This is a genomic window from Dyadobacter sp. CY323 (assembly GCF_021390245.1).
Classification (GTDB): Bacteria; Bacteroidota; Bacteroidia; order Cytophagales; family Spirosomataceae; genus Dyadobacter.
Map to the genome: position 1 here is coordinate 1 of NZ_JAJUXH010000010.1, position 57,671 is coordinate 57,671.

38 protein-coding genes (1 of these 38 running past the window's edge) are annotated in these 57,671 nt (G+C 46.4%); 17 read left to right on the plus strand and 21 right to left on the minus strand.

The genetic code is table 11. The annotated features are described in order from the left end of the window. Nucleotides 1-750: 750 nt before the first annotated feature. The gene (locus LZG72_RS15425; RefSeq protein WP_233874051.1) at nucleotides 751-951 is read right to left on the minus strand and encodes a hypothetical protein; all 201 of its coding nucleotides are present in this window, start codon (nucleotides 949-951) and stop codon (nucleotides 751-753) included. A 74-nt stretch (nucleotides 952-1,025) separates the two neighbouring features. Then, nucleotides 1,026-1,892: an AraC family transcriptional regulator gene (locus LZG72_RS15430; protein WP_233874053.1), complete on the minus strand. Its 867-nt coding sequence runs from the start codon at nucleotides 1,890-1,892 to the stop codon at nucleotides 1,026-1,028. Between the two features lie 164 nt (nucleotides 1,893-2,056). Here LZG72_RS15430 and LZG72_RS15435 point away from each other — a divergent pair, with 164 nt between their 5' ends. From LZG72_RS15435 to LZG72_RS15460, 6 genes are read left to right on the plus strand one after another with little or no spacing between them, the layout of a single operon-like run. After that, nucleotides 2,057-5,095, plus strand: a complete 3,039-nt coding sequence (locus LZG72_RS15435) for a TonB-dependent receptor (RefSeq protein WP_233874056.1) — start codon at nucleotides 2,057-2,059, stop codon at nucleotides 5,093-5,095. Nucleotides 5,096-5,120: 25 nt separating this feature from the next. Then, entirely contained in the window at nucleotides 5,121-6,782 is a 1,662-nt protein-coding gene (locus LZG72_RS15440) for a RagB/SusD family nutrient uptake outer membrane protein (RefSeq protein ID WP_233874059.1), read from the plus strand. 34 nt (nucleotides 6,783-6,816) lie between these two features. Beyond that, complete coding sequence (locus LZG72_RS15445; protein WP_233874062.1) at nucleotides 6,817-8,052, plus strand: sialidase family protein; 1,236 nt, start codon at nucleotides 6,817-6,819, stop codon at nucleotides 8,050-8,052. Nucleotides 8,053-8,112: 60 nt separating this feature from the next. Beyond that, a complete protein-coding gene (locus LZG72_RS15450; protein ID WP_409017711.1) occupies nucleotides 8,113-9,132 on the plus strand; it encodes a bile acid:sodium symporter family protein in 1,020 nt (339 codons plus the stop codon). 1 nt (nucleotide 9,133) lies between these two features. Continuing rightward, nucleotides 9,134-10,231: an aminoglycoside phosphotransferase family protein gene (locus LZG72_RS15455; RefSeq protein ID WP_233874068.1), complete on the plus strand. Its 1,098-nt coding sequence runs from the start codon at nucleotides 9,134-9,136 to the stop codon at nucleotides 10,229-10,231. Further along, nucleotides 10,228-11,004, plus strand: coding sequence for an HpcH/HpaI aldolase/citrate lyase family protein (locus LZG72_RS15460; protein WP_233874071.1), 777 nt, complete (start codon nucleotides 10,228-10,230; stop codon nucleotides 11,002-11,004). Before LZG72_RS15455 ends, LZG72_RS15460 begins: the two co-directional genes overlap by 4 nt. Here the strand turns inward: LZG72_RS15460 and LZG72_RS15465 are convergent. The 3 genes from LZG72_RS15465 to LZG72_RS15475 all read right to left on the minus strand — a co-directional run bounded on the left by LZG72_RS15465 (nucleotide 10,979) and on the right by LZG72_RS15475 (nucleotide 15,296). Further along, nucleotides 10,979-12,982 carry a hypothetical protein gene (locus LZG72_RS15465; RefSeq protein WP_233874075.1) on the minus strand — a complete coding sequence of 668 codons (2,004 nt, stop codon included), beginning with the start codon at nucleotides 12,980-12,982 and terminating at the stop codon, nucleotides 10,979-10,981. The two genes, LZG72_RS15460 and LZG72_RS15465, sit on opposite strands and share 26 nt — an antisense overlap. Continuing rightward, nucleotides 12,973-13,794: a hypothetical protein gene (locus tag LZG72_RS15470; RefSeq protein ID WP_233874078.1), complete on the minus strand. Its 822-nt coding sequence runs from the start codon at nucleotides 13,792-13,794 to the stop codon at nucleotides 12,973-12,975. Before LZG72_RS15470 ends, LZG72_RS15465 begins: the two co-directional genes overlap by 10 nt. A gap of 257 nt (nucleotides 13,795-14,051) precedes the next feature. Continuing rightward, nucleotides 14,052-15,296, minus strand: coding sequence for a hypothetical protein (locus tag LZG72_RS15475; RefSeq protein ID WP_233874081.1), 1,245 nt, complete (start codon nucleotides 15,294-15,296; stop codon nucleotides 14,052-14,054). A gap of 502 nt (nucleotides 15,297-15,798) precedes the next feature. Between LZG72_RS15475 and LZG72_RS15480 the strand changes: the two genes are divergently transcribed. Beyond that, the gene (locus LZG72_RS15480; RefSeq protein WP_233874084.1) at nucleotides 15,799-16,686 is read left to right on the plus strand and encodes a dienelactone hydrolase family protein; all 888 of its coding nucleotides are present in this window, start codon (nucleotides 15,799-15,801) and stop codon (nucleotides 16,684-16,686) included. Between the two features lie 41 nt (nucleotides 16,687-16,727). Here LZG72_RS15480 and LZG72_RS15485 read toward each other — a convergent pair whose 3' ends face one another. Continuing rightward, nucleotides 16,728-18,068 carry a hypothetical protein gene (locus LZG72_RS15485; protein ID WP_233874087.1) on the minus strand — a complete coding sequence of 447 codons (1,341 nt, stop codon included), beginning with the start codon at nucleotides 18,066-18,068 and terminating at the stop codon, nucleotides 16,728-16,730. Between the two features lie 176 nt (nucleotides 18,069-18,244). Here LZG72_RS15485 and LZG72_RS15490 point away from each other — a divergent pair, with 176 nt between their 5' ends. From LZG72_RS15490 to LZG72_RS15500, 3 genes are all read left to right on the plus strand, one after another. Further along, nucleotides 18,245-21,307 (plus strand): TonB-dependent receptor, encoded by a 3,063-nt coding sequence (locus tag LZG72_RS15490; protein ID WP_233874090.1) that lies wholly within the window; start codon nucleotides 18,245-18,247, stop codon nucleotides 21,305-21,307. Nucleotides 21,308-21,335: 28 nt separating this feature from the next. Next, nucleotides 21,336-23,006 carry a RagB/SusD family nutrient uptake outer membrane protein gene (locus LZG72_RS15495; RefSeq protein WP_233874093.1) on the plus strand — a complete coding sequence of 557 codons (1,671 nt, stop codon included), beginning with the start codon at nucleotides 21,336-21,338 and terminating at the stop codon, nucleotides 23,004-23,006. A gap of 66 nt (nucleotides 23,007-23,072) precedes the next feature. Further along, the gene (locus LZG72_RS15500) at nucleotides 23,073-25,553 is read left to right on the plus strand and encodes a hypothetical protein (protein WP_233874096.1); all 2,481 of its coding nucleotides are present in this window, start codon (nucleotides 23,073-23,075) and stop codon (nucleotides 25,551-25,553) included. A gap of 136 nt (nucleotides 25,554-25,689) precedes the next feature. Here LZG72_RS15500 and LZG72_RS15505 read toward each other — a convergent pair whose 3' ends face one another. Further along, nucleotides 25,690-27,417: a sorbosone dehydrogenase family protein gene (locus LZG72_RS15505; protein ID WP_233874099.1), complete on the minus strand. Its 1,728-nt coding sequence runs from the start codon at nucleotides 27,415-27,417 to the stop codon at nucleotides 25,690-25,692. 161 nt (nucleotides 27,418-27,578) lie between these two features. Continuing rightward, the gene (locus LZG72_RS15510; protein ID WP_233874102.1) at nucleotides 27,579-28,745 is read right to left on the minus strand and encodes an AIR synthase-related protein; all 1,167 of its coding nucleotides are present in this window, start codon (nucleotides 28,743-28,745) and stop codon (nucleotides 27,579-27,581) included. A 257-nt stretch (nucleotides 28,746-29,002) separates the two neighbouring features. Here LZG72_RS15510 and LZG72_RS15515 point away from each other — a divergent pair, with 257 nt between their 5' ends. Continuing rightward, nucleotides 29,003-29,518: a C40 family peptidase gene (locus LZG72_RS15515; protein ID WP_233874105.1), complete on the plus strand. Its 516-nt coding sequence runs from the start codon at nucleotides 29,003-29,005 to the stop codon at nucleotides 29,516-29,518. 84 nt (nucleotides 29,519-29,602) lie between these two features. On the opposite strand, the gene tnpA is transcribed toward LZG72_RS15515, so the two are convergent. Beyond that, the gene (gene tnpA / locus LZG72_RS15520) at nucleotides 29,603-30,037 is read right to left on the minus strand and encodes an IS200/IS605 family transposase (RefSeq protein ID WP_233874108.1); all 435 of its coding nucleotides are present in this window, start codon (nucleotides 30,035-30,037) and stop codon (nucleotides 29,603-29,605) included. 200 nt (nucleotides 30,038-30,237) lie between these two features. Here tnpA and argH point away from each other — a divergent pair, with 200 nt between their 5' ends. Together argH and LZG72_RS15530 are read left to right on the plus strand one after the other, a co-directional pair. After that, entirely contained in the window at nucleotides 30,238-31,575 is a 1,338-nt protein-coding gene (gene argH, locus LZG72_RS15525; RefSeq protein WP_233874111.1) for an argininosuccinate lyase, read from the plus strand. A gap of 6 nt (nucleotides 31,576-31,581) precedes the next feature. Next, nucleotides 31,582-33,171: a VCBS repeat-containing protein gene (locus tag LZG72_RS15530; RefSeq protein WP_233874114.1), complete on the plus strand. Its 1,590-nt coding sequence runs from the start codon at nucleotides 31,582-31,584 to the stop codon at nucleotides 33,169-33,171. Between the two features lie 83 nt (nucleotides 33,172-33,254). Here LZG72_RS15530 and LZG72_RS15535 read toward each other — a convergent pair whose 3' ends face one another. The 4 genes from LZG72_RS15535 to argB form a co-directional block, all read right to left on the minus strand. After that, on the minus strand, nucleotides 33,255-34,856 hold the full coding sequence (locus LZG72_RS15535) for a SusD/RagB family nutrient-binding outer membrane lipoprotein (protein ID WP_233874117.1): 1,602 nt from the start codon (nucleotides 34,854-34,856) through the stop codon (nucleotides 33,255-33,257). A gap of 20 nt (nucleotides 34,857-34,876) precedes the next feature. Further along, on the minus strand, nucleotides 34,877-38,200 hold the full coding sequence (locus LZG72_RS15540) for a SusC/RagA family TonB-linked outer membrane protein (RefSeq protein ID WP_233874120.1): 3,324 nt from the start codon (nucleotides 38,198-38,200) through the stop codon (nucleotides 34,877-34,879). Between the two features lie 185 nt (nucleotides 38,201-38,385). Continuing rightward, entirely contained in the window at nucleotides 38,386-39,552 is a 1,167-nt protein-coding gene (locus tag LZG72_RS15545) for an ATP-binding protein (RefSeq protein ID WP_233874123.1), read from the minus strand. A gap of 48 nt (nucleotides 39,553-39,600) precedes the next feature. After that, on the minus strand, nucleotides 39,601-40,386 hold the full coding sequence (argB, locus tag LZG72_RS15550; RefSeq protein ID WP_233874126.1) for an acetylglutamate kinase: 786 nt from the start codon (nucleotides 40,384-40,386) through the stop codon (nucleotides 39,601-39,603). Between the two features lie 191 nt (nucleotides 40,387-40,577). Between argB and LZG72_RS15555 the strand changes: the two genes are divergently transcribed. Both LZG72_RS15555 and LZG72_RS15560 read left to right on the plus strand, forming a co-directional pair. Next, a complete protein-coding gene (locus LZG72_RS15555) occupies nucleotides 40,578-42,680 on the plus strand; it encodes a protein-disulfide reductase DsbD family protein (protein WP_409017706.1) in 2,103 nt (700 codons plus the stop codon). Between the two features lie 129 nt (nucleotides 42,681-42,809). Further along, nucleotides 42,810-45,290, plus strand: coding sequence for a glutaminase domain-containing protein (locus tag LZG72_RS15560; protein ID WP_310590560.1), 2,481 nt, complete (start codon nucleotides 42,810-42,812; stop codon nucleotides 45,288-45,290). A 94-nt stretch (nucleotides 45,291-45,384) separates the two neighbouring features. On the opposite strand, the gene LZG72_RS15565 is transcribed toward LZG72_RS15560, so the two are convergent. The 7 genes from LZG72_RS15565 to LZG72_RS15595 all read right to left on the minus strand — a co-directional run bounded on the left by LZG72_RS15565 (nucleotide 45,385) and on the right by LZG72_RS15595 (nucleotide 55,434). Further along, a complete protein-coding gene (locus LZG72_RS15565; protein WP_233874131.1) occupies nucleotides 45,385-46,131 on the minus strand; it encodes a hypothetical protein in 747 nt (248 codons plus the stop codon). A gap of 345 nt (nucleotides 46,132-46,476) precedes the next feature. Then, entirely contained in the window at nucleotides 46,477-47,253 is a 777-nt protein-coding gene (locus LZG72_RS15570) for a hypothetical protein (protein WP_233874134.1), read from the minus strand. A gap of 291 nt (nucleotides 47,254-47,544) precedes the next feature. Next, the gene (locus tag LZG72_RS15575; RefSeq protein ID WP_233874136.1) at nucleotides 47,545-50,673 is read right to left on the minus strand and encodes an efflux RND transporter permease subunit; all 3,129 of its coding nucleotides are present in this window, start codon (nucleotides 50,671-50,673) and stop codon (nucleotides 47,545-47,547) included. Between the two features lie 25 nt (nucleotides 50,674-50,698). Beyond that, nucleotides 50,699-51,751, minus strand: coding sequence for an efflux RND transporter periplasmic adaptor subunit (locus tag LZG72_RS15580; protein WP_233874139.1), 1,053 nt, complete (start codon nucleotides 51,749-51,751; stop codon nucleotides 50,699-50,701). Between the two features lie 136 nt (nucleotides 51,752-51,887). Next, entirely contained in the window at nucleotides 51,888-53,234 is a 1,347-nt protein-coding gene (locus tag LZG72_RS15585) for a TolC family protein (RefSeq protein ID WP_233874142.1), read from the minus strand. Between the two features lie 73 nt (nucleotides 53,235-53,307). Next, a complete protein-coding gene (locus tag LZG72_RS15590; protein ID WP_233874145.1) occupies nucleotides 53,308-53,733 on the minus strand; it encodes a MarR family winged helix-turn-helix transcriptional regulator in 426 nt (141 codons plus the stop codon). Nucleotides 53,734-53,964: 231 nt separating this feature from the next. Then, nucleotides 53,965-55,434 (minus strand): M48 family metalloprotease, encoded by a 1,470-nt coding sequence (locus LZG72_RS15595; RefSeq protein WP_233874147.1) that lies wholly within the window; start codon nucleotides 55,432-55,434, stop codon nucleotides 53,965-53,967. Between the two features lie 224 nt (nucleotides 55,435-55,658). Between LZG72_RS15595 and LZG72_RS15600 the strand changes: the two genes are divergently transcribed. Both LZG72_RS15600 and LZG72_RS15605 read left to right on the plus strand, forming a co-directional pair. Continuing rightward, nucleotides 55,659-56,474 (plus strand): 1-acyl-sn-glycerol-3-phosphate acyltransferase, encoded by an 816-nt coding sequence (locus LZG72_RS15600; RefSeq protein ID WP_233874150.1) that lies wholly within the window; start codon nucleotides 55,659-55,661, stop codon nucleotides 56,472-56,474. Between the two features lie 28 nt (nucleotides 56,475-56,502). Further along, complete coding sequence (locus LZG72_RS15605; RefSeq protein WP_233874153.1) at nucleotides 56,503-57,417, plus strand: TIGR01777 family oxidoreductase; 915 nt, start codon at nucleotides 56,503-56,505, stop codon at nucleotides 57,415-57,417. 70 nt (nucleotides 57,418-57,487) lie between these two features. Here LZG72_RS15605 and LZG72_RS15610 read toward each other — a convergent pair whose 3' ends face one another. Beyond that, a protein-coding gene (locus tag LZG72_RS15610; protein WP_233874156.1) for a M61 family metallopeptidase crosses the window boundary here: on the minus strand, nucleotides 57,488-57,671 show its 3' end. The gene runs 1,295 nt beyond the window's last position; 184 of the gene's 1,479 nt are visible here — the last part of the coding sequence; the start codon falls outside the window, past its right edge — the gene reads right to left on this strand; its stop codon occupies nucleotides 57,488-57,490.

Sequence of the window (57,671 nt, forward strand, 5' to 3'; positions counted from 1 at the left end):
AACGCAATCCCGCAAAACAAGCGTCTTAGCGATTGATCTGAGTTTTTAAACCGTTATTCCAAGTTATAAAAAACCCAAATGAAAGAGGGTGCCTCAGTTTTTAATTGAGACACCCTCTTCCTGTTTCTAGAAAGTGCTTCTATTAAGTTCAACGTGGCTCCGGAGGTGCCTCCTGAAATTAACGACAAACAGGAGGCCCCACTGGGGCCTATTTCTCGTGGTATTATCCTTTCTAGAAACAGGGAGCCGCTCTGCGGCTGCTGGATTGAGATGTTTTGCTAGGATACTAGTTACATGCGCAATTCGAATGGAGAAGATTTGGGGTGACTCAAAAACAGCTCCTGAGGAGCCTCCTGTTTCTAGAAATTGCTTTTTATTAAGTTCAACGCGGCTCCGTAGGTGCCTCCTGAAATTAACGGACAAACAGGAGGCCCCGCTGGGCCCATTATCAATGACGTATGGTTTTCTAGAAACAGGGAGCCGCTCTGCGGCTGCTGGATTGAGATGTTTTGCTAGGATACTAGTTACATGCGCAATTCGAATGGAGAAGATTTGGGGTGACGCAAAAACAGCTCCTGAGGATCTTCCTGTTTCTAGAAAGTGCTTTTTATTAAGTTCAACGCGGCTCCGGAGGTGCCTCCTGAAATTAACGGACAAACAGGAGGCCCATTATCAATGACGTATGTTTTTCTAGAAACAGGGGGCCGCTCTGCGGCCGCTGGATTTGATATGTTGTCAAGGATATAATAACTACACGGAAGCAAATTTAGGGGAGGAGATTTGAGTACAGTATACGTCCCGCTCCTTAAACGGCAAATCCGGGAAAGCCGCAGTCAACGTTTTGATCCCCTGAGTGGTCGCGTCCATTACATCCACTTTCCCATTGGTGATGAGTTGAAACCCGGTACTGCCATATTGAATAAACAGGCGGTTCGCATCGGAGGCGATCATGTTGGCAGTTACCCGAATGGATTACTTCGTTTTCCAGGAAAATTATTAAAAAAAATCGCTTCTTCCCGAATGGGTCAAAAATGACATTTACGCTTGTATTCGAGTGGCGTAAGTCCGGTGATTCTTTTGAAATGTCCAAAGAAATTGGAGCGGTTGTTGAAGCCGCATTCAAAGCAAATCGCCTCGGCAGTGATTGAACTGTCTTCAATCAACATCCGCTGGGCATGACTAATGCGAATTTCGATCAGAAAATCATGAAATGTCTTTTTGGTCATCATCTTGAAATACCGGCAAAAAGACGTAACACTGAGATTAGCGACCGAGGCGATTTCTTCGAGCGTTAATTCCCGTTTATAGTTAGTGAGCGTGTAAGTATAAACCTTGTTGAGCCGATCAGCCTCTTCTTTGCTGGACTGGTAGGAAGACTTTTCAGAAATCACCTGCATATCGTCACTTTCGCTCAGGATTTCCAGCATGTTCAGGATCATCACTACTCTTTTTAATCCGGTTGCTTTTACCGATTGGCGCATTAAAACAATTAATTTTTCACGCGTTTCCCCGGTAATGACCAATCCGGCTTTGGCTTTGTCATACAGGTTCAGAATCGCAGTTGACTCAGGTTTTGAAAGAAAATCCTGACCGAGGAAATCCGGTAGAAACTGCACGACAATCGCTTCCGCCGTCACTTTCGGATCCCGTCGGAAGTACTTTTCATTGCAGCGCCACATATGCGGAAGGTTTTCGCCGAGCAGCAGCAGCTCCCCCGAATCGAAATTGCTCACATTATCCCCCACAAACCGCACGCCTTCTCCTCTGACGATATAATGCAGTTCGAGTTCCGGATGGTAATGCCACGCCGTACCGAAATTGGGCAAAGTATGATGACGGGACAGGTGCGAGCTCAAAACATCGCGGGGTACAAGATAAAACTGAGGTTTCATGTGGGTTGAAGTCTGAATTTCATCACAAGGTAATTTTATAAAAAACCAATAAAAAGTGATATGATAATTGGACGTACATTATGGATAATTATTTGAACACGTTTTAGGATTGTTTCGGGGAGATTTGCAGAACATAACAGTTCCAATATTTACCGGAAGAAAATATGATAAACCCTTTAAAACTCAAAAGATCCGTTCAGGATGTAATGCAGGGCGGATTGCTGCGGATTGTGCTGGTCATCCTGATTCTCCCCATTTCCCAGGCCTTTTCCGAAAATCTGGCAGCAGACCGTATTGTACGCGGCACGGTGAAGGATGCAGAAACCAATGCAGGCCTGCCCGGTGTAAACCTGATCATCAAAGGCAGCCAGCAGGGAACCACCACCAATGTCGACGGAAAGTACGAGATCTCTGTCCCTCACGACAGCACCGTCCTGGTGATCAGCTTCGTAGGTTATCTTTCTCACAGCGTGGTGGTTGGCAGCAACAACACGCTGGATATCAGCCTGAAAGTCGACCAGAAAGCGCTGGACGAGGTAGTCGTAGTAGGTTACGGAACCCAATCCCGCCGAAATGTGACGGGTTCGGTGGTAAAGGTAGATATGAAGCAAACGGAGAATTTGCCGAATACGAATATCTCTCAGGCGCTCAGAGGCCGAGTGGCGGGCGTGCAGTTCACAGATAGCGGCAGACCGGGCCAGGGCGGATCCATTCTCGTGCGGGGGCCCAGGTCGCTGAGCGGCGGGAATAATCCGCTGATCGTACTGGATGGGATATTCTTTAATGGCAGTCTGGCAGATGTCAATCCCAACGACATCGAGTCGATGGAAGTACTAAAAGATGCCAGTGCTGCCGCGATTTATGGATCGCGCGCAGCCAATGGTGTGATACTGATCACTTCCAAAAAAGGAACGACCGAGAAGCCGACCATCCGGTTTAATATGTTTACCGGAGTTTCGGATTTTGCTTACAAAGTAAAATTACTGACGCCGGAACGCTACATTCAAAAAGTGCTGGACTACCGGCAGGTAGCAGGGCTGACTTATGACCCGGCCCAGATCACGAGTTACCTGCAACCTTCTGAAGTCGAGAATTACGAAAGCGGAAAAACCACCGATCCGTGGGACCTGGTTTCTCAAAAAGGAAGAATCAACTCCTATGACCTGAGTATTTCGGGAAGATCAAACACGACCAATTACTATGTTTCGGCAGCGCTGACAAATGAAAAAGGACTGATATTCAATGATAATCAAAAGCGTCTCTCGCTTCGCGCGAACCTGGAAACCGACGTTGCAAAATGGTTGACAATCGGATTTAGTTCCACGTTTATCCGTCGGGATCTCTCAGGAAAAGAAGCCGACTCTCCATATAGTGTGAGCCCATACGGGACTCCATTCTACGAGGATGGCGAACCGACGCAATGGCTGGTTCCCGAAGATCAAATATCTACCAATCCGATCAGAAGTGCGCTTTTGACCAGAAATGAAGAGGTATACACCAATATTTTTGCCAATTTCTACGCCATGCTGAACATTCCGGCGGTTGAAGGATTGACATATCGGGTAAATTATTCGCCCAACTACCGCTGGCAGCACAATTACAATTTCTTTCGGCAGGATAAGCATTTCGCGGGCAACACCACCAGCGCGGGCAAATTCAACCGGGAAGATTTTGACTGGGTATTGGAAAACATCCTGACCTACAACCGGCAGATCAATGAAAACCACGCCTTTGACATTACTCTACTTTACGGCCGAAACCATCTCGGCTTCGAATCCACAACAGCGAATGCATCACAGCTTTCGTCTGAAGCTCTGGGCTGGAATGATCTCGGACTTGGCGGCATATTAACCAATACTTCGTCTGCCGGTTTCACCGACGGCCTTTCCTCCATGGCCCGGCTCAACTACCGCATCAAAAACAAATACTTACTTACCCTTACCGCCAGACGGGATGGCAGCTCTGTTTTTGCCGCAAACAACAAGTATGCGACTTTCCCATCTGGTTCACTTGCCTGGATTGCTTCGGAAGAACCTTTTCTCAAAGACGTTCCATTCGTCGATATGCTGAAAGTGAGGGCTTCGTATGGAGCTGTGGGCAACCAGGCGATCAGTCCTTATCAGTCGTTGAGCCTTTCCAGCACCACCCGTTATGTATATGGCGATGGCGGGCCCTCTTCGCTTGGCGTATATCCATCATCGATGGCCAACAGCGATCTGAAATGGGAAACCACTTACACCGCCAACTTCGCCGTCGACTTTGAATTGTTTAAAGGCAGGCTCGGCGGAACATTCGAACTCTATAATATGGATACCCGAAACTTGCTGGTGCAACGTTCTTTGCCGACCATGACAGGCTACAATTCAGTCTGGACGAACCTGGGAGCTACCAATAATAAAGGATTGGAATTCAGCATCAATTCGATCAACCTGAGAAAAGGGAAATTTGAATGGGGCAGCAATGTGGTTTTTTCTACCAATAAAAATAAGATTGTTCATTTGTATCAATCTGATACCAATGGTGACGGAAAAGAGGATGATGATTTGGGCAATAAATGGTTTATCGGTCAGCCTGTTAATGTCGCTTATGATTATATCATGGACGGTGTTTATCAGGTTGGTGATGAAATTCCCGCCGGTTTCAAGCCAGGGTATATCAGATTAAAGGACCTGAATGGAGATAGCAAAGTCACTGCCGCGGACGACCGAACCATTGTAGGTCAAATGGGCCAGCCGAAGATCCGATGGGGCGTCACCAACAATTTTACCTACAATAACCTTACACTTTCTGTTTTTGTAAATGCAATGCAGGGCTGGATTGCGACATTGAACGAACTGGACATTGAATACTTTCTGTCCGGTTCGGGAAATTATCCCAATCGCCCCGTGAACCGTCTGGATGCCGGCTGGTGGACGCCGGAGAACAAATCCAACACCCGCCCGTCCCTTGGCTATCCTAACCCTTACCTTCATAATTATTACCTGAGCCGCAATTTCGTCCGGATCCAGGATGTTTCGCTCACCTATCAGGTTCCGAAAAATGTTCTCTCGAGGGTTAAATTAGCCAATGCAAGAGTTTTCGTGAATGGTAAGAACCTGGCGACGTTTACCAAATGGCTGGGAACCGATCCCGAAAGCGGAGGCACCGCCAAAGGATTTCCTGTTCCAAGAAGTTTCACACTCGGCTTGAACCTGGGCTTTTAATCTTCAAAATCAAAGACTTTTCATTATGAAATACATACCCTACTTCATTGGGCGAACACTTTCCCGGTACCCTGTTCTGCTCGTAGTATTCTGCCTTTCAATGGCCTCGTGTAAAGATGATTTCCTGGAAGAAAAGCCGGTGGCCTCATTGAGTTCCGAAGTAGTGCTTTCTTCCAAAGCAGGTTTTGAGAGCTATATTACCGCATTACACATGTCGGCCCGGGAAGAACTGGGCAAGTTTGACTCATTCGGCTGGTACATCAATCAGCAAATGGGGACGGACATTGCATGCAGCGGCGAAAACGCAGCGGCTAATTTTCGAAATTATGACACTTACCTGACCTCTGCCACCCAGGTGGTGCAGCGATATTGGGACTGGGCCTATTCGGATATGCTTTTGAAAGCCAATACCATTATTGTTTATGCCAACAAACCTGAACTGAATGGGATTTGGGCCAATGAAGCCGAAAAGAATGCCATCATCGCGGAAGCACGCTTTTTTCGCGCCTATACCCATAATTTCCTGGCAAATCTGTATGGATCTGTTCCAATCGTCGATACCATTTACGCAGGCCCGAAAACGGATTTTGTTAAAAATACCAGGGAAGAAGTGTATCAATCGGCGCGCGCGGATCTTGAATTTGCCTCCAAATGGTTACCTGCAACGGTGGTGAAAGCCAATGAAGGCCGGGTTGTAAAAGGAGCTGCGGACCATTTACTTTCAGAGGTTTATATCAGTCTAAAACAATATGACAAAGCCGTAGAAAGTGCGTCACTCGTTATAAATTCCGGCATTTACAGTTTAATGACCACTCGTTTTGGTTCGGAAAAAGATTTGCCGGGAGATGTGTATTCGGATCTTTTTAAAGACGGAAATCAAAATCGCAGCTCGGGAAACCTCGAATCGATTTTCAACTGGCAGTTTGAAGATCAGACTCCGGGCGGACAGGGTGGTAACAATGGAAATTACCTTCTGCGAGCATGGGCGCCGTTTTATATTAATGTAAAAGATCCCGACGGCAAGCCCGGAATGGTGATCGTGGATAGCCTGGGCCGCGGGGTAGGTTGGGTAAGACCGACCAATTATTTTCTCTATAACCTGTGGGAAGACAACTGGTCGAACGATATCCGGAATTCGAGATATAACATTCGCCGCGACCATTATTATACCAATCCGGCTTCGGCCTATTTCAGGAAAATGGTTGAAAAAAGTCACTATGCCAAGCTGGATACCTTCCAAATGCTTTATCCGACCTTGCGGAAAGTAGAAGGAAAAGTAGGCAAGTCAGGAAATAACACAACGGGCCGTACTTTTAAAGATGTAATGGTTTATCGACTTGCAGAAACGTATCTGCTTCGGGCAGAGGCTTATATGTATAAAGGGGATTTGGAAAAAGCCGCAACTGATATCAACAAAGTTCGTCTCCGCTCACAGGCTAAACCTGTATTGGCCAGCAAGGTGAACCTCGATTACATATTAGACGAACGTGGACGGGAGCTGATCACCGAAGAACCGCGCCACCGCACATTGGTCAGGACAGGAAAACTGGTGGAGCGCGTCCGAAAATACAATATGCGAGCAGATACCAGGGCCACCATTCAGGATAAACATGCATTCTGGCCCATTCCGCAAACCGCTATCGATGCAAATTTCAGCAGGAAGTTAGAACAAAACCCAGGCTATTAATTTCTCATTTTCAGTTATGATAAAACACTTAACAATGGTTGAAAAACAGCTGATTCATTTTGGATTCTGTTTGATAATGCTTGGTCTGAGTATAACGGACATTAGCGCGCAATCGGCCAGTGAAACGACCAAAGATCCGGGTCTGGAACAACCTATTCTTAACACTTCCCCTCTTCCCGATTACGACTACGACCGGCTGGATTACGGCATGACCATCGGCATCGAACGAACGCCAAAAGGCAGAATATGGGCTTGCTGGGTCGCCGGCGGCGATAATGACGATGCATTTTTTGTCCTGAACACCAGCGATAATGACGGCAAAACATGGTCCGCCCCGAAGCTGGTCATTGATCCGCATAACCCCTCGCTGAAAGAAAAACGGAGAACCGTAGTTGGATGTTTGTGGCTGGACCCGCTCGGACGGTTGTGGTTATTTTTCGATCAATCGATGACCATGTTCGATGGCAGGGACGGAAATTACTATACGATCTGCGAAAATCCAGACAGCGACAGGCCGGTATGGTCAAAGCCGGTCAGAGTTAGCAATGGCTGTACCTTGAACAAGCCGGTTGTTTTGAAAGATGGAACCTGGATCCTCCCCGTTTCCCTTTGGGACAGAACTAAAATAAAAGATCCGTACAAAGAAGCTTTCCATGAATTGGATGATGAAAGAATGGCCAATGTTTATGCATCGACCGACCAGGGAAAAACATGGACCCGTCGCGGGGGAGTCCGCTATCCGCAAGCCCAATTCGACGAGCATCACGTCATTGAGCGCAAAGACGGAACGCTTTGGATGACTGCCCGCACGGCGACCGGACTTTGGCAAAGTGTCTCTACCGATCAGGGGAAAACCTGGTCCGAACCCGCTAAGTATCAGGAACACATCAGTTCCCGTCATTTCATACGTCGGCTGCAATCCGGAAGAATTTTGCTGGTGCGCCACGGCGGGCTGAATGAGAAAACGAGGTTCCGGTCCAAATTCACCGCCTACCTGTCCGAAGACGATGGCAAAACCTGGATCGGTGGTTTAATGCTCGATGAGCGTCGCGGTATTTCTTATCCGGATGGTTTTCAGGCTCCCGACGGTACATTATATGTTTCGTATGATTACAGCCGTGACTTTGCCGGGGAAATAGTAATGGCCAGGTTTACCGAGCAGGACATTCTCGATGGGAAGTTTTCAGGCAAGAAATCAAAAGCGAAGATACTGATCAGCAAGCCGTTAGGCTTGGACAAACTTCCCGCCCCATCCGAAAAAAGTAAGTAGCCAATCATGACTTTTTACAAATTATCAGCAGCGCTTTCCTGCCTGTGTTTCGCGATAGCCATGTTGATGGTGATCACTGGCAATACGGTTTTGGTCGGCCCGGCGCTCATTGTATCCTTTCTCCTGGTGGCTGTCGCTTTCCGGGGATATGATCATCTGAAAGGGTTTTCCTACACCATGTTCATTCTTGCGGCGGTAACTACAGCTTTGTCTTATCCCCACTATTTTGTCGAATATAATGGGTTCAAATTCACCGGATTGATCACGCCGCTCATCCAGCTCATCATGTTTGGAATGGGTACTTCCATGAGTTTTGAAGACTTCGCGGGGGTCGTCAAAATGCCGAAGGGCGTTTTTATCGGGGTTACCAGTCACTTTCTGATTATGCCGCTGCTGGGTTTTGTATTGGCCAACATCAGCGGGCTCGAACCGGAAATCGCGGCGGGAATTATCCTCATCGGTTGCTCACCAAATGGGATGGCATCCAATGTGATATCGTATCTGGCCAAAGCAAATCTGGCGCTTTCGATTACCATTACCGCCATTTCCACTTCGCTGGCCCCATTTATTACGCCACTTCTCATGAAGCTTCTTGCCGGCGCATTTGTTGAAATTAATGCATTAAATATGATGTGGGACATTGCCAAAATGGTCATCCTGCCAATTGGCGCCGGACTGCTTTTCAACAAATTGTTCAGCGGGAAAGTAAAATGGCTGGATGAGGCCATGCCACTGGTTTCCATGTTCGGGATCGCCTTTTCCATTGTCGTGATCACCGCCGCGGGCAGGGATAGTCTGATCAAAATCGGACCGCTGCTTCTTTTGCTCGTTTTAATCCATAATCTGTGCGGCTACCTGCTGGGTTACTGGTCGGCCAGGATGTTCAAAATGAATGAACGGGATTGCCGCACCGTCGCGATTGAAGTAGGTATGCAAAATGGTGGCCTCGCCTCCGGCATCGCCAAAGAAATGGGCAAAATAGCCACCATAGGTCTCGCTCCCGCCATTTTTGGCCCCCTAATGAATGTAACCGGTTCCATTCTGGCTTCGTGGTGGCACCGAAAAACTCCTGAAAACTGATATGTCAAATCGAATAGCAATACACTACTGGAAGTGTGACCGCCCGTCGGCATTTTACACGCTAACCAATGAACGGCTCACGGACAGCGACTCGCTCGCCATTGAAAAGTCTTTAAAACACCAACTGGAAAAAAGGTTTGGGATCCGTTCATTTTCACTCCGCAAGGCTGGCGGACAAGGAAATCACATCACTTATCTCGCTGAATATGAAAACGATACTTACTTTCTCCGTCTGGAAAATGGCCCTGAGGGGGACGATTACATGGAGATCGAGGCAAAAGTACTGGATCTGGTACGTCAGGCCGGAGTTCCCACGCCGAAGGTTTATGCCGTAGACGCAACCCGGTCCGAGGTAACGTTTTCCTATCAAATGCTGGAATTCAGCAACTATCCGGATTTAAATAAAATTTACAAAGACGGAAATCTGGACCTCGTCCGCATTGCGGAGACCATCGGCGAGAATATCGCAAAATGGCAATCCATCACGCCAGCTGGTTTCGGCCCGTTTAATCCGGGATTATTGAGGCAGTATGATGAATTAAAAGGCCTGCACAAAACCTATCCGGACTACTACTTTCTTAACTGGAACAAGCATCTCAATTTTCTGGTAGAAGGCGGTTTGCTGACTGAAACCGAAGCAATGGATATTGAAATACTGGTCGGAAGGCACAGGCATTACCTGGAACTGGATCAGGGCTGTCTGGTCCATAAAGATCTGGCGCTCTGGAATATTCTTGGAAATGCGGATGAGATCAAAGCATTCATCGATTGGGACGATACCATTTGCGGCGACCCCACCGATGATCTTTCCTTGCTCGCCTGTTTCCATTCCGGCGAGGTGGTCGCGGCTGCGATTCAGGGATATCAAAAAGGCCGGGAGCTTCCTAAACATTTCCTGACCAGGTTCTGGCTGCATTTAATAAGAAATATTATTGTAAAAGCCGTTATACGTGTCGGAGGTGGCTATTTCGACCGCAAATCAGATTTCTTCCTGTTGGGCTCGGGAGCAACCGGTACATCGCTCAGGGATTTTACAAAACGACGAATCGAGCTAGCCTGCGAGGGTTTGCAGAACTTGAAACAAATCAAAGACCTATGAAAGCCGACGCCCGTCATTTAGGAATTGGAACCTGGTTATCGATCGGCTCCCCCGTCATCGCCGAAATGGCTTCGGAATGTGGTTTCGAATGGTTATTGCTGGACCTGGAACACGGCTGCATTACTGAATCCGGTGTGCTAGCTTGTCTGCAAGCCGCAAAAAGGGAGGATATCAAACTGATCGTCCGCGTGGGTTCGCTGGATACTGCGCTGATCGCGCACGTACTCGACTGGGGCGCGTCGGGTATTATGCTGCCACATGTTTCTACGCCCGGGCAGGCCGAAATGTGTGTACGTGCCATGCAATATCCCCCGCATGGTTCGCGTGGGTTTTCCAGTTCTGCACGTGCATTTAAATACGGCTTGAATGCACCGAAAAATATGCTGGAATGGGTTCCTCCGCTTTTTTTAGCCCAAATTGAAAATTATGACGGTGTCGTAAATTCAGAAGCGATCGCCGCGGTCGGGGGTGTCGATATGCTTTTCGTGGGACCGGCAGACCTTAAACTGGCTCTTTCCTTTCACTCCGGAGAAAAGCAAATGTCATTTGATGAGGCATTAATCAATGTAAATCAATCGGCACAAATACATGGGAAACAAACCGGTATTCTGGTTCGAAATCCGCAAGATATTCCTGCATTACAGCAAACAGGGTTTACCTGCCTGGCACTGGGCTCGGATGTGTCCTACCTCAGGGATGGGTTTCTGGGAAGTTTGAAAGGGATTAAAGCTGAAAAGTCCCCGGCTTCTACCAAAAACGAACTCCGATCTTAACTCCGAATTTATTGAAACCTGCCTCGATCTTTTGAAACGTGGTAGACAGGTGAGGCACCTCGGACTTGTAAATGCTACCCAGCCCGGCAGCCCCGAAAGCTTCCAGAAATGCCCCAAAATGAACTTTTTGAATTTCTACACCCAAACCTCCGGACAAGAATAACATGGTCTTTTGAAGATCTGCCACATCATCGCTTTCGGTAAATGTAGAATGGTTTTCATATTTATAAGACAATGGAACCTGCAATTCCGGGCCAAATCTCACATAAGGCCGAAGCTTCCCCGGATTGGTATTCGGAAGATGCAGTTTGATCCCCAGCGACACATTCACCCCGTCGATCGTAAAATCCTCTAATGTCGATCCGGTGGAGCCGGTGGAATAAAAACTGGTTTTAAAGTATTCAACACCCACCAGGAATTCTGCCAGGTTCTTGTGGTCGATATAGGCTAATGCGATCCCACCCGAGGCCATCCAGCCGGTTGCCATATCTCTTTTTACGTCCCCGACGCTGTATTCAGGCATTACTGCTGCAAAACTCCCGATCAGTTGCGGGCGCCACCAGCTGCCGCCTTTGCAGTTTTTGGCCAGATCCAAACCGTTTTTTATTTCTTGATCCAGTGCGGCCTGGTTACAAGTCCTGACCGACTTCATTTGCTCATAGATTTCCGCCGTTCTGGCGCACTCGCCAATTTTGTTGAAGTCTTCAATCTTGTTCCGATAGCCCGTCAGAATGCTGTCACTTTCGGCAAATCTGCTGATGGAATCGTTCAAACTTGCGTACGATTTCAGAATTGCAGCGGCATTGTTACAACCATTGAGAAAAGTCACCGTTTCTCTCCACAACCGTTTTGACCGAACGATGTTGCAGTTTGAAAGTTCTCTGCGCACCAATGTGATTCCTCTCGTGAAACTTTCGAGCCCGCTGCAATCCGCAGTATTACGCGGCCGGGGAGTGGGAGGTGCAGGAAGTGTAGCCACATAGCTGGAATACTCATTCTGAATGCAGCCTTTCATGGTCGACCGGATCTCGGCCGGAAGTTCGTCCGTCCAGGAAATCAGGCTTGTGTAGGCACTTCTCACCGTTTCGGCGTTGGTTTTGTTCTTTTTGAGTATATCGATTTTTTGCCGGGTACTTTTAAATTCCTTTAATCTGGTAATGAGAAAATCAGATGTTTTAATGGTCGACTTATTTGTTTCCACATGCCTGATCAAAAGGTCTATATCGCAAAGCTTCGCGATCTCCGGAAGAGATTCCTTACCGTCCAGTCCGCTACTTAATTCTCTGATTCTCGTCTCAATCTCCGGAATGTCGATATTCCGAATGTCCCGGTAAGTTTCGAGCGCTTTTAGTTCCTCGTATGAAGAGCGGGTTTTCGCGGCGTTTCCTAAGTTTTTACTACCCCATTTTGAAAGTTCATCCGCGATCCTCAGCCCATCCACATACTGTTCTCTGAGCGTACTATTTGCATTCCCGCCCAGTGTTTTGGCATTTGTGAAGTCACTTTTTGCGCCTGTAGTATCCAGCTTACTCAGCTTTTGGCGTCCGCGGTGCGCGAACTCAAAGCCGGTAATGACGCGTTGCTGGGATGTCAATTCGGAGAGATTTCCTTTGTTGATCTGGTTCAGACAGTCTTCAATTTTATCCTCAAAAAAACGAAGCGTACCGATGTCCCTTAATTTCCGGTACTCCTTGAATTTATCGAGCGCTTCCGCATATTGTTCTTTTTTATAAAGCCTTTCTCCTTCTTTTACCAGCTCATTAATGACATTGATCTGCCTCGTCCGCAACATGAAACTTGAATCTCGGGGATAAGACTTATACAATGCCAATGCTTCATTAAACTTCCCTGCATCGAGTTTTTCCTCGGCAATCATCCAGACGGAGTAAAGCTCTTTTTTTGTGAATTTTTCCTGTGACCAGGCTAATCCGGCATTTAAAAAAAGCAATAGGAAAGTCAGGTAAATGGTTAATCGCATTTCAAAGGTACCGTTTGAGTTAGTGAGGCTGCGTATTGGTAATAATTGTTCGGAATGTGGCTCAGTTCTTTGGCATTCGCATTCTTAAAATCCTGACATTTCTCGTCCGCCGATTTTCGGAACTCTGCGGCCAGTTGCTGCAGCCTGGGATGCCGGGGATTAGCCTTGAATGCGTTTTTGAAGTTCTGATTAGCCACGCTGTAATCTTCGTCTTCGACGGCTTTCAAACCATTATTTATATAGGTATCAAAAACCTGTTGGTCGGGCGCTGCCGGTAATTCTGTTTCAGGTTTAATGGCTGGTGCAGTCGGTTCAGCTGCCACGGTTGCCGATGCATTAGGATCCGGGATTACTGTGCTGGCCTGATCAGGCTGACTGGCCAAAGTGTCTGCTGCCGGAAAGGAAGCCTGACTTTGGGTGGGTAACAACTCATCGTCCGACACAATCACGGTCGGCTCACCCCTCATTTCATCAAACCGAGAGTAACGGTAAATCCAGTTTGCAATCCGGTTTGACACCACTGGACCATTCGCGAAAAAGCTCCATATCATAATTCCGAGAATCACAAATGCAGCTGCATAAAGCCACTTTGGAAGTCTGGTTGCCTGTTTGGAAAACTTAAGAAACAAAAACGCTGCAATTCCCACCGGCAGGATAGCCACCAGACCGAGCATTCCAAACAGAAGTAGAGAAAAGATCAGAAAAAGGGTGGCAGGTATGCCGGACGAGACGGCACGGCCCCGTTTATGGTACTTTTTGAGGTCATCGGTATCCATCCAACCGACCTCCATTTTTTCATTGTTTTCAGGCATAACCGTTGAGTCTGCTACTTTCAGTATTCTATTTTCCCGGTCATTTCAATGACCCTCATTCCAATACAATCTTCAATTTCCTGAAAATTATTTTGGAAAACTATTTTATGGTTGTACAAATGGCCTCGCTGATACCCGATAAAAAGCCAAAACGGACTTATGAGATAAACCCGACAAGCCCGTTTTTATTCAAATATAAGTTCAGGATCATAATTCCTGGCGTCTGCTGATCTTGAGAAAACTTTTTTTAATCAACCCTATTTAAACCCAAATATCAAAGGAAACAAAAACGTTACGATCACAGTCCACAGGAAATAGACCGGCAGGTACAATGCAATGGTTTTCCCAACTCCGGCAATATCCGATTTTTTAGAGAGTACCCTGAAAAGCTGCGCCGCTACCAAAAGAAGATTGATCAAAATTAAAATATTACTGCCTAGCACCGCAGCCCGGTTCGGTGTAATACCCCATTCCGAGATCCTGAACAAAATCGCAGACAGTGCGACGGCATTCACGAGTATAGTAACAACCGACAGCAGAAGTACCACCACTATTTCCGTCTGACTTTTCGTGCTTTTAGCCGTTTCGGCCACCGAAAAGAAAATGATCGCCATTACGCCAATCAACAACGCATTGAAAATCAACAGAAACTCACGGTCGTTATAAGGATCTTTTCCCGAATAGGCGATCGCTACCAGATAAATGACCAGCATCACCAACACCAGCGGACTGAATATCCGGGCAATCACCGGCGAAACTTTACCTACCAGCTGCGGATTGGTCTGCGTAAGATAAGTACCGACTATCGGCGCGGCGGCAAGTCCGAAAATCCCGAAATATTGGAAATAAAGCTCTTCAATCCCAAATCCGATCAGTTTGAAAAGGTTGATCGTTAAGCCGGTCATAATGCCGCCGGCGATCAGGATCAGCGTTGTCATGACGATCAGGTCGCCATTGTACCTCAAATAACCGAGCCGCTTATCGACATTATTCCTTGGTTCGCCCACAAATGCAAATGCAAGTATCGCCCATAAAAACAGGCCTAAATGAATGCACGATAAGACCAGGGTATCGCTGTCTCTCACATCCGGCAGGGAATTAATAAAAATCAACCCCGTGAGCATGGCCCCGGCTATCAGCGCGATTTTACCGACTGAAAGATTATTTTTCCAGGCAAAATAGGCCGACAGCGCCGGAAAAACGATAAACCCAATATTCCGGGGATAGAAAAACTCTTCATCAATGGAGAAAAATCCAGGCAACTTTGCGATCAACCCCGCTATCAGGGAAGCAATGATCACAAACACCAGGTCTTTGCTGTTGCCCCAGGAGACGTCTTCGTTGCCGGAACTTAACCGTTCGTTCCAAAACCGGACAAGCATATTGTCGGTAAGCTCGGGGTATAAAGCTTTAAATGCGCGTTTAAAGGATGGTTTGTCGGCCCGGTACAACCTTTCAAGCTGCTCAGGGTTGTCGAGATTGGCTAAGATTTCGTTTTTCATAAAAACAGTCTGACACATTAATTGGTGAATTGAAAAGTACTTTGTGATACAAAGTAAATCAATTCTGAAAATACTATGCAAGACATTACGCTTTTTTATTGTGCCGGAAATGTCTTTCTAGAAACAGGAGGCCCCGCTGGGGCCGCATTTACGTTTTGGATCCGATTTCCTAGAAGCAGGAGGCCCCGCTGGGGCCACATTTACGTTTTAGATCCGATTTCCTAGAAACAGGAGGCCCCGCTGGGGCCCATTCGTTTAACTCCCCATAATTGTGAATGCAGCCGCGGAGCGGCTTCCTGTTTCTAGAAAGGAATAGCAGCACAGAAATAGGGCCCCGGCGGGGCCTCCTCGCATTTGCTGGAAACAGGTAGCTTCTCCGAAACTTGGTCTGGCAACGATAACATAAATTCATTTTTGCGCCTTTCATAAAATCAAGGTAACTTTTGAAGACAAAGGCGATTCCAGTGTAGATCGCAAAACCTAAAACTTTATAGAGAACAACATGAGCGAGATCAAAAAAGAGGATATTAAGCAGGAAGTCTTCGATTTGTACGACGACTATGCCCACGACCGGATCGACAGGCGAAATTTTATGCAAAGTCTGTCGGCCTATGCCGTCGGCGGGATGACCGTTGCTTCTCTGATGAGTTTTTTAATGCCTGATTATCAAGGAAATATCCAGGTTCAGGCAAATGATCCCCGCCTGAAATCGGACTACATTACTTATGATTCTCCAAAAGGCGGAAAGAAAATCAAAGCATTATTATCCAAACCCGAAGGTGCGACGGGCAAGCTGGGAGGCGTTATCGTGGTCCACGAAAACCGCGGCCTGAACCCATATATCGAGGATGTAGGCCGCAGAGCCGCATTGGCAGGTTTCCTTTCTATTGCTCCCGACGCATTAACCCCCCTCGGCGGCTACCCGGGCAACGACGATCAGGGTAGGGAAATGCAAAGCAAACGCGACAGGAACGAAATGTCCGAAGACTTTATCGCCGCATTTGAATATCTGAAAAACCACAAAGATTGCAATGGAAAAATCGGTGTCGTTGGGTTCTGCTTTGGCGGCGGGATTTCCAACATGATGGCGGTCCGCGTGCCGGAACTGGCAGCTTCGGTACCTTTTTACGGAGGCCAACCTGCGGTGGAAGATGTCCCGAAAATCAAAGCCCCGCTGCTTTTGCATTACGCCTCGCTGGATACGCGCGTAAATGAAGGCTGGCCGGCGTATGAAAAAGCATTAAAAGAAAACAAAAAAGAATATACGGCGTACATCTATCCCGACGTAAATCACGGTTTCCACAACGATACTACGCCGCGTTACGATAAAGCGGCGGCCGAACTTGCCTGGAAACGTACCATTGATTTTTTCAATGAAAAGCTGGCATAAATAAGGAAGTCGTTTAGCCCGGCGCGCCGGGCTAAACTTTTTTAGTCAAAATTCCCGTCAAACGTTTTTCCCGTTTTCAGGTCTTTGAGCAGCACAGAATGGATTTCCCCAATGCCTGCAAACGTAATTCCCAGGCCGTAGATCTGTTTCAGAGGCTCCAAGTAATCGGTCTCATACACCTGCTTTTCATTGATAAAAACACGTGCGTGTTTGTTCACCACCTTCATTTGCACCGAGCCACCCTGATGCAGGTCCGCACCCAAAAAATTCAGCTGGTTGGATTCCCCCTGCTTGTTGATCTCCGAGAATTGCAGGTCTGTCCAGTGCACGCAGCCGGGTTTCATTACATCGAATAAATGTTTGGATGTCTCCCCAAACACCGTGACCCGAACTTGCGAACAGCGTACACCTGCGCGGGACGGCGATGTTTTTAATTTTATAAAAAGGTCAAAATTGTCCCCGTCGATGTGCGTAATATGGGTATTGATGAATTTTACAAAAAAGGTACGGTTGGTGTCCACACCGGCGTGTGAAACTTCCAGCGCGCTCACGCTCTTTTTTCCACTTATCAAAAGATCCGCGATCTCAATGGGATAAACCCGGGTAGTATCATACATCATTTCTGCCGTCGCGGTCCAGCCATCCGTTTGCAAATACACGGATGCCGTGTCCAGCGCGTATCCATTCTTTTTCAGAACAGCATGATACCGGCCCGGAACTTCGTAATAATGGGAATAAAGACTGTCGCCCATCGTCACCGGTATTTTTCGGCCATCCCCGAATTCGATCACATACTGGTCTTTGGGATCGGTGTAGGCACCTAGCCCCGGAAGTACAAAAACAGCCGAATGCGGGTTGCCTCCAACCGGATTCTGGCAAACCAGCCGGACTTCTTCCGGCAGATGATTTACAAAAAACAATTTATACGAAAACACGAATGCAACGACAAGTACGATCATCCCGGCAAGCGCCAATGGCCATCGCTGCCGTTTCTCGTCAGATACGGAAGTCTCGACAGGATCAATGACAATTACCGGCGAATATGAGACCTCTTCCCTGACCGCATTGTGAACTTGTGTAGTAAATACAGGCTTCGACGTATTGAAATTTTCCCAATCGCTGTAACCAATGTACCTCGCCAGGGCGTCGCGGGTAGCACGCTGCGGATAGTAACGTACATCCGTTCTGATTTTCCCAAAGATGCGTTTGAGCGTATTGGGACTGATTTGAACCTGCGTCTTTTTGTAAAGCGTATAACCCAGCTTCACATAATCGCCGTTCGTCCATTTGCCGATGTCCGGCTTCCCATATACCTCACTTACAAGCCGGCAGCAGTGATCCAACTGATCCAAAGAGCTCGCCCTGACTTGTCCATTCTCCATAACACTAGTAAAGTAAAAATCTGTTTATCAGTTATTTAGGTTGTCCATAGTTTTGGTTAACCAACTGATCAAGCACACACCCGAATCGCCAAAATATGCAATTTTATATTTGTAAACTTTTATTAAAACCCGAACGGTTTTGATCAAAAACTACCTAAACACTAACATATTCAAAAATGATGAGACAAAAAATTCTACTAGGTTGCGTCCTGTTTTTTGGGTGGATAAGTCCCTTGCTGGCACAAACGCGGCAGCTCACCGGAAAAGTCACAGACGAAGAATCCAAAGAGCTTCCCGGCGTGAGCATTGTCATAAAAGGAAAGCAGCAAGGTACGGTTACCGATGCGAACGGACAGTATAAACTGGCCCTTCCCGACGCCGAACCCGTGACGCTGACATTTTCATTTGTCGGTTACGCAAGTCAGGAAATTGCCGTGGACGGACGTTCCATACTCGACGTTACTTTGAAGCCAAATGACAATTCACTTGCCGAAGTCGTGGTTGTCGGATACGGTACGCAGAAGAAAAAAGACCTGACCGGCGCGATCTCGACGATCGGCTCCAAAGATGTTGCAGGCCGCCAGACTTTGCAGGTTTCGGAAGCATTGCAAGGCAGTGTGGCAGGTGTATCGGTTACCCGCAGCAACGGCGCACCCGGTTCCAGCTCAAACATCCTGATCCGGGGCATTACTACCATTGGTACCAACAATCCGCTCATCGTGGTGGATGGCGTGCCTGTGGCGAGTATCGATAATGTAAACCCGGGCGATGTCGAAAGTATCACCGTTTTGAAAGATGCCGCATCGGCTGCCATTTATGGTTCCAGAGGTGCTGCCGGGGTTATTTTAGTTACGACCAAACGGGCGAAAAACGGACAGAGCAGTCTGGAATATACCTATGAATACGGTGTGCAGCGGGCTACTTCTTCTCCGTCGTATGCCGGCGTGCAGGATTATATGCGATATTTCAATGAGCAGGCTACGAATGATGGCGCGAGTACCGGCCCGTTCCAGAAGGCATTCATCGACACATATCTTGACAGTAACCGCGTCAGCCCGGATCGTTTCCCTAACACAGACTGGCAAAAAGCCATCTTAACCAGACAAAATGCCCCGCGCCAGCGTCACGACGTGGTATTTTCGATGGGTACCGGGAAGATCAAGACAAAAGCCTCGCTGGGATATGCAAGTGCAGGTGCTTTTTACGACAACCGGTCATTCAACAGATACCTTTTCAGGATCAATAATGATTTGCAGGTCAATGAAAAGCTGGGCATTAATCTCGATGTTTTTTACAAAAGGACAAACAACGAGGGAAATGGAAATGAACTTCCAAACAACGCATTCAATCCGATCTATGAAGCCCGTGTAATGCCGCCGATCTACGACGACGTCTACGAAAATGGCCGCCCGGCATTAGGTAAAGATGGGCGAAATCCATTAGGTCAACTTCGCGACGGTGGTTTTACCAAGACTTTAAATAACCAGATCGGCGGACGTATGTCATTGAACTACAAACCCGTAGACGGACTGACACTGACTGCATTGGTAGCGCCGGTACTCGATCTGGACAAAAGCAAATATTTCTCGAAACAGATCCGGTACACCAATCCTAATGGTACCAACAGTACAGTTGTAAATCAGGCGCGGACGATTTTACAGGAAGGCCGATCGGAGAGTTTGAGTATAAACGGACAGCTGCTGGCCAATTATGTGAAGGAGCTCAATGGCGGGCATACCATTGACATTCTCGGTGGTTTTGAAGAAAATTATCGTTCGCTCGATACCCTCGGCGCGTCCAGAAGCGGATTTGCATTAACCGATTTCCCTTACCTGAATTCCGGTTCGACGGAACTACGGGATAACTCGGGTAGTGCGAACGAATCCGGCTTGCATTCTTTTTTTGGAAGATTGCAATACAATTACAAAAGCAAATATTTCATTCAGGGTAATCTTCGCTCCGACCTGTCTTCCCGGTTTGCACCAGCCTACCGGAGAGCTATATACCCCTCTCTTTCAGCGGGATGGACGGTTTCCGAAGAAGAGTTTTTGAAAAATACCAAATGGCTTTCTTTTCTGAAACTGAGAGGTTCATGGGGTAAAGCCGGAAACGAGCGTCTGCTCAACAAAGATGGCAGGCCGGCCTACTATCCCTACCTGGCTACCATTGATTTTACAAGCGCATTGTTTTACCAGAATGGCAGCGTGGTGCCGCTCGCGGGCGGCGGCCAGCAGGTATATGCCGTCGATAACATTACATGGGAAACCAGCCGGACGACCGATATTGGTATTGACGCTGCTTTCCTGAATGACCGGCTGAGCCTGGGTGCCGATTATTACATGAAGAAAACCACCGACATTCTTTTGCCGCTCGACATTCCATTGTATTTGGGATATGATAAGCCAAACCAGAATGCTGGTGTATTGAATGTAAAAGGCTGGGAACTGGAACTGGCTTGGAGAGACAAAATCAACAAGCTGAACTACTCGGTCGCTGCGAACCTTTCCGATGCAAAATCGACTGTTGGCGATCTCAAAGGCACGGAGTTCCGCGGCGATCAGATCATCCGGAATGGCAGCGAGTACAATGAATGGTTCGGGTACATTTCCAATGGATTGTTTCAGACGCAGGACGAGATCACAGGTGCGCCGGTGCTGAATGTAACCACCAAACCGGGCGATGTGCGCTATGTGGATGTGAATAAAGACGGCAGGATCACGACCGACGACCGGGTATTGCTGGGAGGCGCATTGCCAAGATACTTGTACGGCGGTAACCTGCGGGCAGATTATGAAGGTTTTGACTTCGGTATCAGTTTTCAGGGTGTAGCTAAAAGGCGTTCCCGATTGGCCAATGAAGTGGTGCAGCCATTTGCAGAAGCTTTTGGAAATTTACCAGCCGACATGATCGGGAAGTTCTGGAGTGTGAACAACACACCCCAACAAAACCTGAATGCGACTTACCCGCGTTTGTCCCGCACTTCCAACACCGCCAATTATTCCCTTTCGGATTACTGGCTCATCAACGGGGCGTATTTCCGGCTTAAAAACATCACGCTCGGCTACACGCTGAAACAAACCGTGACCAAGAAAACGGGCATTCAATCCCTGCGTTTTTATGTCTCGGCCAACGATGTGTTCTCAATCAGCAAATTCCCCAAATACCTCGATCCGGAATCCGGAAGCTATGCGTACCCCATTGTGAGTACGTTTATGGCTGGCGCGACGATACGATTTTAATTATCAGGGGTTTATATAAAAAATCATCATGAAAAAAATATTCTATATCCTGTTGGTGGCCAGCGTTTCAGCCTGCCATACACTCGACCTCAACCCACTTTCCGAGGCATCGACGGGGACATTCTATTCCAACCAGACCGAACTGGAACTGGCTGTGAACGACCTGTACCGCCTGATTTTCTGGGGCAACGACAATGAGCTTTTCAGTGACAACGAATGGCACCGCGGCCAGCTCACCAATGCGGTGATCGGCGGTACCATGAATGCCGACGACGCCAACGTACAGACTTTTTGGCTGAATAGTTACAAAGCAATCGCACGGGCCAATTCTTTTTTGGCCAACAAAGACAAAGCCGCTGCGAATACCCCGGCGAACGTCATGCTGCGACTGGAAGCAGAAATGCGGCTGATGCGGGCATATCAGTACTCGCGGTTGATCACGCATTTCGGTGACGTCCCATTCCTGACTGAGCCGGTTACACTTGAAGAATCATACGGCATTACCCGCACCAGTAAAGACCAAATCCTGACGTTCGTATTCCAGGAGCTTGACTTTGCGGCTGCGAACCTGCCAGCTACATACGGTGCCGCCGAAGCAAAACGTCTTACCAAAGGTGCCGCGCTGGCCATTAAAGCCCGCACGGCATTGTATACCGGCAAATGGGCGATTGCAAAAGAAGCAGCCGACGCGGTGATCAAATCGCAGACTTATGCACTCAACGCTTCTTACTCACAACTTTTTCTGCGTGCCGGGGAAACAAGCAGAGAATTGATCATCAGCATTCCGAGGGACGAAAAACAGCAGATTTTCAGCACCGCGGGATATGTGCAGGATAATATTTCAAGAAATGCGGGAGGTTTTGGCGCACAATTGCCGACCCGGGATTTGATGGATGTATACGAATCCATTGATGGTAAACCGATCAACGAATCGACGCTGTATGATCCTAAAACCCCATTCAAAAACCGTGATCCAAGACTTACCGCCACGATCGTAGAGTTTAACACGCAGTGGCTCGGCTATAATTACACGCCGCATCCCGATTCGCTCCTGATTTTCAGTTCAAAAGAAAATAAGAAAGTTTCGAATAAGGATACCCGCGCGGTGGCTGCATTTGCCAGTTTTACAGGCTTTTTATGGAAAAAAGGCATTGACCAAACCTGGCCCGACCGGCTCGTGGAAGACAACGATGCGATCATTATCCGCTACGCCGAAATCCTGCTGACGTACGCGGAAGCCAAAATGGAACTCGGCGAGATCGACGCCAGTGTGCTTAGTGCCATCAACCAGGTGCGGGCGCGGGCTTATGGCGTGACGGTGGAACAAACTACTCTGTACCCGGCAGTAACGGTTACTAATGCAGCTGCATTACAAAAGATCCTGCGACGGGAGCGCCGCGTCGAATTTCCAAGGGAAGGACTGCGCTATATGGACCTGATCCGCTGGCAACTGGCCGAAAAAGCACTCGGCAAACCGGTGATCGGGTTACCTGATCCTACTGCCCAAAACCGCGCGAAATGGCCATTCCCGGGCGTTACGCCGATCGATGCAGATGGCATACCCGATTATTCCAGCTTTGGTACCGATGTGAAAGTGCTCGCACAGCGCAGCTTTGACAAATCGAGGCAATATCTCTGGCCGATCCCGGCAGTCGAAAGACGTGTCAACACAGGGATTACACAGAATCCTGGTTACTAATATTAATTATTTATCTCATAATCAAAACCTTGGTGCATTCCACACTCCATTAAAACTATTTTATTGATGAAAAAAGTCAGACTTAGTCTCTCCGCGTTATTCCTATTCCTAACCCTTCATTCTTTTTCTCAAACCAAAAAACCTTCGTTCAGTGGCATTTATCCGCATTTGGCGATGTATAACAACGAAGGTGAGTGCGGTACCGGCGCGGTTGTACCCTGGGCCGGTAAACTCTGGGCGATCACCTACGCCCCGCATTTGCCTTTCGGCTCTTCGGACAAGCTGTACGAAATCAGTTCGGATCTGAAACAAACCGTCCGTCCGGAAAGCATCGGTGGTACCCCGGCAAACCGGATGATCCACACGGAAAGCAACCAGCTTTTTATCGGACCATACGCCATAGATGGCAAAGGAGCTGTCCGGGCAATTTCTTACAAGACGATGCCGGGAAGGCACACCGGAAATGCGCGCCATCTGACAGACCCAAAGAACAAGATCTATTACGGGACAATGGAAGAAGGTTTTTACGAAGTGGATGTAAAAACACTGGCTGTGAACATGTTATATGAAGACGGCAATGTAAAAAGCAACAAAAACAACACAAACAACGGAGAACAGCAGCAGTACCAATATAACAACCTGCTGCCGGGAACGCACGGGAAAGGCTATTATTCGGGCCAGGGTGTGACCGTTTATTCCAACAATGGAGAAGCCGGTAAACTGGCTGAAAAACAGTTTGATATCGAATCCGGATCGTTGTCGGAATGGGATGGGAAAAACTGGAAACTGGTACGCAGAAACCAGTTTGTGGAAGTAACCGGCCCGGGAGGAATTTATGGTAACAAAAACCCTGAAACCGACCCGATCTGGGCAACCGGCTGGGACCATAAGTCGGTATTGCTGGGTGTGCGCGATGGCGGGAAATGGACGTTTTTCAGGTTACCAAAGGCCAGCCACAGCTACGATGGCGCACACGGCTGGAACACCGAATGGCCACGTATCCGCGACGTTGGAACGGAGCAAATACCTGATTACCTGATGACCATGCACGGAATGTTCTTCCAGTTTCCAGGAAAGTTTTCGTCTAAAAACACCGCAGGTATCCGTCCGCGCTCGGCGTATTTGAAAGTGATCGGCGACTATACACGCTGGAACAATCAGCTGGTGTTTGGTTGTGATGATTCTGCGCAAAGGGAGTTTTTGAACAAAAGAAAAGCAAAAGGTAATATTGAAGGCCCGGGGCAGTCCAATTCAAACCTGTGGTTCACGTCGCTCAATCAGCCGGATTTACTGGGACCAAATACCGCCGAGGGAGCCGTTTGGCTGAATGAAAATGTGAAAGCAGGCGAAACCTCCGAGCCATTTCTGTTTGCCGGCTGGGCCCATCGTTCGGCCTGGGTTCAGAACAATGGGGATAGTGAAACAAGCTTTGCATTTGAGGTTGACAAAACCGGAAACGGAAACTGGGTCCCTTTGAAATCGATTAAAGTAGGCGCGAAAAGTGCTGTCAAAGTGGAGTTCCCCGCAGCTGAAACCGGCGAATGGATCCGCATTAAACCTGCGCAGGCCACCAATGCATCTGCCCACTTTTCCTACATAGCCGATGATAAACGTACCACTTCACCGGACGCTATTTTTGCAGGATTGAGCAACATTACTTCGGCCAAAACTTCGGGAGGATTGTTATATGGACTTGGTGAAAACCGTCGTGCATTGGGTATTGCAGCCCATGATTACTCTGGTGGAACTGCCAGCGAAACGGGTTACTATGAGCTGGATGGAGATATGAAACTCGTTCGTAAGGAAGATCCCAAAACGCTTTCATTCATCAAAAGCAAGTTCGCGATCCCGCAAAAGGTCGTTACTATCGACGGATCGTCGGTGCTGGTGGTGGATGATAAAGGTCGCAGGTGGAGATTACCACTTGGTAATGAACAATTTACAGGACTAACCAATGAGGCTGCCTTACGCATCTGCCGGGAAGTTTCGACGGAACGCGACTTGTTCAATGTGCACGGTACATTTTACGAACTGCCTGCCGAGAATGCGGACGGTTATGCAAAAATCCGTCCGGTATCGTCTCATAATCTGCGCATTAACGATTACGCATCGTATCGCGGATTGCTCGTAATGACGGGAATTGATCAGAATGCGACGAAAGGAAATTCGCATGTCATTGTTTCGGATGATAAAAAAGCGGCAGTATGGGCAGGAGCGATCGATGATCTCTGGAAACTGGGCAAACCAACCGGCCAGGGCGGCCCGTGGAAGAATGCTTCGGTAAATGCAAATGAAGCATCTGATCCCTATCTGATCGGTTTTTACGATAAGAAATCATTGAAACTGTCCCACAATGCAAAAAGCCCGGTGACCTTCACAATGGAAGTAGACCCGGTCGGAAACGGCCCCTGGATGGCTGCGGAAAAGATCACAGTAGCGCCAGGACAGACAGTCAACTACGATTTCCCGAAAGATTTTGCAGCAAGATGGGTACGTTTTAAGACGGACAAAGCCTGCGAGGCGACTACCTGGCTGGAATATAAATAACAGATAACCCACTAATTTGAAACACCCCGGTACCGGATATTCCAGGTTACCGGGGTGCTTTAGTATGTCCCAGCCAAATTACGAGAAGAAAATTTCTAACTAGCTCCTCATCGATTAGAGTCCGTTCACTCCCGCACTATTCCAGCACGAGCACTTTTTGCTGGATAACTTTCCCATGATCTTCGAGCCTGACAATGTAAATACCAGAAGCTGTCGGATTGATCGGAATCGGGATCGTTCCGCTTTTGCCTGAAATATCCTTTCTTAAAAACACTTGTCCACCCGTTCCGACAAGTTCCATGGACTGAAAAGGTTCATCGAGCACCAAATTGATCGTCCGGTTGGTGATGTAGGATGGTCTGATAAAATTGCCTGCGAGTGATTCCGGACCGGTGTCAATGGCGATAATCCTGGAATGTTCGGAGCTGCCGTCCTGATCGTTCATTTTGAGCCTGTAATAATGCACGCCGCCCGATACTACGGCGTGGGAAAAACGGTAACTTCCCCCGGTAACGGAATTGTCCGACAACACATTACCGACCGTTTGAAAATTTACTGCATCGTTGCTATGCTCAATGTCGAACGACCGCGAATTTTCTTCCATTGACGTTTGCCAGGACAATTTCACACCTTCCACGCCGGGGACGCCGGTAAAGCTGACCAGCGTTACAGGTAACTGCGAATCCGTGTAGATATGGTAAATTGTACTGCCTGTCACCGCATAAAGCTCCCCCGCCTCATCTTCACCAATGTCGACAATGCCCCGGATCGGCGAAGTCTCGAATACCTGAGGCGTACCTCCGCTTTTGATCCGGTGGATCTGGCCGGAGGAATTATCCATTCCTATATAATACCCATACATGGCGGGGTATAGTGAACCCCTGTAAACAACGCCTCCGATCACCGACCTGCCACCCTGCATGTCAGGCAAGGGTGTGCCGGTCTGGTAGGTATGGATCGGTGCGATCGTCACCAGACCCGTCGGACAGCCCGATTGGTCCCCGGTAGTCAATTCGCCTTCAAAACACCTCCACCCAAAATTCGCTCCTTTCAGGTTGGCGGCCGGCACGTAATCAATCTCTTCCCGCGCACCCTGGCCCACATCTCCAATCCAGATCGCATGCGTCACCCGATCAAAACTCCACCGAAATGGATTTCTGAGGCCTGTGACGTAAATCAGTGAGTTAGGAATAGGGTTATCTGCAGGCACTTCATATCCTATATCACTTCCAACCGGAACGTCCACATCTATACGCAACAATTTACCTAGCAGAGAATTGGTATTTTGCGCATTTCCGGAGGGATCATTACTGTCACCTCCGTCGCCGGTTGACAAATACAAATAGCCATCGTCATACCCAAAATGCATTTCTCCGCCATTGTGATTGGAGTAATCAGGATGATCGATGCCAAGAATGTATTTTCTACTGGTAACGGATGCCGTGTTGCCCGAAGCCGGGGATGCCGTATACCGTGCTACTTCCAGGTTACCGCTGCTATTGGTATAAAAGGCGAAGAAATGCCCGTTTGTTTCATACTGCGGGTGAAATGCGACACTCAGCAAGCCACCTTCGCCTTCCGTATCCACGACATTGCTTGTGCTGTTCAGGTTAATAAATTCAACGGGTGTGGTTGCTCCCGGTGCCAGAACTTTGATAACACCAGCCCTTTCGACAATAAAAATCCGTTTGGAACCATCGCCAGCATGCACAAGTTGAATTGCGCCGTTGAAGCCTGTAATTGTTCCCGTGGTCGTCTGATCAATTTTAATCTCGGGGGCCTGAGCGTAAGCGGCGGTAAACGATATCAGACAAAGCAACAATGTTAGCAGGCTGACGATTTTTTGTTGGATAAAATTTCTCATAACCGAAATGTTTAGTGGGTGAAAAAATCTAATGTATTCGATATACATTTAGAATTTTACTACTATTTACGTGCCCACTGAGAAGCCGGGAAACGCAATGCCTGAAACAAAAAAAGCTCTCAGCCAGACGGTTGAAAGCTTTCGGAAAGTATTGTTTTATACTAATAGTTGAATTCGCCGAATTCAGATGTGATTGTCAATTTTTTGGCTGGCGATTCCTCCACCCTGCCCACAACCTGCGCGTCGATCCCAAAAGATTTGGACACGTCTATTACTCTTTGCGCGAACGCTTCCGGGAGGTAAATTTCAAGCCTGTGCCCCATGTTGAATACTTTATACATTTCCTGCCAGCTCGTACCGCTTTCTTCCTGGATCAATTTGAAAAGAGGCGGAACCGGGAGCAAATTGTCTTTGATAATGTGAAGGTTATCAACAAAATGTAGAATTTTCGTCTGTGCCCCGCCACTGCAATGTACCATGCCATGAATGTGCTGACGCATCTCATCCAGCAGCGCTTTGGCGACGGGTGCATAGGTACGTGTCGGTGAAAGAATGAGCTGGCCCACATTCAATGGTACGCCTTCCACTGCGTCGGTTAGTTTTTTGCTTCCACTGTAAATCAGATCTTCGCTCACTTCAGGGTCAAAACTTTCCGAATATTTGCTCAGGTATTTGTCCAGGATATCATGTCTCGCAGAAGTCAATCCATTACTTCCCATTCCGCCATTATAGGTGGTTTCATAATTAGCCTGACCATAAGAAGCCAGCCCGACGATGACGTCACCTGCCTGAATATTGGCATTATCAATCACCTCCGACCGTTTCATCCGCGCGACCACGGTACTGTTTACTGTCACCGTTCTCACAAGATCGCCAACATCAGCCGTTTCGCCTCCGGTACTGTAAATCTCCACACCATAGCTGCGGAGCATTTCGAGCACTTCTTCGGCCCCGTTTATTACCTCCGCAATCACCTCGCCGGGGATGCGGTTTTTGTTCCGGTCGATCGTCGAAGAGTATAACATCGGGCCGGTGGCTCCTATGCAAAGAAGGTCATCGGTATTCATCACGATCGCATCCTGGGCCACCCCTTTCCAGACCGAAATATCGCCGGTTTCTTTCCAGTACAAATATGCCAGGGAGGTTTTTGTACCCGCGCCGTCGGCATGCATGATGGTGCAATAGTCAGCATCTCCGGCCAGGATATCAGGAACGATTTTGCAAAAAGCTTTTGGGAAAATGCCTTTGTCGATCTTTTCTATGGCTTTATGCACATCTTCTTTTGAAGCCGATACACCACGCTGAAGGTAACGGTCGGTAGTTTTCATCTATGCTTTTTTATTAAATACAACGGTCGTGATTTCAGCCACAAAAGTAGGGAAAAAGGGTTTTAAACCTTTACTTTAACGAAAACAACGTTACTCTACCGACCCTCAGTGAGTTACAAATTATTTCAAAAACTAATGAATTATTAAAATCAGATTTATGCTAAAAAGTTTTTAGCTTTACAATTCTATGGTTTCAAATATCCAAAACCATAGAATCTATTGTTTATTAGTTAAAGACCCGAACCCCCGATAAGTTCATGCGTTTTTTGATTCGATCAATAGTTGTTTCTGCTCTTTTAATTGTTGTTTCAACTTCCTATAATCCTTCGAATGCCACTACTTCCACCTCGGGGGAAATGGTTTCGGACAGCTTAAATACAGTCCAGGCGCTGGTTTCATTTGCGACCAAACATTTGCATATTCCTTACCGCTCGGGTGGAACCTCTAAAAAAGGTTTTGACTGCTCCGGCTTCGTGCGGTATTGTTTCGATAAATGGAATATTTCACTGCCGCATTCCAGCGCCGCACAGTCCAAGCACGGCGAGACGATCAAACTGGACGATGCAAAACCCGGTGATTTGATCTTTTTCAAAGGCGAAAGTTCAAAAAGCAGCCGCATCGGCCATGTAGGAATCATCACCGAAGTTGCTCCCGGTTATGTAAAGTTCATCCATTCTGCATTCAAAGGCGGCATCCGATATGATCTTCTGAATGCCAGTTATTACTCGAAGCGTTTCGTAGCGATTAAGAGATTAGTACAATCCGTCCCCTAACGGAACGGGAATTGAAGCTGGCGCTGCCAGCTCTCATCTTACCGCCCCCTTCAGGGGACGGATCAAGAGAGAGAGAGGAGAATTCTAATTTTTGATTTGTTGCCAGCCATATTTCTTCATGAAGCGGTCGGATTCGTCTTTAAAAGTTTTCTTACGATGATGCGCTTCCTGGTTCAAAATATATTGCCGAACTCTTGCCACATGCTTCTCACTTACACTTACTGCCCAATAGTCGTCTTGCCATGCAAACTTCTGAGAGGTTAACTTGTTTTGATTGATCCAGAATGACGATTCTCCTTTAATGAGATTCGCCATTTTCGCCAGCGAGTGTTCCCTGCCTAGCGAGATCAAACAATGCGCATGATCGGTATATCCATTTACAACATCCAGACAAATTCCCTTTGAAACGGCATTTCCCTTTATATGGAAAAATACCTTTTGTCTTATCTCATCATTCAAAAAAGGTTTACGATACTTCGTACAAAAAACCATGTGTATCCAAATGCTTGTCCAGCTCATAGAAAGAGAGGTTAAATGATTAATATCATTTAGACGTGGACACTTCATTTCGGTCACATATTTCCAGAAAGAATTTCGGGCATGATGTCGCAATCCAAAAATTTTCAATTTCCGTCATTTTCAAATCACGGCATGGCGGGTATAACGTGGATTGCGATTAAATTTGCGAAACCATTTTATTATCAAACAACCGTTGCATTTTGAAACTCTGGCAGAAAGAAAATACTGTTACCTCTGAAAAAATTGAAAAATTCACGGTTGGCAAAGACCGCGAAATGGACCTTCATCTGGCGGAGTTTGATGTGCTGGGAAATCTGGCGCATGCGAGCATGCTGGAAACCATCGGGTTGCTTACTTCGGAGGATCTGACAGCTTTGAAAGCGGAACTGAAAGTGATCTATTCAGGGATTGAAAAAGGTGATTTTGCGATCGAAGAGGGAGTGGAAGACGTGCATTCGCAGGTTGAACTCATGCTGACGCGCACATTAGGCGACACCGGGAAAAAGATACATAGCGGCCGTTCGCGGAACGACCAGGTGCTGGTGGATATGAAACTTTATACCCGCGCGCGGCTTTTTGAAGTGGTTCAGGCTACCGAAAAGCTGTTTCATGTTTTAATCAAAAAATCAGAAGAACATAAAAATGACCTTTTGCCGGGTTATACACATTTGCAGATCGCGATGCCTTCCTCTTTTGGCTTGTGGTTTGGGGCTTATGCAGAAGGTTTGATCGATGATATTATTCAACTAAATGCAGCATATCGACTTGCCAACCGTAATCCATTGGGTTCGGGGGCGGGTTATGGTTCGTCTTTTCCTTTAAACCGCCAGTTAACAACCGAACTTCTGGGATTTGAGGGAATGCATCACAATGTGGTGTATGCTCAAATGAGCCGCGGACGCACCGAGCAGGCGGCATTAACTGCGATTTCTTCTCTGGCAGCAACCGTTTCCCGGCTGGCTATGGATGTTTGTCTGTACAATAGTCAAAACTTCGGGTTTATCGTTTTGCCCGATGATCTGACAACCGGCAGCAGCATTATGCCGCATAAAAAAAACCCCGATGTCGCTGAATTACTTCGGGCTAAAACGAATAGGATGAAGGCATTACCAATGGAAGTAACCATGGTTTTGAGTAACCTGCCATCGGGGTACCACAGGGATATGCAGCTGCTAAAAGAAATCCTGATGCCTGCATTTGATGAAATACTGGATTGTCTGGATATCGCCGCGTTTATGCTCGAAAACATACAAGTGAAGCAAAATCTGCTCGACGATCCGAAGTATGATATGCTTTTCAGTGTGGAGCGGGTGAATGAGCTGGTAATCAACGGAGTACCGTTCCGGGATGCGTATAAGCAGGTAGGCACTGAGATTGGCGATGGAAGTTATGTTGCGCCACGTGCATTAAAGCATTCCCATGAAGGTAGTATTGGTAACCTTCAAACCACGGAAATCAGGGAGCGAATGGAAAAAGAGATTGCCGCATTTGGCTATGATCGGGTTGAAAAGGCACTCGAAAAATTGCTCAGCGAATAGTGTGTCATGGTCTCATTCAGAATCAGTTTGGTTATTTCCCTTTCTGTCTGGATGTTGGCTTTCCTATTTTATCCTACCAAAAATCCCGGTACTGACCGTTCTGAAATAAAGCTGAAAATAACGTTTTCTGACTCTCTGTCCGGAAAACAGCTGGCCATGCAATATTGCCAGCGATGCCATCTTTTTCCTGAACCCGCATTATTGGACAAAAAAACGTGGACGGAAAGTGTTCTTCCAAATATGGGGCAGCGCCTGGGTTTACAGTTTCCCGGCCGGGCACTTTATGTTGATATGGAGCCGGCGGACAAAGAAATCATTAAAAAACTGGGTACCTATCCGGAAACGGCGCTAATTTCCATACAGGAATGGGAGAAAATTGTTGCATACTACGTGGAAACCGCGCCTGAAAAACCATTACCGCAAAAAACTTCCAGCATTCCGGTCGCGCCACTGACTTCATTCAAAGCGACTTCACTTACAGTTGGCGACAAGTCTGTTCCAAAAACAACTTTGCTGAAATTCGATCCGGCTCCCGCGCAATTGTATGTCGGCGATGATCAGAATGCTTTGTATGTTCTGGATAAATCATTTCAATTAAAAGACACCTGGTGGATCGACACGCCGCCTGTTGATATTGATTTTCCAAAAAATGCGCCGCCGCGGTTATTGACGATCGGAAAATTCGAACCATCGGATCAGAAACTGGGCGGGATGATCTCTCTTTCAAAATCACAGGTTCCGCAAGCTGCGGTGAATATTGCTAACCTTCCAAGACCGGTTCAGTTTACAGCCGCTGATTTGAATATGGATGGAAAAGAAGATGTGATTATCTGCGGTTTTGGGAATAATGCAGGAAAGCTGTTCTGGTATGACGGTTTTGATCCTCAAAAAGAACATATCCTGAAACGCTTACCGGGAGCCCGAAAAACGGAAGTGTTGGATCTTAACCGTGATAAAAAACCCGATATCGTTGCATTAACATCGCAGGCCTGGGAGAATGTTTCGATCTTTTACAATCTCGGAAACGGGAAGTTCGAGGAAAAAGTAGTCCTGCAATTTCCACCTTCTTATGGCGTCAATTATTTTGAAATGGTGGATTTCAATAAGGATGGTTTTCAGGATATTCTTTTGACAAATGGCGATAACTGGGATTTATCGGCCATTCCAAAAAACTATCACGGCGTCCGCATTTACCTGAACGACGGGAAAGACAACTTCAAAGAAGCCTGGTTTTATCCTTTATATGGCGCAAGCAAAGCAATGGCCCGGGATTTTGACAATGACGGTGATTTGGACATTGCGGCTGTTTCGTTTTACACCGATCTTCAAAACCCTGCGGATGCATTCGTCTATCTTTCGAATGAAGGTAATTTCCATTTCAAAGCTCAGGTAACTCCGGAAGCTGCATCGGGCAAATGGATGACAATGGAGGCCGGGGATTTTGATCAGGACGGAGACATCGACATCGCTCTCGGCTCCTATTTTCATGTACTCGGCGAAATGTCGAAATTGATGTCGCACGGTGTCTTATCGTTTCCTCAACTCCTGCTTTTGACCAACCTCAAAAGTAAGGCACAAAAAAATGGCCGACGCTAACGCCGACCATTATCCCCACCCCCCTGAGAGGGAGCTTTGTTCTTACTAAATAGAATGTGCAAGCCCCTTTCAGGGGGTTGGGGTTATTTCACATCCCAGAACAGCTTGGTAGTAAGCTTGTCGTTATCTCTTACGGATGCGTAGTTTTCAGGGTTGTAAGTCACCTCGTTGCCTGGGTAATTCCATCTTACCGGAGGCAAAGTCTGGTTGTTTGCATTGTCTACCTGGAAGCTTAACGCCGGCAGGTCCAGTCTGCGGATATCAGCGAAGTTTTCATAAGGCTGAACAACGTTGTAATGCAGCCATTTCTGGGTAGCGATCAGGCTAAGTTTTGCAGCAGGTGTTGCCGCTTTCGTCCAGTTCACCGCGTCATTGGCAATGTAAGCAGCGATTTGTGCAGTACTCTGTGCCTCGGTTAATACAGCAGGTTTGGTACCCTGTGTTGCATTGCTCAGGCCTGCAATCGTAGTGTAAAACTTCACCGACTGCGAAATCGCCGTTTCGTAAGCTGTTTTAGCAGCAGCATCGTTGCCCGATCTCAGGAAGTATTCTGCTTTAATGAGGTTAATTTCAGGAGCATTGATGATCACACCCGGGAAAAACTGGTTGTGGCTCAGCACATAACGGTTGTAGATGGACACTGTTCCGGCATTGAAAAGAGCCGTTTGCGTAGCCGAAGTCCCCAATGGATCGATTCCAATATATTCACCTTTCGCTTTCTCTCCCGGCTCGAACAACAGTCTCAAACGTGGATCACTCGTGGTTTTCATGAGGTCGATCATTCTCTTGCCTGCCGTGTTGCCATACCATCCGCCGGAAGCAAGTCCATCCTGGAATCCTTTGGAGTTGATGTCGGTATTTACATCATACACATTGATCTGAATGTTTTGCTCGTTTGTTTCCACGACCGGATAAGTACCTGGCGCATTCAGGATCTCGGCGATCTCGGTATTTGATCTTGCCTGAAAATTCGCGGCAGCCGATACTCTGTTCAGCATCCGCAGGCGGAGTGAATTAGTAAAACGCTTCCAGGCAGTAATGTCTCCTTTGTTGACAATATCCTGAGTCTGAAATGGCTTTACGTAATTTGAGCTTATTGTAATGGTATTCAGCTCAGTAGCAATGGATTTCAAATCGTTCAGCATCAACGTGTAAATTTCTTCTGCCGAATCGAATTTCGCGTTTGAACCTGCATAGTTGCCCGCATTTGTGCTCAGCATACCTGCTTGCGTGAAAGGGATCGCACCATGCAGATCCACCATCCGCTGAGTATAATTGTACAGATAAACTTTCGCCGTCAGCATGAAAATCTTTTTATCAGCCTGCTCCTGGGCCGGTCTTGAATTGTAGATTTTTTCAAGCTCTCTGTATTGCGCCAGCGTGTTATAGTAGTTAAACCACATATCCTGCACACCCGCGGACGCCGGAACATACTGCCCCGACTCATTTGGCCAGCCAACCGCCTGGTTGAACCGGCTCAAAGTTGTTCTCAGGGTAACAAAATATTGTCCGTAACCCGGAAGAATGTAGTCTTTGCTGGCGTACATAAAGCCGGAATACTGTTTTTCAACAGTTGACTCTGCGATTTTTGCAGGGTCGGAATACCTTTCGGTAAATTCGGATTCCTTGCAGGACACTGCCGTGAGCATAAGTCCCGCCAAAATGAATGATGATATCTGTTTCATTGTCGTGATCGGATTAAAAATTAGAAGCTGGCCCTCAACATCACACCCATAGTACGGAATGACGGGTTACTACCTGCATTGTTGATGTTTTCATACCATCTTGTACTTACGCTTGTCTGCTCTGCATCCAGGTCTTTGATCGTTCTGTAAAGGAAGAACAGGTTACGTCCGAACACGGAAACAGAGATGTTCTGCGCACCGATCTTGTTGCCGATTGCAGCTGGCAGACGGTAGGCAAGCGAAAGCTCACGCATTTTGAAATACGTATTTTCCTGTACGTAAAGCTCATAACGCGCATTACCGTACTGGGGACCGCCCCAGTTGTACGTACTGTTGTAGTAAGTAGCCTGAGAAACAACGTTGGTATTTACTTCACCCGTCGCCGAAACACCGTCCATCAACATACCGTCGTGGTAAACAGTTTGTCCGTTTGGTCCGGCTGATCCGTTCGTAGCTACACCTTTTCCGTTTGCATCCACATAATAGGATAGTCCGCCGTGCTCCGCATCCATTGCATTTAAACTTTCTTCTGTCAAACCTCTCGATGTCATCCAGTTGATACCCGTGGGCATAATGTGACCGCCTACACGGAAATCGATTACCCCGTCGAGTGTGAAGTTTTTGTAGCTGAATGTGTTGAGCAAACCACCTGTCAGTTTAGGCATCGCATTACCTACCTTGATCCAGTTGTTGCCATCCAGTGTATAAAGTCCGTTTGGACCTACGATGCTTCTGCCCTGGCTGTCTTTCAAGATACCGTGTGCGAAGATATCTCCCATCGGACGACCTACAACGGAGCGGATCTGTGCCGCATTACCATCGAAATCGGCATGAAGCAATTCGGTAGAGCTGTTTGCCAGCTTTTCAACCTTGTTTACGTTTCTCGACAGGTTCAAGGTCAGGTCCCAGTTCAGGTCGCTCACTGTTTTTGCTTTCAACGGGCTTACATTGAATGCAACTTCAACACCCTGGTTCCGTAAAGTACCAATGTTCTCAAGGACTGTTCTTGCGCCGGTCGTTGCCGCGATGCTCAAAGGAAGGATCTGGTCAACGATCTGTGCGTTGTAGTATGCGATGTCCAGTCCAATGCGGTTGTTGAAGAATTTGGTTTCAAGACCGAACTCGAATTCGCGTTTCTGCTCCGGACGTATCTTGTCGTTTCCGTAGTCTGAGCTTAAAGTCGTATAAAGAACCGATTGCCCGCCAGTTTGCTGGATCGACAAGGAACCTTGCTGATATGCATTGTTTGCCTGATAGATCGTCGGGTAATTTCCTACGATACCAAATGAACCTCTCAGTTTACCATAGCTAAGGAATGAAGGCATATCGAATGCATCTGAGAAAACAAAGCTGCTGTTCACAGAAGGATAGACAAATGCATTGTTTCCTTTCGCTAGCGTGGATGTACGGTCTCTGCGGATTGTTCCTTCAATGAAGAAAATGTTCTTGTAATCGAAGTTAACGGTTCCAATGTATGCGTCGCGCAGCCAGCGGCTTCTGGTTTGGTTACCATTTGGAACGTTTACACTTGCAGAAATATCGAAGAAGTTCTCTGTGCTAAGTCCGCCATTAGTCGATCTTGACAGGAATGTGTTCAATTGTCTGTTGGCAGAATACCCACCCAAAAGGGAAATAGTAGCGTCCGCAGAAAGTTTTTTGGTATAAGTTAAAAGAACGTCACCATATACATTATTGTACTGGTTGTTGTTCATACCAAAGTCTCCTGAATAGCCGAATGCCAGAGGAATTGTGCTGTAACCCCAGTTTTCCATTCTTTCAGACGTGTAGTCCGTGGCGATACGGCCGCGGAGTTTCAGGCTTTCAAGGATCTGCCAGTTCTGGGTAAGGCTGGCAATAATGCGATCACTGTATTCGAATGCCTGGTTTTTTCTGGTATTCCATACATAATCCGCGATATCAGCTTTGAAACCATTGCGAATCAGGTTCTCGCCAGGGGTCAAACTTGGGTTCGTACCCGTAACAAATTTGTAGCCCTGACTTGTCTGATATTTATCAAAATACCAGTCTGCAGACTCGAAACGGTTCATCATACCTGTAAAGTTGTTGATCATACGATCCACTTTAAACGGGCGGTTGCGAGTAGTCTGGTTTACATAGTTCACCATTACATCCGTAGTCAGCTTTTTATTAAGGCTGAAACTGGCATTCAGGTTCGCAATGTTTTTGCTGTTTTTCGAATTGTAGCTGATCATCCCGTTATCCTGACGTGTGAACGAGAAACGGATATTAGAATTTTCGTTTGATTTCGAGATCGACAAGTTGATGTTTGAGCTGCTCGCGTTTTCGAACAGATCCGCGTAGCTGTTACCTGACGGAGAGTAAGGTCTGATCTTGCCATCAAATGACATGATCGGCTGGCCGTCGAATTTTGGTCCGAAGTTTACGGTTGCGTCCAGCAATCCTCTTGTTTCTTTAACACCGTCACCATCGGTATCATAATAGATAAAACCAGCCGCATCCTGGCCGCCATTGTTGTAGTTCAAAGGATAGCCCGGACCTCTTACATTCTGATAACGGGGCAGATAAGCAATTTTATCCACATTGTAGCTGGCGTTGAAATCCACGCCAATGCCTTTTTTGCCTTTACCACTTTTCGTAGTTACCAGCAAAACCCCATTTACCGCCTCAGAACCGTAAAGTGCAGCCGCAGATGCACCTTTAAGTACAGAAATATTCTCAATATCGGCTGGGTTCAAATCCAGAAGACCGTTCCCGCGGATACGCTGGTCGCCCCAGTAATCGCCGTTTCTCGATTCGCCGTTACGAATGGGAACACCGTCAAGCACAAGTAATGGCTGCGTATTTCCTGTAATGGAGCTAAATCCACGAATGTTGATGCTCACCCCGCTGGTTGCCCCACCCGGAGTTGCGTTGATGGTTACACCTGGTGCTTTTCCGTAAAGTGCAGTTGCAAAGTTTGGAGAAGCTGTTTTGACTAATGCCTCGTTGTTGATGGTTGCAGTCGCATATCCTATTGCGCGTTGTTCTTTTGAGATACCAAGTGCAGTTACTACTACTTCACCGAGCTGATTGGCATCTTCTGTCATTGTAATATCCAAAACCGTCTGGCTTCCCACAGTAGCCTCGATCGTTTTGAAGCCGATGTAAGAAAGAACCAGCGTATTTCCGGTAGCCGCCGTAAGGGTAAACTTTCCTGAAACGTCAGTAGTGGTCCCGTTCGTAGTGCCTTTCACCAGCACCGAAACACCCGGCAATGTGGTGCCGTCGGTGGCTGATTTAACCGTTCCAGTGATCGTTTGAGCGAACACGGGAGCACTTGCCAGCATGAGCATGACGACAAGCCTAAGTAAATTTTTGCCCATAAGTGAATAAAGTATTTATTGAGGATTAGAATTTTACCGCAATTTTAACAGTAATTTATTTAAGTTAAATTCAATTCTTAAAATAAATTACTAATTGCAGCGAAATAACGCGAGCGGTGAACTAATTATTGGCTAAACTCGCAAAAAAAGAAAACAGAATTTGGCAAAAAACCGGAAAGACAGTTTTACTGATTCTTTAAGAGAATGTTATGTAGGTTATGGAACGGATAGGCGGTGACTTTCGTCCTCTTTTGAAATTCATCACCACCATATATGAGGTTGAGGTCTGTTGCCCCTGATACTTTTCCAAAAAAGTCAAGATTTTTAAAAAAGTCTTTCTGAATGGTTTTACCAGACTTAATTTCGATCGCCTTCAGATTTACCCCATCCTGAATTAGCAGATCTACTTCGTGCTGGCTTTGGTCGCGCCAAAAATAAAAACGAGGCTGCTGACCCTTGTTCATCACATTCTTCTGCAATTCATTGATAACGAGATTCTCGAAAAGTGACCCTTTTGCATAATGCGTATCCAACTCATCCTCTGTCCGGATACCAAGTAAATATGCCGCCAGACCTAAATCGTAGAAATAGACCTTCGGTGTGCTAACAATCCGCTTATTAAAATTCTGAAAATAGGGTTGCAGACGAAACGCTATGAATGACGTTTCAAGTACAGAAAGCCAAGAATTGATGGTCTTATTATTCAACCCAAGCTCCACACCAAGGCTATTCTGATTAAATTGTTGCCCGATCCTTCCAGCGAGTAACTGAATAAAACGCTGAAACGCGCCAAGGTCCAGTATATTCTTGACTAATCGAACATCGCGCTCAATATATGTTCTCAAATAGTTATCATAAAAAGTTTGAGCATCGATGTCATCCACCAACTTCCGTGGGTAAGAACCTTTAATGATGTATTTTTCCCATTTATCTTCTGCATATTGAGTTCCATCGAGCTCGTCGATTGAAAATGGAAGGAGTTGAAAGATGGCAACTCTGCCGGCAAGAGACTGGGTAATCTGTTCCATCATCAGAAAATTCTGAGATCCGGTTAAAATGTATTCTCCTTTTATATTTCGCTCATCCGTGAATACTTGTAAATAAGAAAAGAGATTCGGGGCATATTGAGCTTCATCGATAATAACCCCACCTTGATAAGTAGCCAGAAAACCAACCGGATCTTCGAGAGCAAAAGACCTAATGCTCAGATTTTCGAGATTGACATATTGATAGTCCGGCCTAACCATTTTAGCTAACGTGGTCTTTCCGGCTTGCCGAGGCCCTAGTAGGCTGACAATCGGATATTTCATTAGCATTTCTGCAACCTTATCGGATAAACTGCGAGGTATCATTCTGTAAATTTAGGAATTGAATTCCTAAATTTACAGAAAATTCAGGTTTTATGACTTAATCGTAGTGCCAGCCACTCCATGCGCCGCTTCGAGGAGATCATTCGCATGGCATATGGTGACTCGATCGACGCCGGCTTCCAATGCAGCAAATGCATTATCCAGCTTCGGGATCATCCCTTTATTGATCACCCCTGAGTTTTTATATGTTGAATATGACACAGGATTCAGAGAAGGGATGACCGCATCATCGTCATCCGGATCGGACAAAACCCCTTTTTTCTCAAAACAATAAATGAGGTTCACATCGAAATGCTTAGCCATCGCCACTGCGGTCGCGGAAGCCATCGTGTCGGCATTTGTATTGAGCAACGTTCCGTCTGAGCTGTAAGTGAGCGGCGCGATGACGGGAACGAGGCTACTGTTTAACAATGCATTGATCTGCTGCGCATTCACTTCCTCAATATCTCCCACAAAACCGTAATCAATGGTTTTCACCGGTCGTTTTACAGAACGGATGATCCCGCCGTCCGCGCCGGTCAGCCCGATCGCATTGCATTCGCCGGCTTGTAATTGCGCCACCAGATTTTTGTTGACCAATCCGCCATACACCATGGTAACGACATCCAGCATGGGTTTATCCGTGATCCTGCGTCCGTCCACCATCTGTGTTTCGATCTGCAATTTGGCTGCAATCTGAGTCGCTACTTTTCCGCCACCGTGCACCAGGATTTTGGGCGCATCGAGTTTTACGAAGTCTTTTAAAAAAGCGTCGCAAGCTTCGGGATTATCGATGACATTACCTCCGATCTTGACAATATATAGCGTTTGGGACATTCCAGGTCTATTTTAGTATTGGGTAACAAAGAAAGCAAAGGTAGCAGAAACGGCTTTAGACGGGAAACGTAATTTTATTTCATGAATTTTTTTGGCAAAATTACGTTGACTAACAAAAGCCAGTAAAACCCTATCAATCTACTAGATTTAGTATAAACAGGCGCTCTGGCACCCAGTATTTCCACCAGCATATGAAACGGAGTATTCTCTTCTTCCTAAGTCTTTGTTTTTTCATCCATTATGCCGCTAATGCGCAACTTCAGACAAAAAAAGCGCATTGGACCTATTCATTTTCCAAAATGGAAGTGAAAAAAGGCGAGACCGTTGACCTGCTATTTTCGGCGACCATCGAGAAGGATTGGTACATGTATTCATCCGATTTCGACCCCGATCTCGGCCCGATGCTGACGACTTTTACATTTGAGAAGAACAACACATTCGAGGTAATCGGAAAGCTGAAACCACAAAATCCAAAGCAGAAATTCGAGGAGGTATGGGGTGGAAATGTTCGCTATTTTGAAGGAAAAGGTGTTTTTAAGCAAACTATAAAAGTACTTACAGACAATCCCATTATTAAAGGAAGTTCGGAATATCAGACGTGCAGCCACGTAACCGGCTTATGTATTCCGGGAAATGATGATTTTGAATTCAAAGGTCTGAAAGTTGTCGCCGCTGCAACCGGTAGTGACGTGCAACCGGCTGTCGGTGCCGCGAAAACGGAGACTACGCCAGCTAATGAGGAAGTGAGCCTGGCGAACGATACCGTCGATTCCACAACGCAAGCAGCAGCAAATCAGACGGATACCGTATCTAATGCTCCGGAAGCAAATGCTCCGGATCGGCAAACTTTAACTTCCGAAGATCCGGCAGCCGGCAAATCGCTCTGGGGTTTTGCATTGGCCGCATTCTTATCCGGCCTGGTTGCATTACTTACCCCCTGCGTTTTCCCGATCATCCCGATGACGGTTAGTTACTTCACCAATCAGGAAAAGGGAAAGCTGAAAGCTCTCATATATGGTATCTCCATTGTCTTAATTTATACATTGATAGGTACTGTGGTTTCCAGATTAAATGGCCCTGCATTTGCCAATTTTCTGAGTACGCATTGGATTCCTAACCTGCTGTTTTTCGCCATTTTCTTTGTTTTTGGATTATCCTTTTTGGGTCTTTTTGAGATCGTACTTCCGAGTGGGTTTGTTAATAAAATGGATCAGAAAGCCGATCAGGGCGGTTATGCCGGCGTTTTCTTCATGGCATTTACGTTGGTACTGGTTTCATTTTCCTGCACCGGACCAATTGTCGGAAGTTTGCTGGTAGCCTCTGCGGGAGGTGAAGTGGTGAAACCGATTATTGGCATGGCATCGTTTTCGGCTGCATTTGCGATACCCTTTACATTGTTTGCCTTATTTCCGCAATGGTTAAAATCTTTACCTAAATCCGGCGGCTGGCTCAATACGGTCAAAGTTGTTTTGGGTTTTCTGGAACTGGCGCTTGCATTGAAATTTTTCAGCATTGCCGATCAGGTTTACCACTGGCGATTGCTCGACCGGGAGATTTATCTCGCATTCTGGATCGTAATATTTGGCTTGTTAGGATTTTATCTTTTGGGTAAAATCAGGACCCCGCACGATTCTCCACTCGAAAAAGTGAGTGTTCCAAGATTGTTACTATCCATTATCACTTTCACATTCGTCGTATATATGATCCCGGGAATGTGGGGCGCGCCATTAAAAGCACTAGCTGGCTACCTTCCGCCGCAATCCACACTGGATTTTGATCTGAACAAAAGAACGGCAGGAGCAGCCTCCACGATTGCTCCGGGTGAGTCACGAAAATACTCCGACCTCTTCCACCTGCCTCACGAACTGGAAGGTTTTTTCGATTATAAAGATGCATTAGCTTACGCAAAAAAGGTTAATAAACCTGTTTTCATTGATTTCACTGGTCATGGTTGCGTAAACTGCCGCGAAATGGAAGCGCGGGTTTGGGTAGATCCCGCAGTGCAACAACGTCTCCGTAATGATTATGTGATCGTCGCGCTTTATGTGGATGACAAAACAGAATTGCCGGAATCAGCCTGGTATACTTCCAACTATGATAATAAGGTAAAGAAAACCATTGGTGCGCAAAATGCCGATCTGCAGATCGTGAAATACAACAACAATGCGCAGCCGCATTACTGCCTGGTTGATCATGACGGAAATTTGTTGGTAAAGCCCATCAATTATGATTTGAACCCCGCCAATTTCGCAGCGTTTCTGGATCGTGGGAAAGCTGCGTTTTCTGCGAAGTAAGTTTTTGCGGCTTTCCGCTTCTTTTCGCTATTAACCGTCAGCAGAAGCAAACCGTCATTGATTTGTATATTCGCAAGTCAATTTCCGTCTCCTTGAGGTGACGGTCCAACAATAAAACACGACTGCTTCATGATGAAATATTGGTCTCCCGTACTACTCACCTTTTTTTCGTTAACACTTTCCGCACAAACCTTCCGCCCGCCGGCAGCGCCGCTCATTACCATCGATCCTTACACCAGTGTCTGGTCTTTCGGGAGTGAATTAAATGGCTCGGCAACCAAGCATTGGACCGGCAAGCCCCAACCAATGGACGGTCTGATCCGGGTGGATGGAAAAACATATCGTTTCATGGGCGCGCCTTCGCCGGTGATGAAAACCATCCTGCCGACCGCCAAGCAAGCCGCCTATCTCGCCAGGTTCACCACAGTAAAACCCGACCCAAATTGGTGGTACAAAGAAGGTTACAACGTCACAAACTGGAAGCAATCGCCTGCACCATTTGGCACAAAAGACCGCAATGATGCTATGTTGAAAGGTGGTACCGAATTTCAAACGGAAGTATGGTACCGCCGCGAGTTCACATTGACAGCCACAGATTTTGAAAAACCAACCCTGAATATTTTCCATGACGACGATGTACAGGTATATATTAATGGAGTCCCGGCATTTGATTGTTCTCCATGTTACACAGGCGATTATGAGTTCAAACCCATTAGCGCATCCGCCAGAAAAGCACTCAAAAAAGGCAAAAATCTGCTGGCTGCCTATTGTAAAAACGGCGCCGGTCCGGGTTATATCGACATTGGTCTGGCAGATGAAATTGCTCCGAAAGGTAACGACGTGATCCAGACCGCGAAGCAAGCTGGTTTTGAAATGACGGCCACGCAGGCAATCTATAATTTTGAAGCTGGTCCGGTTAAGATGAAAGTACGTTTTATTGCCCCATTGATTCTGAAAGACCTGAATATGGTTTCGCGTCCAGTCAATTATGTGGTTTATGATTTGAAATCGACCGACGGGAAAACGCACCAGGTAGAGATCCTGAATTCGGTTTCGGGACTTTGGGCAGTGAATGATGCGAGCCAGAAAGTGGAAGGCAAAAAGGAAAGCCAAAATGGACTTTTAATACTTTCGCTGGCCAATACCGAGCAAAAATTATTGGGCAAAAAAGGAGATAATGTTCGCATAGACTGGGGCCGGGCGTATCTGGCAACCCGTACAGCCGATGCAAAGAGCTCGGGCTTGGGCGCACCGGAAGAGCTTGTCAGATCATTCTCAAAAAATGGCGCTGTGAATGTCGGTGAAACTACCTCTGCAAACGCAGACACGAAATCAATGGGAGTGGTACTTGCTGATAAGGTTGGCAGCGATGAGAAATCACTTCATTTGATGCTGGGTTATGACGATGGATATTCGGTTCAATATTTCGGTCAAAACCTGCGGCCTTGGTGGAACAAGGATGGCAGTAAAACCATCGGGCGTGAATTACAAAATGCCGAAACGGATTTCTCCAAAATCCTACAAGAATGCGAAGCGACGGACGAAATGATTTACAATGACGCGCTGAAAGCCGGCGGGAAACAGTACGCTGAGCTTTGCGTATTGGCTTACCGTCAGGCAATTTCTGCACACAAATTAGTTGCAGATCCATCGGGGACACCCTTATTTTTGTCCAAAGAAAATTTCAGTAATGGGTCGATTGGGACGGTCGATGTGACGTATCCTTCGGCGCCATTATTCCTGCTTTACAATCCTGTTTTGCTCAAAGGAATGCTGGAACCGATTTTCTATTATTCCGAAAGCGGCAAATGGACCAAACCTTTCGCAGCGCATGACGTGGGTACCTATCCGCTCGCAAACGGACAGACTTATGGTGAAGATATGCCCGTGGAAGAATCCGGCAACATGCTTACACTGACTTACGCCATTTGCAAAGCAGAAAATAACATCGAATTTGCCAAAAAGCATTGGAAAGTGCTGAGTGTGTGGGCCAATTATCTTAAAAAAGAAGGTTTCGACCCAGCGAACCAGCTTTGCACCGATGATTTTGCCGGCCACCTTGCTCGAAATGCAAATTTGTCAATCAAAGCGATTATGGGATTAGCATCTTACGCCAAAATGGCCGAGCAACTTGGCGAAACCAAAGAAGCTGCGGAAGTGAATGCATTAGTAAAAGACTTCGCTAAAAAGTGGATGGAACTGGCCGACAGCGGCGATCATTATGCACTGACTTTTGACAACAAAGACTCGTGGAGCCAGAAATATAACCTCGTTTGGGACGAACTTCTAAACCTCAACGTATTCCCAAAAACCGTCGCCGAAAAAGAAATCAAATATTACCTCACCAAACAAAAACCATTCGGCCTCCCACTCGACAGCCGCAAAACATATAGCAAATCCGATTGGATCATCTGGACAGCAACATTAGCGACGGATCCAAAAGATTTTGAAGCATTGATTAAGCCCGTTTATAAATACGCCATGGAAACACCCGATCGCATTCCGCTTTCGGATTGGCATGAGACTGTGGATGGAAAGTCGGTCGGATTTCGGGCGAGGTCGGTTGTTGGCGGGTATTGGATGAAGGTATTGGGGAAGAAGTGGAAGTAAAGGCTTCCGTTCAATACTTGAAACGAAAAAAGGCTGCTTGAAAGTTTTTTCAAGCAGCCTAATCAAAATGACTGTGAGTCTATAAAACGCCTACTTAGTTTAATTGTTTGATTGCATTTTTGTCAACAAACATGTGGGCGTACGAATATCCGCCGTCAGGAGTGAAAGCTTCAAAGGAAAGGGTCATTTCTGCACTTTTTGCCTTAAAAATAATTGTTTTTTTAATCCACTCTGCTTCTTTTCCTTCATAATTGATATTATAGGTAATTGGAAACTTTACATTTTTCACATTCACATATATCGTCTTAGCGTATCGAGGTGTTAGTTCATTTTGGTTCACGCTACAAATGGTACTAGCAACATACATTGTAATTTCATACTCTTTGCCTGATTTCAGATTAGTGATTTTTGTTTCAGCTAACGAATTTTTCCCGTTTGAAGCGTTACTGCGATAAGAAGTAGTTGTCACTATTGAACCAAAGTTGACAATTGAATTAGCATTTACAATTGTCGGAAGATTTTTTTTCCAAGGCAACGTTGGATTGCCCCACAAATGTGTCAAGTTGGAAGTTCCAGTAGGTAGTTCCTCTAGACTGACTGGTTGAGATTGGGAAATTGATCTTTCCCAATCAAGTGGGTAGACATTCAAACCTGTTGAACCTTTCGTTGACGGAAAATAGGGCAGAGAAATCACAGGCCCCGATCCATCTCTCAAACCCGAATGCGCATTCACACTCTCCATTTGCGGCTCCGGAGTCACCGCATCTTCTTTTGAGCAGCTGCTCATGAACATCAAACAAGCCAGGCTTAAACCAATTGGCAATTTTTGTACTAAATTCATTTTTTCTGTTTTTGTAGTTAAACATTTGTTTTGTTACTGGCCACAAAAAAAGCCTTTGTTTCATGAATAAAGCCTTAATAGTGAGCGCGTGGACGCTAGCGGTTATTCCTCGGTAAAAAGAGCAACGTCTTAACCGAATAGTAATTTTCGTATAGTAGCTATTACTAATATTGGCTTTCGATATAGATTATTATTGACTGTTTGTTTCTTATAAATATTTTCTGGAATATGTCGAGCTAATACTAGTTTGAAGTAAGATTATGCTTTTAATTGTCTTGATAGAATAAAAAAACCGCCTCAGAAATCTGAGACGGCGCGGCAATAATACAATATCAGAGGTATTTGCTATAATTTGACGGGTCCTACTTGAATCGCCTCTTTGACCGAATTCGGATCTACAAAGAGGTGAATATAAGAGTATACATCACCCTGCTTGGTTAGACCTGAGAACCAAAATTTAGCATCACTTTTCGTCGGGGTAAACGTGATCGTTTTCTTAACCCACACCGCTTCTTTCCCGGTCAAATCGACATTGACATTAACTACCCCGGAGTTGGTGTAAGGATAAAGCTTTATTTCAGCTGATTTTGCATAAACAGGCTTTGTATTGGCATTTAGCACTCGGTTGGTGATTGTTGTTGCCACATAGATGGTAGCCGAATATGTTTTTCCAGGCTTCAAATTCATGATCGTGGTAAACACATACGATCTTTTGTTTACTTCCGCCGCAACCGAAGTGAAGCTTCTTACTGTCAACATGGAATTGGCTGTTACATTGGAAGGCACCGGAGCCAACGGCTTGATCCATTTGTTTTCCGCATACCATTGTCCCCACAGCGAGGTCAATGATGAAGTTCCCGTAGGGATTCCTGTGAGGTCATTCGGCGTGGTGATACCTCTTTCCCAATACCTTGGATAAGAATTAAAATTTACGATTCCGTCGGTTGTTGTTGGAAAAAAGGGTAACACTTCGTCCTCTTCAGCATTTGTTTTCAAGCTCGAATGCACGTTTGTACTCTCCATTGCTGGCTCAGGAGTTACAGCGTTTTCTTTCGAGCAGCTGGTCATCATCATGACGCAAGCCAGGCCCAGACCTATTGGTAATTTTTGTACTAATTTCATTTTTTTCTGATTTTGTAGTTAAACAATTGATTTTAGTTACTGGCTACAAAACAAGACTTTTGGTGCAGAGTAGGCATTTAAAATGAGCACATGGAGGGTATCGGTTATTCCGTGGTAAATCAGGAATTACTTTCCCTAACTAGTATTTTTCTAATAGTAGCTAGTACGGCCACAACCTTCCATTTACATCGACATAAGATTAAATAGCCTTTGGCGGAATGTATGAATGAGATGCATTAGAGGAATAGAAAGTGGATGAAGAGAGGTGTAAACACCCTGACTTGGAGTACCTTACGCCTCTAAAACCAACTCCTCTCTCCTCTGCTGCTTTCTCGCCTTCCGACCCGCAAACCGCTCCTTAATGCGGTCCACTACGTAATAAACACTAGGAACAAGGAATATGGTCAGCAGCAATGAACTGGTCAGACCACCGATAATCACCCAGGCCATACCGTTTTTTACTTCGGCTCCGTCGCCGGAGGCTAATGCGATGGGTAACATACCGGCGATCATGGCGATGGTGGTCATCAGGATTGGGCGGAGACGTTCTTTGCCGGCTTCGATCAGTGCGTCTTTCAATGCGTGGCCTTCTTCTTTGAGCTGATTGGTGAAATCGACGATCAGGATCGCGTTTTTGGCTACCAGACCGAGGAGCATGATCATCCCTACGATGGAGAAGATGGTCAGGCTTTCCATGGTTAATGCCAATGCAGTCAATGCGCCGACCAATGCGACCGGGATTGAGAACAATACGACGAATGGGTAAATGGTACTTTCGTAAAGCGCGACCATGATCAGGTAAATGAGCACGATACCGAGTACGAGCGCCAAGCCCAGGCTTCCGAATGCGTCGGCCTGGTTTTTCAGGTCACCGCGGTATTCGATGAAAACGCCTTCCGGTAATTTCACACTCGCCATTTTTGCCTGAATGTCGGCACCGATAGAACCGGATGGACGGCCAATTACCTGTGAGTTAATGGTGATAGACGACAGACGGTCGATACGCTGCAAAACGCTCTCTCCCATTCCTTCGCGGATTGTCGCGAATTGTGACAGTTCGAACGCCTGGCCTGCACTGTTTACAAAACTCAGGTGACGGATATCGTCGGCGCTGGAACGGTTGAACTGGTCTAATGTGACCATAATGTCGTATTCCTTGCCATTTTCCTTGAATTTCGAACGGTCGTCGCCGCGGAATGCAGTTTGCAATGCTGCTCCTACTTCGGCGGCATTGATGCCTAATTGAGACATCTTTTCACGATCAAGCTGTACACCAACTTCCGGTTTCGGATCGTCGACGGAGTAATCTACGTTGGCTGTTCCCGGTATCGAAGCCACAACTTCTTTCACCTGTGCAGCGGTTTTACGGATTGTCGCCATATCGGTTCCTTTTACTGCAACCTGGATCGGCGCCTGATTGGCATTACCGGTGATGGAAGTTGGAGCAACCGTCACTTTTACGCCAGGAATTTGCAAGATCTCTTTTTGGATTTGCGTTCCAAAACCTTCTGCTGACATGGGGCGCTCTGCTTTGTCGACCAATTGAACTGTCAAATCGGCAATGTTACCGCTTGATGTAGTTCCTAAACCGGTACTGCTATAACCGACATTGGTAAATACTTTGGTCACTTCTTTTCTTGCCAAAAGCATTTTCTCAACGCGCTGTGCAACCTGGTTTGTCTGGTAAACGGACGCAGTCGGTGCCAGTTCAAGTGACACATTCAGCTCGCCGCGGTCACTTTGCTGCATAAATGCTGCTCCGATAAAACCTCCCGGAACCAATGCGATGGAGCCAACGATCAATGCAATAGCAAGAATAAAAACATATCTTTTGTGACCCAAAACCCAGGTCAGCATTCTGCCGTACTCGTTTTTGATATTATCCAAAAACCTTTCAAAACCCAGGTTCAGCCTGCCCCACAGAGAATTTTTATCCAAAACCTCAATCTTACCAAAACGCGAAGCCAAAAGCGGCGTCAATGTAAAGGAGACGAACAAACTCATCAATGTGGAGAACACTACGACAAGCGAGAATTCTCTCAGAATGTTACCGATCAAACCGGAAGTCATTGCGAGCGGTACGAAAACCACGACATCGACCAATGTAATTGCGAGCGCTGTAAACCCGATTTCGGCTCGTCCGTCTAATGCGGCCTGCCACCTGCTTTTGCCCATTTCCATGTGGCGGTTGATGTTTTCTAAAACCACAATCGAGTCATCGACGAGGATACCCACTACCAGCGAAAGCGCCATTAATGTCATCAAATTGAGCGAAAAACCTAAAAGGCTCATCAAAATGAAGGTCGGGATCATGGAAGAAGGCAATGCGACCAAGATGAACATTGAGCTGCGGACACTGTGCAGGAATAGCAACATCACGACGGATACGATCAAAACCGCAAGTCCAAGGTCAAATACCACCGCGTCGGCCGAGGCCAATGTGTAAATCGATTGGTCAGATGCAATGTTGAATTTCAAGCCTGATGAAGCATACTGTTTTTCCAAAGTAGTCAAACGCTCACGCGTCAATTTACTCACATCCACTGCATTCGCATCAGATTGTTTCTGAATCTGCAAAGCTACAGACGGGCGACCGTTAATGTGGTTCACCGCAGTAGCGTCGGCCGTGCCGTCATATACTTCGGCAATATCTTTCAAAAAGATCTGCCCGCCAGTTGTGTTACGACCGACAATTACATTTCTCAAATTCTCTACAGTTGTCAGTTTGGCATCAAAACGGATCGAAAGCTGATCTTCCTGCGTTTTTACCTGACCCGCTGGGTATGAAGTATTTGCATTATTAATCGCTGCGGAAACCTGCGCAATTGATAGGCGATATGCCTTCAATTTATCCTGACTAATATTAACCTGAATCTGGCGCTCCGTTCCACCAATGATCGTTACCTGACCTACGCCACTTACGTTCGAAAGCTGTGGTTTCAGTTTATCATCAATCAAGTCATACAATGCTGACGGCGACATATTTGCAGTCACACCCATTCTCAATACCGGGATTTCGTCGGTAGAAAATTTGTTAATTACCGGACGGTCGGCATCGTCGGGCAATAATGAAATCACCTGCTCAACTTTGCGCTGCGCTTCCTGCTGTGCCAAATCAACGCTGATACCTTGTTTCAACTGGATAATGACAGATGAAACACCTTCCTGAGAAGTAGAGTTGATCTGGTCCAAACCTTCGATCGCCGAAACGGCGTCTTCAATGTGTTTGGTAACATTGGTTTCAACTTCATCCGCAGCCGCGCCACGGTAAGTTGTCATTACACTCACAACATTGGCCTCAAACTTAGGTAACAAGTTGTAGGACAATTGTTTATAGCTGATCACACCAAATAGTATCAACACCGTGAATACTACTATGATGAAGAGCGGTCTTTTTACTGCTACTTCGGTGATTGACATTTCTTGATTCGTTTACTGATGAATACTATTTGGTAACATTAACCGCAGCCCCGTCGCTCAGGTTGATCTGGCCGGTTGTGATCACCGTCTCGCCTGATTTCAAACCTCCCAAAACTTCCACATTGTCGCCTAACTCGCGGCCTACCTGAATGTTACGTCTTTTTGCAACTCCATTTTCCACGGCATACACATAAGGATTACGCACGCTTTCTACCAATGCACTTCTCGGGATCAGCAATGCCTGCTGGCTGCTTTTCTGGCTAAACTCAACAGTTACGAAGGTTCCTGCGCGCAATTGATTGGCATTTTTGATTACGATTTCCACCGGATAGTTATGCGATTCGTCACCCTGCGGAGCAATGTATGAGATCGTACCGTCTATCTTTTTATCAGGAAAAACACTTGAACCTACCTTTACATGCTGGCCTTCTTTCAATTTGTAAACATCATTCTCGGAGATCATTACCTGCACTTTCAGGCGTGAAACATCGAGAATCGTTCCTAATGAGGTACCTACATTGACAAACTCCCCCGGTTCAATGTTCTTTTTGATCACGCGACCGCTGATCGGCGCTGCTACTACTGCATCGTTGATCTGCTGTTTGATCTGCTCAGCCTGGTTCAATGCATTTTCGTAGTTGTATTTCGTATCGTTCACCTGCACTTCTGTTGCTGCATTTCCAGCCAGAAGCTTGTTGTAACGATCTGTATCTTTTTTCAATTTGTTGATATTCAATTCGGTGGCTTGCAGTGAAAGTTCTTTCAACTTGCTATCCACTTTCACGAGCGTCGCACCCTGCGAAACGTAGCTTCCGAGGTCATATTTAACCGACAAAACCTTACCAGCCGAAGTCGCCATAATCTCGGCTTCCTTGAATGGGATCAGGCTACCGGTACGCACCAGCTGCTGATCGGTGCTGCCTTCTTTTACTGCCACCGCAGTTACCGGAATGGTTACGTTTTTGTTATCCGGCATTACTTTCTTCGCGTCCATCTTGGACTTGTTCGCTACCAGGCGGAAGCCGATCAGGAGTCCGATGATGACGATGGAGCTTATGATGATTATTTTCCTTTTCATTTTAATGTTGAATGAGTAAATGAATGATTTGAATTGTCACATTGAGCGAACCGGGCCGCCGGGCGGCCGAAATGTTGACGACTAATGACTTAATGACTATAAATGACCCAATGACCATCAATGACCCAATGGCTTTTTACGGCAATGCTGTATAAAAATCGTTAAGCGTTCCCAGTGACTGTTCGATGCCCAGTTGTGCCTGGTAGTAGCTCAGCATAGAGTTGATATAATTGCTTTGGGCTTCTTTATAGGAAGTTTCAGCATTGAGCAGGTCGGATAACGGGATCGTTCCTTCTCTATATTGCAGCGTGGTTACATCGTACACTTCCTTCGCCAGGTTTACGTTGCTTTCGTCATTTGTCAGATTGAGTTTGGCTTTTTGAAGCTGTGTCGTCGCATTGTTGTTCTGCAACTCGTAATTCTGTGTGTTGAGTTTCAATTGTTCCTGCTGCGTCATTAGGTTCAGGTCCGCCTGTTTATATTGCGCATCTCTTCTGAAACTGTCGAAAATCGGGATTGTCAATTTCAAACCAACTGCACCGTAGCTAAACCAGTTTCCCCAGGATTCACCCAATTGGCTTCCCAGTGCCTGCATACCATAGCGGCCGTATATTGAAACTTTGGGCAAATAACCTGCCTTAATGCGGTCTTTTTCAATTTGTTGCAATTGCATGTTCACGTTCTGGATCTTGAAATCGGTCAGATTAGAAGCTTCAAATGGTCCTGGCTCAATCAGTTTGAATGGTTTGTTCAGCGGATTATCCGTCAATTCCAGTTGTTCCGAAAGCGGCATTCCCATTTGGAATTTCAGCTGATTGTTAGCGAGGATCAGATTACTTTCCGCTAATGTCAATTGTGACTGAATGTTGTTCAAACTCACTTTCGTACGATCGTAATCCACTTTTTTGATCACACCATTGTCCAGTTGCAATTGCAGCGTACCCAGGATTTTAGTGGTTTTTTCGAGGTTATCTTTTAAAAGATCGATCTGTGCATTGGTTACAAATACCTGATAATAAGCGTTTGTAATATTGTAAATGATCGTCTCTTTCGTCTTCCGCGAGTTCAATTCTGCATTCGCAATGTTTGGCTTGTTTGCCTTGATACCCGCCAAAAGCTGCTGATCGAAGATCACCTGATCCGCCTGGGCCGAAACGTTGGTCGTATACTTGGTACCTAATGCAACCCGGCGATCTTCACCTCCAAACAATGCACCCGGAAGTACGGTCGATTGCAGTTTAAGGTTATCATCGAGCGCGCCATTACCTGCAACTTGCGGCAAATAATAAGATAATGCCTCCCGCGACTGCTCGTTTGCAACGCTTTCCTTATACTGGGCAATTTTAACATTGCTGTTGTTCTTGATCCCGTAAGCAATGCAATCCTTTAAAGTCAGCTTGGTCGTCTGCGCCGACGCTGCGTCAGCGATCAGTACCAATGCAAGGAGTGCCCATATCTGTTTCAAATTCATTGGATTTTTCATGTAATAATTGTGGCTAAACTTTTAATGGTTGACCTATCTACTGGTGACATATCAACCATTTCACTAAAATTTTTTATTTTTCAATGACTGTGAGCACCCTATCCAGAAAACCAATAAAAGTCTTCCTTTCATCTTCCGAAAAGTGCTCCATAATTTGATTATTAAATGCAATGGCTAATGTCTGAATACGCTCGCAGACAAACTTTCCGCTCGGTGTTAACGAGATCATATTCTTTCTTTTGTCCTCGATATCACTTTCAATTTTCAAAAACCCATCTTTATGTAATGTCTGCACAGAACGCTGAATGCCTGCTTTATCTTTTTGAAGCACATTCGCAATGTCCTGCTGGGTCATCGCATTAACTTGAAAATATACAACCATCAGAATCGGCAATTGTTCAGCAAGGACTGGAATTCCTTCATTCACCAATTCAGAGTTCATTTTTTTGAAAACCGATTTAGTAACAGCCCCCAGCTTAAACTGCAGAGAGTTTTTCATTTCTTCTCTCAGATTTTCCCATTTATTAACTGCTGCATTTACCATAGTACAAATGTAGATTGTGTTGATATATCAACCAAATTTTTTCAGGAAAAGTTTTTGAGTGGAAAAAATTGTAGGATGAGTGGTTTACGATCAATGCCTGCCAGGTGCAACGTTAAAAAAATTGTCACCCTGAGCGCACCGGGCCGCCGGGCCGCTCAGGGTGACAATACGTCCTTTAACTTAAAACTACCTTCCCAGCGTCTTGATCAACATTCCTTTCGTTACTTTATCCGAAAGCGACATTCCATTGATGATTGCCAGTTCGTCCATTTGCTTGTCCTGCTGGTTGTTGTCTTTCAAAGCGTCTTTCAGAGAACCGTCGCGTTGTACGGTTTTAATACGGATACGATCGGGTTGGCGGTTCAGTATGTTTCCGTCTGTTACCGACTTAAAGCCTTGTGCTATGGATTTAAACTGATTTACATTCCCACCAAAATTTGCCGCAGCCGCCACACCGTGGATCGCGTAAATATTGCCGCCGTATTGGATCAGCCATGTTGCAACCTGGATCGAATTCTGAGTTGGAGCAGCTTGCTGACCGGTTTGCGATTGCGCAACTTGTGTCGAAATCATGGCAATGGCCGGATTGCCATTGATGGACGTTTTGTTGTTTTCGGACACTTGTAAGCTATAATTTTTGATTACCGCCTGAGCGGCTTCCTCCAACGTCTTTCCCGGTGCAATGGTAAAAAGAACCATGGATTTTCCATCCTTCGCGGCCATCTGGAATTGGGCAGGGGAATTTTCGTACTGCCAGCCACTTGGAACGGGAAACTGTAATTTCAGCTCAGGATGATAAAACGTATGATTTTCTACAAAACCCTGTTTCGGATCTGTTCCATAAATGATACCTTCAATTTTACGCAGGTAGGCATCGCGGTTCACATTATACTTGGCGGGATGTTCTTTTTGATACTCCGTCGCCAACTTTTCCACTTTTGTTTGTCTGCCGCCCGGATCCGGGTGAGTTGACTGGAAGGTCGGGATGGTTTGACCGCCGGTTTCGCTTATTTTTTTCAGCGTACCAAAGAAATCCGCCATCTGATGGGCGTCGTAACCGATTTTGCTCGAATACTCTACTCCAATCTTATCCGATTCCGTTTCGTGCTCACGGCTATAGCTCAAAAGCAGCAAGCCCAGTGCTTGCTGCGTCTGATCTGCAAGTCCGCGCACCGTTTCGGAAAGCACCATTCCCGCCATTAATCCAACCTGACCAAAGATCTGTGACGTCTGCTGACGTGCCGAGTGCCTGGCTGTAATGTGCCCGATTTCATGGCCCAGTACTCCGGCAAATTCAGCTTCATTATTGAAATGTGCCATAATCCCCCGTGTGAAGTATACGTAACCGCCGGGAACGGCAAATGCATTGACAACCGGGGAGTCTACAATAAAAAATTGGTAGGGAAGATCGGGGCGGTGAGATATGTTTGCCATTGCCTTTCCTTTTTCATTAATAAAGGATTGCAGGTTTTTATCGTCGTAAATACCCATAGTGGCGACGATAGAGGGATGCGATTCGGCGCCGAGGGCAATCTCCTTTTCCTTGGACATAAAGATGATTTCCTTCTTGCCTGTTACGGGATTTTTAGAACATCCCGACAACAGGCTGATTGCCACAAAACCTGTCAGAATGTGAAATTTAAATTTCATTTTCATACTGTTGAAAAATGAGTGTTATTAAGAAATACTGAATTTGAATGTAAAGGTATGCGCAGAAAGAATCATGCCAATTGCTGCGCCTGCATTAGAGCAGAACTCCGAAAAATATTCTTACTTTAACAATGCATATTACATAAATTACAACTGATTGGTACAATAGTTGCCAATACTCCTGAGCAAAACGGCCTGGCTGATCTGATGATGAATTCTTTACCTGCACTATGAATCCTAAGAAGAGTACTTACAGCCTTTTACCTTCCTGGCTCGTCCATTTTGATTTTTTTGGCCTCTTCGAGAAAGATCCTTTTGGCAACTACTTGATTTTCAAAAGGCTACTGATATTTATCCTCGGCTGGTTCACGTATTACAGATATACCGCAGTAAATAAAATCAAGATCATAGGTGGCGATCAGCTACTGGAATTACCGGATCATGGCGTTCTTTTTCTTTCCAACCACCAGACGTACTTCGCGGATGTCATCGCGTTTTACCATATTTTTTGTGCGATAAAATGGGGATACAAGGATACGATCTCGCCGCCATTTTACCTTTTTTCACCCCGCGCGCGATGCTATTACGTCGCAGCCGCAGAGACCATGAAAGAAGGTATCCTGCCAAAGTTATTCAGTGCGGGCGGTGCCATTACGATCGAAAGATCGTGGCGGGCAAATGGTGAAAATGTAAGCCGCCAGCTTGACAACTCCGCTCAGGACCGCATTGGCATGGGTCTCGGGCATGGCTGGGTAGTCAGTTTTCCGCAAGGAACGACGAAACCGTATGCCCCTGTACGCAAGGGAACTGCGCATTTGATAAAAGACCATAATCCCATTGTGATCCCGGTTGTAATCAACGGTTTCAGAAGAGCATTTGATAAAAAAGGGTTGCGTTTCAAGAAACGTAATACCAAGCTTACTGTCCATTTTAAACCAGCTATGCATTTTCTTCCGGACGAATCGGTTGAAAGTATGGTAGAGCGGGTTACAAAGGCGATTGAACAGAATGTCCCCAACGACGCTGCGGGTTTGATCGTCGACTGATTGGTGGTACGCTTTTAACTATACTTGAATGATGGGCAAAAAGGTTTTGATCACCGGCGGAACAGGTTTGATTGGCAGACATTTAACCAAAATCCTGCTGAAAAAAGGGTATGAAGTCGCTTACCTGAGCAGAAAGAAAAAGGACATTCCTTCTGTTCGAGTGTTTGAATGGAATTTTGAAAATGGCTATCTCGAGGAAGGCGCATTAGACAACCTTCATTTCCTGGTTCATCTGGCTGGCGAAGGAGTTGCCGAGAGTCGCTGGACGGAAAAGCAGAAAAAGAACATTCTTTCCAGCCGTATCGATACCATTTCATTTCTTGCTGACCAATTGAAGAAGCAGAAAGTACTACCTGCAGCATTTGTATCGGCATCGGGCAGCAGTTATTATGGAGAAGATTCCGGAAATGTAAAGCATACAGAATCGTCGCCTCCGGGAAATGACTTTTTGTCTCAGGTTACCATTCAATGGGAAAAGGCAGCCGACCTGATTAAAGATCAGGATGTGAGAACGGTAAAGCTCCGGACCGGGGTGGTACTCAGCAAAGACGGTGGAGCGCTGCCGCAAATCGCTGCGCCAGCCAAGTTTGGCTTCGGTGCGCCACTCGGTTCCGGAAAGCAATGGATTCCCTGGATCCACATCGACGATATTTGTCAAATGTATGTCGACGCGCTTGAAAACGAATCCTGGCAAGGTGCATATAATGCAGTTGCAACACCCGCAGTAACAAATGAAGAATTGACAAAACAAATCTGCATGGCCTTAAACAAACCGCAATGGCTCCCAAACGTACCGGCTTTCGCATTGAAACTCGTCTTTGGTAAAATGGCCAGTGTGGTTCTTGGAAGCAGTTACCTCATTAACGAGCGAATTGTAAAGGAAACGAATTTCAAATACAGGTTCCCGGAGATTGGCGCGGCAGTGAAAGAGGCATTGGTGTAGGTACTTCGGCAATCGGCTGTCGGCATTCTGACTTTTTTTGATTGCCGATAGCTGACAGCCGAAAGCCACCCTACTCCTCCTCCTCCTCCTCCGCAGTCAAAACCTGCACCGTTTCCAGCCACTTATCCCTCTGAATTTTTGCTTTGAAATCGTCCAGTACATTGAGCTGAATATTACCATTACTGAATGTAGACATTTGCAGGCCCACAAATGCCAGTGCATCGTTCAGGCGCGTTTCGAGTGGCTCGCTGGTA

Excerpts from the sequence above, each read along its gene's own strand:
- LZG72_RS15425 (WP_233874051.1), bottom strand. The coding sequence starts at position 951 with ATGATCGCCTCCGATGCGAACCGCCTGTTTATTCAATATGGCAGTACC.
- LZG72_RS15430 (WP_233874053.1), bottom strand. The coding sequence starts at position 1,892 with ATGAAACCTCAGTTTTATCTTGTACCCCGCGATGTTTTGAGCTCGCAC.
- LZG72_RS15435 (WP_233874056.1), top strand. The coding sequence starts at position 2,057 with ATGATAAACCCTTTAAAACTCAAAAGATCCGTTCAGGATGTAATGCAG.
- LZG72_RS15440 (WP_233874059.1), top strand. The coding sequence starts at position 5,121 with ATGAAATACATACCCTACTTCATTGGGCGAACACTTTCCCGGTACCCT.
- LZG72_RS15445 (WP_233874062.1), top strand. The coding sequence starts at position 6,817 with ATGGTTGAAAAACAGCTGATTCATTTTGGATTCTGTTTGATAATGCTT.
- LZG72_RS15450 (WP_409017711.1), top strand. The coding sequence starts at position 8,113 with ATGTTGATGGTGATCACTGGCAATACGGTTTTGGTCGGCCCGGCGCTC.
- LZG72_RS15455 (WP_233874068.1), top strand. The coding sequence starts at position 9,134 with ATGTCAAATCGAATAGCAATACACTACTGGAAGTGTGACCGCCCGTCG.
- LZG72_RS15460 (WP_233874071.1), top strand. The coding sequence starts at position 10,228 with ATGAAAGCCGACGCCCGTCATTTAGGAATTGGAACCTGGTTATCGATC.
- LZG72_RS15465 (WP_233874075.1), bottom strand. The coding sequence starts at position 12,982 with ATGCGATTAACCATTTACCTGACTTTCCTATTGCTTTTTTTAAATGCC.
- LZG72_RS15470 (WP_233874078.1), bottom strand. The coding sequence starts at position 13,794 with ATGCCTGAAAACAATGAAAAAATGGAGGTCGGTTGGATGGATACCGAT.
- LZG72_RS15475 (WP_233874081.1), bottom strand. The coding sequence starts at position 15,296 with ATGAAAAACGAAATCTTAGCCAATCTCGACAACCCTGAGCAGCTTGAA.
- LZG72_RS15480 (WP_233874084.1), top strand. The coding sequence starts at position 15,799 with ATGAGCGAGATCAAAAAAGAGGATATTAAGCAGGAAGTCTTCGATTTG.
- LZG72_RS15485 (WP_233874087.1), bottom strand. The coding sequence starts at position 18,068 with ATGGAGAATGGACAAGTCAGGGCGAGCTCTTTGGATCAGTTGGATCAC.
- LZG72_RS15490 (WP_233874090.1), top strand. The coding sequence starts at position 18,245 with ATGATGAGACAAAAAATTCTACTAGGTTGCGTCCTGTTTTTTGGGTGG.
- LZG72_RS15495 (WP_233874093.1), top strand. The coding sequence starts at position 21,336 with ATGAAAAAAATATTCTATATCCTGTTGGTGGCCAGCGTTTCAGCCTGC.
- LZG72_RS15500 (WP_233874096.1), top strand. The coding sequence starts at position 23,073 with ATGAAAAAAGTCAGACTTAGTCTCTCCGCGTTATTCCTATTCCTAACC.
- LZG72_RS15505 (WP_233874099.1), bottom strand. The coding sequence starts at position 27,417 with ATGAGAAATTTTATCCAACAAAAAATCGTCAGCCTGCTAACATTGTTG.
- LZG72_RS15510 (WP_233874102.1), bottom strand. The coding sequence starts at position 28,745 with ATGAAAACTACCGACCGTTACCTTCAGCGTGGTGTATCGGCTTCAAAA.
- LZG72_RS15515 (WP_233874105.1), top strand. The coding sequence starts at position 29,003 with ATGCGTTTTTTGATTCGATCAATAGTTGTTTCTGCTCTTTTAATTGTT.
- tnpA (WP_233874108.1), bottom strand. The coding sequence starts at position 30,037 with ATGAGCTGGACAAGCATTTGGATACACATGGTTTTTTGTACGAAGTAT.
- LZG72_RS15530 (WP_233874114.1), top strand. The coding sequence starts at position 31,582 with ATGGTCTCATTCAGAATCAGTTTGGTTATTTCCCTTTCTGTCTGGATG.
- LZG72_RS15535 (WP_233874117.1), bottom strand. The coding sequence starts at position 34,856 with ATGAAACAGATATCATCATTCATTTTGGCGGGACTTATGCTCACGGCA.
- LZG72_RS15540 (WP_233874120.1), bottom strand. The coding sequence starts at position 38,200 with ATGGGCAAAAATTTACTTAGGCTTGTCGTCATGCTCATGCTGGCAAGT.
- LZG72_RS15545 (WP_233874123.1), bottom strand. The coding sequence starts at position 39,552 with ATGATACCTCGCAGTTTATCCGATAAGGTTGCAGAAATGCTAATGAAA.
- argB (WP_233874126.1), bottom strand. The coding sequence starts at position 40,386 with ATGTCCCAAACGCTATATATTGTCAAGATCGGAGGTAATGTCATCGAT.
- LZG72_RS15555 (WP_409017706.1), top strand. The coding sequence starts at position 40,578 with ATGAAACGGAGTATTCTCTTCTTCCTAAGTCTTTGTTTTTTCATCCAT.
- LZG72_RS15560 (WP_310590560.1), top strand. The coding sequence starts at position 42,810 with ATGATGAAATATTGGTCTCCCGTACTACTCACCTTTTTTTCGTTAACA.
- LZG72_RS15565 (WP_233874131.1), bottom strand. The coding sequence starts at position 46,131 with ATGAATTTAGTACAAAAATTGCCAATTGGTTTAAGCCTGGCTTGTTTG.
- LZG72_RS15570 (WP_233874134.1), bottom strand. The coding sequence starts at position 47,253 with ATGAAATTAGTACAAAAATTACCAATAGGTCTGGGCCTGGCTTGCGTC.
- LZG72_RS15575 (WP_233874136.1), bottom strand. The coding sequence starts at position 50,673 with ATGTCAATCACCGAAGTAGCAGTAAAAAGACCGCTCTTCATCATAGTA.
- LZG72_RS15580 (WP_233874139.1), bottom strand. The coding sequence starts at position 51,751 with ATGAAAAGGAAAATAATCATCATAAGCTCCATCGTCATCATCGGACTC.
- LZG72_RS15585 (WP_233874142.1), bottom strand. The coding sequence starts at position 53,234 with ATGAAAAATCCAATGAATTTGAAACAGATATGGGCACTCCTTGCATTG.
- LZG72_RS15590 (WP_233874145.1), bottom strand. The coding sequence starts at position 53,733 with ATGAAAAACTCTCTGCAGTTTAAGCTGGGGGCTGTTACTAAATCGGTT.
- LZG72_RS15595 (WP_233874147.1), bottom strand. The coding sequence starts at position 55,434 with ATGAAAATGAAATTTAAATTTCACATTCTGACAGGTTTTGTGGCAATC.
- LZG72_RS15600 (WP_233874150.1), top strand. The coding sequence starts at position 55,659 with ATGAATCCTAAGAAGAGTACTTACAGCCTTTTACCTTCCTGGCTCGTC.
- LZG72_RS15605 (WP_233874153.1), top strand. The coding sequence starts at position 56,503 with ATGATGGGCAAAAAGGTTTTGATCACCGGCGGAACAGGTTTGATTGGC.